Origin of the sequence: Bradyrhizobium sp. LA6.8, assembly GCF_040547935.1 — a bacterium.
In the GTDB taxonomy this organism is placed as follows: domain Bacteria; phylum Pseudomonadota; class Alphaproteobacteria; order Rhizobiales; family Xanthobacteraceae; genus Bradyrhizobium; species Bradyrhizobium barranii.
Genome location: NZ_JBEPQQ010000001.1, coordinates 1478316 through 1533855, shown reverse-complemented (window position 1 = coordinate 1533855; position 55540 = coordinate 1478316). Strand labels below are relative to the sequence as shown.

General features: G+C 63.9%; 57 protein-coding genes (2 of these 57 only partly in view). 30 read left to right on the top strand and 27 right to left on the bottom strand.

What is annotated here, in order from left to right; genetic code table 11:
• From ABIA90_RS07050 to ABIA90_RS07035, 4 genes are all read right to left on the bottom strand, one after another.
• On the bottom strand, nucleotides 1-242 hold the 5' portion of the coding sequence (locus tag ABIA90_RS07050) for a hypothetical protein (protein WP_354122071.1). The gene continues 85 nt to the left of window position 1, outside the view; only the first 242 of its 327 coding nucleotides appear in the window; its start codon is at nucleotides 240-242; its stop codon lies beyond the left edge, outside the window.
• Nucleotides 242-742 (bottom strand): siphovirus Gp157 family protein, encoded by a 501-nt coding sequence (locus tag ABIA90_RS07045; protein ID WP_354122072.1) that lies wholly within the window; start codon nucleotides 740-742, stop codon nucleotides 242-244. Before ABIA90_RS07045 ends, ABIA90_RS07050 begins: the two co-directional genes overlap by 1 nt.
• Nucleotides 739-939 (bottom strand): hypothetical protein, encoded by a 201-nt coding sequence (locus ABIA90_RS07040; protein WP_354122073.1) that lies wholly within the window; start codon nucleotides 937-939, stop codon nucleotides 739-741. The genes ABIA90_RS07045 and ABIA90_RS07040 overlap by 4 nt, the downstream gene beginning before the upstream one ends.
• A 222-nt stretch (nucleotides 940-1161) precedes the next feature.
• Entirely contained in the window at nucleotides 1162-1377 is a 216-nt protein-coding gene (locus ABIA90_RS07035; RefSeq protein ID WP_354122074.1) for a hypothetical protein, read from the bottom strand.
• Between the two features lie 216 nt (nucleotides 1378-1593).
• On the opposite strand from ABIA90_RS07035, the gene ABIA90_RS07030 reads away from it, so the two are divergent.
• From ABIA90_RS07030 to ABIA90_RS07005, 6 genes are all read left to right on the top strand, one after another.
• Complete coding sequence (locus ABIA90_RS07030) at nucleotides 1594-1962, top strand: hypothetical protein (RefSeq protein WP_028152705.1); 369 nt, start codon at nucleotides 1594-1596, stop codon at nucleotides 1960-1962.
• 78 nt (nucleotides 1963-2040) lie between these two features.
• Nucleotides 2041-2430, top strand: coding sequence for a hypothetical protein (locus tag ABIA90_RS07025; protein WP_028152706.1), 390 nt, complete (start codon nucleotides 2041-2043; stop codon nucleotides 2428-2430).
• A 2-nt stretch (nucleotides 2431-2432) separates the two neighbouring features.
• Nucleotides 2433-2753 (top strand): hypothetical protein, encoded by a 321-nt coding sequence (locus tag ABIA90_RS07020; protein ID WP_028182186.1) that lies wholly within the window; start codon nucleotides 2433-2435, stop codon nucleotides 2751-2753.
• 11 nt (nucleotides 2754-2764) lie between these two features.
• Nucleotides 2765-3094, top strand: a complete 330-nt coding sequence (locus tag ABIA90_RS07015; RefSeq protein ID WP_166352907.1) for a helix-turn-helix transcriptional regulator — start codon at nucleotides 2765-2767, stop codon at nucleotides 3092-3094.
• Between the two features lie 793 nt (nucleotides 3095-3887).
• A complete protein-coding gene (locus ABIA90_RS07010; RefSeq protein ID WP_354122075.1) occupies nucleotides 3888-4328 on the top strand; it encodes a DUF1810 domain-containing protein in 441 nt (146 codons plus the stop codon).
• Between the two features lie 134 nt (nucleotides 4329-4462).
• Nucleotides 4463-6544, top strand: a complete 2082-nt coding sequence (locus ABIA90_RS07005; protein WP_354122076.1) for a methyl-accepting chemotaxis protein — start codon at nucleotides 4463-4465, stop codon at nucleotides 6542-6544.
• A gap of 5 nt (nucleotides 6545-6549) precedes the next feature.
• On the opposite strand, the gene ABIA90_RS07000 is transcribed toward ABIA90_RS07005, so the two are convergent.
• Entirely contained in the window at nucleotides 6550-7140 is a 591-nt protein-coding gene (locus ABIA90_RS07000; protein ID WP_085399208.1) for an NADPH-dependent FMN reductase, read from the bottom strand.
• Between the two features lie 51 nt (nucleotides 7141-7191).
• Nucleotides 7192-8121: an AraC family transcriptional regulator gene (locus ABIA90_RS06995; RefSeq protein ID WP_354122077.1), complete on the bottom strand. Its 930-nt coding sequence runs from the start codon at nucleotides 8119-8121 to the stop codon at nucleotides 7192-7194.
• A 302-nt stretch (nucleotides 8122-8423) separates the two neighbouring features.
• Between ABIA90_RS06995 and ABIA90_RS06990 the strand changes: the two genes are divergently transcribed.
• Genes ABIA90_RS06990 through ABIA90_RS06980 form a run of 3 tightly spaced genes read left to right on the top strand, consistent with a single transcriptional unit; the run spans nucleotide 8424 to nucleotide 11030 of the window.
• Nucleotides 8424-9530, top strand: a complete 1107-nt coding sequence (locus ABIA90_RS06990; protein WP_354122078.1) for a DUF2336 domain-containing protein — start codon at nucleotides 8424-8426, stop codon at nucleotides 9528-9530.
• Nucleotides 9527-9859, top strand: coding sequence for a PilZ domain-containing protein (locus ABIA90_RS06985; RefSeq protein ID WP_085399211.1), 333 nt, complete (start codon nucleotides 9527-9529; stop codon nucleotides 9857-9859). Before ABIA90_RS06990 ends, ABIA90_RS06985 begins: the two co-directional genes overlap by 4 nt.
• Before the next feature lie 49 nt (nucleotides 9860-9908).
• A complete protein-coding gene (locus ABIA90_RS06980; RefSeq protein ID WP_166352901.1) occupies nucleotides 9909-11030 on the top strand; it encodes an HD-GYP domain-containing protein in 1122 nt (373 codons plus the stop codon).
• A gap of 453 nt (nucleotides 11031-11483) precedes the next feature.
• Here ABIA90_RS06980 and ABIA90_RS06975 read toward each other — a convergent pair whose 3' ends face one another.
• Nucleotides 11484-12161 (bottom strand): nitroreductase, encoded by a 678-nt coding sequence (locus ABIA90_RS06975; protein ID WP_354122079.1) that lies wholly within the window; start codon nucleotides 12159-12161, stop codon nucleotides 11484-11486.
• A gap of 125 nt (nucleotides 12162-12286) precedes the next feature.
• Here ABIA90_RS06975 and ABIA90_RS06970 point away from each other — a divergent pair, with 125 nt between their 5' ends.
• The 4 genes from ABIA90_RS06970 (at nucleotide 12287) to ABIA90_RS06955 (ending at nucleotide 15319) form a co-directional block, all read left to right on the top strand.
• Nucleotides 12287-13249: an alpha/beta hydrolase gene (locus ABIA90_RS06970; RefSeq protein WP_354122080.1), complete on the top strand. Its 963-nt coding sequence runs from the start codon at nucleotides 12287-12289 to the stop codon at nucleotides 13247-13249.
• Between the two features lie 116 nt (nucleotides 13250-13365).
• Complete coding sequence (locus ABIA90_RS06965) at nucleotides 13366-13614, top strand: hypothetical protein (protein WP_071914505.1); 249 nt, start codon at nucleotides 13366-13368, stop codon at nucleotides 13612-13614.
• 322 nt (nucleotides 13615-13936) lie between these two features.
• Nucleotides 13937-14293, top strand: coding sequence for a PilZ domain-containing protein (locus ABIA90_RS06960; RefSeq protein WP_085399213.1), 357 nt, complete (start codon nucleotides 13937-13939; stop codon nucleotides 14291-14293).
• Nucleotides 14294-14347: 54 nt separating this feature from the next.
• Nucleotides 14348-15319 (top strand): ABC transporter substrate-binding protein, encoded by a 972-nt coding sequence (locus tag ABIA90_RS06955; protein ID WP_166352894.1) that lies wholly within the window; start codon nucleotides 14348-14350, stop codon nucleotides 15317-15319.
• 53 nt (nucleotides 15320-15372) lie between these two features.
• On the opposite strand, the gene ABIA90_RS06950 is transcribed toward ABIA90_RS06955, so the two are convergent.
• Nucleotides 15373-15636: a DUF3551 domain-containing protein gene (locus ABIA90_RS06950; protein ID WP_354122448.1), complete on the bottom strand. Its 264-nt coding sequence runs from the start codon at nucleotides 15634-15636 to the stop codon at nucleotides 15373-15375.
• A gap of 881 nt (nucleotides 15637-16517) precedes the next feature.
• On the opposite strand from ABIA90_RS06950, the gene ABIA90_RS06945 reads away from it, so the two are divergent.
• The 3 genes from ABIA90_RS06945 (at nucleotide 16518) to ABIA90_RS06935 (ending at nucleotide 19099) form a co-directional block, all read left to right on the top strand.
• On the top strand, nucleotides 16518-17627 hold the full coding sequence (locus ABIA90_RS06945; RefSeq protein WP_063983611.1) for a DUF937 domain-containing protein: 1110 nt from the start codon (nucleotides 16518-16520) through the stop codon (nucleotides 17625-17627).
• Nucleotides 17628-17721: 94 nt separating this feature from the next.
• On the top strand, nucleotides 17722-18216 hold the full coding sequence (locus ABIA90_RS06940; RefSeq protein WP_354122082.1) for a hypothetical protein: 495 nt from the start codon (nucleotides 17722-17724) through the stop codon (nucleotides 18214-18216).
• Between the two features lie 259 nt (nucleotides 18217-18475).
• Nucleotides 18476-19099, top strand: a complete 624-nt coding sequence (locus ABIA90_RS06935) for a septal ring lytic transglycosylase RlpA family protein (RefSeq protein ID WP_354122083.1) — start codon at nucleotides 18476-18478, stop codon at nucleotides 19097-19099.
• Nucleotides 19100-19178: 79 nt separating this feature from the next.
• On the opposite strand, the gene ABIA90_RS06930 is transcribed toward ABIA90_RS06935, so the two are convergent.
• On the bottom strand, nucleotides 19179-20054 hold the full coding sequence (locus tag ABIA90_RS06930; RefSeq protein WP_354122084.1) for an MBL fold metallo-hydrolase: 876 nt from the start codon (nucleotides 20052-20054) through the stop codon (nucleotides 19179-19181).
• A gap of 146 nt (nucleotides 20055-20200) precedes the next feature.
• On the opposite strand from ABIA90_RS06930, the gene ABIA90_RS06925 reads away from it, so the two are divergent.
• Complete coding sequence (locus tag ABIA90_RS06925; protein WP_354122085.1) at nucleotides 20201-21184, top strand: glycerophosphodiester phosphodiesterase family protein; 984 nt, start codon at nucleotides 20201-20203, stop codon at nucleotides 21182-21184.
• On the opposite strand, the gene ABIA90_RS06920 is transcribed toward ABIA90_RS06925, so the two are convergent.
• Both ABIA90_RS06920 and ABIA90_RS06915 read right to left on the bottom strand, forming a co-directional pair.
• On the bottom strand, nucleotides 21181-22803 hold the full coding sequence (locus ABIA90_RS06920) for an ABC-F family ATP-binding cassette domain-containing protein (protein WP_354122086.1): 1623 nt from the start codon (nucleotides 22801-22803) through the stop codon (nucleotides 21181-21183). The two genes, ABIA90_RS06925 and ABIA90_RS06920, sit on opposite strands and share 4 nt — an antisense overlap.
• A gap of 345 nt (nucleotides 22804-23148) precedes the next feature.
• Nucleotides 23149-24099, bottom strand: coding sequence for a helix-turn-helix domain-containing protein (locus ABIA90_RS06915; protein ID WP_354122087.1), 951 nt, complete (start codon nucleotides 24097-24099; stop codon nucleotides 23149-23151).
• 237 nt (nucleotides 24100-24336) lie between these two features.
• On the opposite strand from ABIA90_RS06915, the gene ABIA90_RS06910 reads away from it, so the two are divergent.
• The 3 genes from ABIA90_RS06910 (at nucleotide 24337) to ABIA90_RS06900 (ending at nucleotide 28418) form a co-directional block, all read left to right on the top strand.
• Nucleotides 24337-26013, top strand: coding sequence for a winged helix-turn-helix domain-containing tetratricopeptide repeat protein (locus ABIA90_RS06910; protein ID WP_354122088.1), 1677 nt, complete (start codon nucleotides 24337-24339; stop codon nucleotides 26011-26013).
• A gap of 240 nt (nucleotides 26014-26253) precedes the next feature.
• Entirely contained in the window at nucleotides 26254-27213 is a 960-nt protein-coding gene (locus tag ABIA90_RS06905) for an MBL fold metallo-hydrolase (protein ID WP_354122146.1), read from the top strand.
• A 221-nt stretch (nucleotides 27214-27434) separates the two neighbouring features.
• Nucleotides 27435-28418 (top strand): hypothetical protein, encoded by a 984-nt coding sequence (locus ABIA90_RS06900; RefSeq protein WP_354122089.1) that lies wholly within the window; start codon nucleotides 27435-27437, stop codon nucleotides 28416-28418.
• 117 nt (nucleotides 28419-28535) lie between these two features.
• Here the strand turns inward: ABIA90_RS06900 and ABIA90_RS06895 are convergent, their stop codons facing one another.
• The 3 genes from ABIA90_RS06895 to ABIA90_RS06885 all read right to left on the bottom strand — a co-directional run bounded on the left by ABIA90_RS06895 (nucleotide 28536) and on the right by ABIA90_RS06885 (nucleotide 36977).
• Nucleotides 28536-29240, bottom strand: a complete 705-nt coding sequence (locus ABIA90_RS06895) for a GrlR family regulatory protein (protein ID WP_354122090.1) — start codon at nucleotides 29238-29240, stop codon at nucleotides 28536-28538.
• Nucleotides 29241-29404: 164 nt separating this feature from the next.
• Entirely contained in the window at nucleotides 29405-32917 is a 3513-nt protein-coding gene (locus ABIA90_RS06890; RefSeq protein ID WP_354122091.1) for an autotransporter domain-containing protein, read from the bottom strand.
• A gap of 259 nt (nucleotides 32918-33176) precedes the next feature.
• Complete coding sequence (locus ABIA90_RS06885) at nucleotides 33177-36977, bottom strand: autotransporter outer membrane beta-barrel domain-containing protein (RefSeq protein ID WP_354122092.1); 3801 nt, start codon at nucleotides 36975-36977, stop codon at nucleotides 33177-33179.
• A gap of 664 nt (nucleotides 36978-37641) precedes the next feature.
• Here ABIA90_RS06885 and ABIA90_RS06880 point away from each other — a divergent pair.
• Entirely contained in the window at nucleotides 37642-38100 is a 459-nt protein-coding gene (locus ABIA90_RS06880; protein WP_354122093.1) for a hypothetical protein, read from the top strand.
• Between the two features lies 1 nt (nucleotide 38101).
• Here the strand turns inward: ABIA90_RS06880 and ABIA90_RS06875 are convergent, their stop codons facing one another.
• The 4 genes from ABIA90_RS06875 to ABIA90_RS06860 form a co-directional block, all read right to left on the bottom strand.
• A complete protein-coding gene (locus tag ABIA90_RS06875; protein ID WP_354122094.1) occupies nucleotides 38102-38923 on the bottom strand; it encodes a tetratricopeptide repeat protein in 822 nt (273 codons plus the stop codon).
• Nucleotides 38924-38955: 32 nt separating this feature from the next.
• On the bottom strand, nucleotides 38956-39639 hold the full coding sequence (locus ABIA90_RS06870) for a substrate-binding domain-containing protein (protein ID WP_354122095.1): 684 nt from the start codon (nucleotides 39637-39639) through the stop codon (nucleotides 38956-38958).
• Between the two features lie 18 nt (nucleotides 39640-39657).
• Nucleotides 39658-40359 carry a GrlR family regulatory protein gene (locus ABIA90_RS06865; RefSeq protein WP_354122096.1) on the bottom strand — a complete coding sequence of 234 codons (702 nt, stop codon included), beginning with the start codon at nucleotides 40357-40359 and terminating at the stop codon, nucleotides 39658-39660.
• Between the two features lie 199 nt (nucleotides 40360-40558).
• Nucleotides 40559-41593, bottom strand: coding sequence for a glutamine synthetase beta-grasp domain-containing protein (locus ABIA90_RS06860; RefSeq protein ID WP_038943077.1), 1035 nt, complete (start codon nucleotides 41591-41593; stop codon nucleotides 40559-40561).
• A gap of 535 nt (nucleotides 41594-42128) precedes the next feature.
• Here ABIA90_RS06860 and ABIA90_RS06855 point away from each other — a divergent pair.
• Entirely contained in the window at nucleotides 42129-42332 is a 204-nt protein-coding gene (locus tag ABIA90_RS06855; protein ID WP_028147811.1) for a DUF2735 domain-containing protein, read from the top strand.
• A 111-nt stretch (nucleotides 42333-42443) separates the two neighbouring features.
• Here the strand turns inward: ABIA90_RS06855 and ABIA90_RS06850 are convergent, their stop codons facing one another.
• Complete coding sequence (locus ABIA90_RS06850) at nucleotides 42444-42770, bottom strand: MliC family protein (RefSeq protein WP_063983627.1); 327 nt, start codon at nucleotides 42768-42770, stop codon at nucleotides 42444-42446.
• 68 nt (nucleotides 42771-42838) lie between these two features.
• Between ABIA90_RS06850 and ABIA90_RS06845 the strand changes: the two genes are divergently transcribed.
• The gene (locus tag ABIA90_RS06845; protein ID WP_354122097.1) at nucleotides 42839-43582 is read left to right on the top strand and encodes a tyrosine-protein phosphatase; all 744 of its coding nucleotides are present in this window, start codon (nucleotides 42839-42841) and stop codon (nucleotides 43580-43582) included.
• 23 nt (nucleotides 43583-43605) lie between these two features.
• The gene (locus ABIA90_RS06840; protein WP_354122098.1) at nucleotides 43606-44286 is read left to right on the top strand and encodes an SDR family oxidoreductase; all 681 of its coding nucleotides are present in this window, start codon (nucleotides 43606-43608) and stop codon (nucleotides 44284-44286) included.
• Here the strand turns inward: ABIA90_RS06840 and ABIA90_RS06835 are convergent.
• Nucleotides 44283-44630 carry a GrlR family regulatory protein gene (locus tag ABIA90_RS06835; protein ID WP_166352857.1) on the bottom strand — a complete coding sequence of 116 codons (348 nt, stop codon included), beginning with the start codon at nucleotides 44628-44630 and terminating at the stop codon, nucleotides 44283-44285. The two genes, ABIA90_RS06840 and ABIA90_RS06835, sit on opposite strands and share 4 nt — an antisense overlap.
• A gap of 143 nt (nucleotides 44631-44773) precedes the next feature.
• Between ABIA90_RS06835 and ABIA90_RS06830 the strand changes: the two genes are divergently transcribed.
• From ABIA90_RS06830 to ABIA90_RS06820, 3 genes are all read left to right on the top strand, one after another.
• Entirely contained in the window at nucleotides 44774-45460 is a 687-nt protein-coding gene (locus ABIA90_RS06830) for a DUF2161 domain-containing phosphodiesterase (RefSeq protein WP_166096230.1), read from the top strand.
• Nucleotides 45461-45485: 25 nt separating this feature from the next.
• Nucleotides 45486-45785, top strand: coding sequence for a putative quinol monooxygenase (locus ABIA90_RS06825; RefSeq protein ID WP_038931808.1), 300 nt, complete (start codon nucleotides 45486-45488; stop codon nucleotides 45783-45785).
• Nucleotides 45786-45870: 85 nt separating this feature from the next.
• Entirely contained in the window at nucleotides 45871-46176 is a 306-nt protein-coding gene (locus tag ABIA90_RS06820; RefSeq protein WP_063983633.1) for a hypothetical protein, read from the top strand.
• 79 nt (nucleotides 46177-46255) lie between these two features.
• Here the strand turns inward: ABIA90_RS06820 and ABIA90_RS06815 are convergent, their stop codons facing one another.
• Entirely contained in the window at nucleotides 46256-46867 is a 612-nt protein-coding gene (locus tag ABIA90_RS06815; RefSeq protein WP_028147806.1) for a GNAT family N-acetyltransferase, read from the bottom strand.
• A gap of 150 nt (nucleotides 46868-47017) precedes the next feature.
• Nucleotides 47018-47419: a PaaI family thioesterase gene (locus ABIA90_RS06810; protein WP_354122099.1), complete on the bottom strand. Its 402-nt coding sequence runs from the start codon at nucleotides 47417-47419 to the stop codon at nucleotides 47018-47020.
• A 119-nt stretch (nucleotides 47420-47538) separates the two neighbouring features.
• Between ABIA90_RS06810 and ABIA90_RS06805 the strand changes: the two genes are divergently transcribed.
• Nucleotides 47539-48327 carry a cobalamin-binding protein gene (locus tag ABIA90_RS06805; protein ID WP_354122100.1) on the top strand — a complete coding sequence of 263 codons (789 nt, stop codon included), beginning with the start codon at nucleotides 47539-47541 and terminating at the stop codon, nucleotides 48325-48327.
• Between the two features lie 89 nt (nucleotides 48328-48416).
• Here the strand turns inward: ABIA90_RS06805 and kynU are convergent, their stop codons facing one another.
• From kynU to ABIA90_RS06780, 5 genes are all read right to left on the bottom strand, one after another.
• Nucleotides 48417-49619, bottom strand: a complete 1203-nt coding sequence (kynU, locus tag ABIA90_RS06800; RefSeq protein WP_354122101.1) for a kynureninase — start codon at nucleotides 49617-49619, stop codon at nucleotides 48417-48419.
• Nucleotides 49620-49626: 7 nt separating this feature from the next.
• A complete protein-coding gene (kynA, locus tag ABIA90_RS06795) occupies nucleotides 49627-50466 on the bottom strand; it encodes a tryptophan 2,3-dioxygenase (RefSeq protein WP_014495717.1) in 840 nt (279 codons plus the stop codon).
• A 34-nt stretch (nucleotides 50467-50500) separates the two neighbouring features.
• On the bottom strand, nucleotides 50501-51310 hold the full coding sequence (locus tag ABIA90_RS06790; RefSeq protein ID WP_354122102.1) for a hormone-sensitive lipase: 810 nt from the start codon (nucleotides 51308-51310) through the stop codon (nucleotides 50501-50503).
• Nucleotides 51311-51647: 337 nt separating this feature from the next.
• Nucleotides 51648-52925: an ArgE/DapE family deacylase gene (locus tag ABIA90_RS06785; RefSeq protein ID WP_354122103.1), complete on the bottom strand. Its 1278-nt coding sequence runs from the start codon at nucleotides 52923-52925 to the stop codon at nucleotides 51648-51650.
• A gap of 52 nt (nucleotides 52926-52977) precedes the next feature.
• A complete protein-coding gene (locus ABIA90_RS06780; protein ID WP_354122104.1) occupies nucleotides 52978-53703 on the bottom strand; it encodes a pyridoxamine 5'-phosphate oxidase family protein in 726 nt (241 codons plus the stop codon).
• A gap of 75 nt (nucleotides 53704-53778) precedes the next feature.
• On the opposite strand from ABIA90_RS06780, the gene pdxR reads away from it, so the two are divergent.
• Nucleotides 53779-55248: a MocR-like pyridoxine biosynthesis transcription factor PdxR gene (gene pdxR / locus ABIA90_RS06775; RefSeq protein ID WP_354122105.1), complete on the top strand. Its 1470-nt coding sequence runs from the start codon at nucleotides 53779-53781 to the stop codon at nucleotides 55246-55248.
• A 67-nt stretch (nucleotides 55249-55315) separates the two neighbouring features.
• Nucleotides 55316-55540 carry the 5' portion of a DUF6719 family protein gene (locus ABIA90_RS06770; RefSeq protein ID WP_071914551.1) on the top strand. 21 nt of this gene lie beyond the right edge of the window, so 225 of the gene's 246 nt are visible here — the first part of the coding sequence; it begins with the start codon at nucleotides 55316-55318; the stop codon falls past the right edge of the window.

The following is a 55540-nucleotide window of genomic DNA, read 5'->3' as shown; positions in this document are numbered from 1 at the left end:
TCCTGAACGTGACCCATCTGGAACAGTTCGCAGCGGCGCGGGCGGTAGGTGTTCTGGCTCATCGAGATCGCAGCCGCGACGCGCTCGTCGCAGCCGCCATCGGGGTGCTCAGCCATCCACACCAGAATTTTCCGGTGCGACTTGTTGATGCTGCGACGCCCCTTGGTCGCGGCTTCGTGGCTCGTCTCGCTGTGCTTCTGGTGCGGCGGCTCACCGCCATAGAGGTTGTAATCGTCGCTCATCACTTCACCGTCACGACAACAGAGGGCGGGGAGTTCGAGAGCACGAGGCCGGGCAACTCGCGCCCAGCCTTCAGCGCGTCCTTGATCTTGGTCCTGTCGGGTTTGCGCTCGATCTTGACGAGGTCGTCCGGCAGCGCGTCGGGGATCACCTCGCCGACGATCTGCTGCGGGTTGTTGCGCAGGAAGATCGTGCCTTCCGGCAGTTCCAGCTTGCGCAGGTTGGCGGCATCCAAGATCGCCAGCATCAGATCGCGCGTGAACTCGACGCGCCGCTCGAACCGCTGGGCGCGCGCCTTGAGGTCGTCCTGGCGCGCCTTGGTCGCGGCGCTCATCGCCTTCGCGTCCTCGCCCATGCGGATCAAGTCGGTGAGCACGTCGGACAGCGCGGTCTCGCCGTCGAGCATGTCGGCGCGCAGCACCTCGTCCGTCGCGATCTCGGGATACTGCCGGATCAGGTTCTCGATCTCGGCACGGAGCATGTTGGCTTCTCGTTCATTCATCGCTTGATCACTCCGTCCCATTCGGCCCTGTCGATCACCCTCGAAAGATTGTCGCGGGCGTCCTGCAGGATCAGGAACACGGCGCGGGCCTGCGCCCTAGTCATCTCGTTCTTGAGGATCAGCGCGTCGCTCTGCATGCGCAGGACGCGCTGCTCCATTTCGATGGTGGGCGAGCAATGAACCAGCTCCAGTGTCATGGGGCTTCTCCCTGTACGCATCGAGCGCGCGGGAGACCTGACGCAGCGAGTACGTCAGGGCGTCCTTGGTCAGCACCAGCTGGCCTTCGGCCCACGCCTCGAAATCGGGCTGCAGATGCATCGCGTTGACGGCACGCAGGATCGCGTCGGCGTGCCACCTGATCTCGTCGAGGCGTGGTCCGATTCGTTGGTCCCACTGATCGAGGCTGATGCCCATGCGCGTTACTCCAGACCGCGCATGCCCCAGAGACGCGGGTCCGCAATCACACGACGACGCCGCAGCGCGCGGCTCATCACGACATACGTGGACGCAGGGAATGCCCCTGCGCGACCCGGCCAATTCTTCGCGGTGTTGATGTTCGTGTCCGTCAGGATCGCCACCTTCGACAAACCGCCGAGGTGATCGACCACTGCCTTCGCGGTCGTCAGTCTGCGCATGATCGATCTCAGTTCGCAAGCTTGATAGCTATCGAACTCAGTTCGAGTATGTGACGGAGGCGGAATTGCGGCGGGGATTAAAAGAACGGTCGAGCTAGAAATTCGTACTCATTGCGCAGGCGCATTAAGTGCGATACAACTTCGCGCAGGTTGCATTACCTATGTGTATACCAGTTATAGGTATCTTTCTGCACACACGCGCTGGGGCGAGATTGCATGAAGAAGATCAAGGGTTTCGAGAAGGACGCCGACGCGTACAAGGCGCGGCTGAGACTGTTGCGAGAGGTCGTTGCGGCAGGGAGCCAGCAAGTCTTTGCCGACAAGATCGGCATCGACATGAAGCGGTGGAACAATTACGAGCGCGGCTACCCGATCCCGCGCGAAATCGCCTTCCTTCTCAGGGAGAAGCTGAAGGAACCGCTCGCCGAGTGGCTGTGGTGGGGACTGGACAAACACTTATCCCCGCAATTCAGAGCCAGCCTGAAAACCGCCGAGCAGCGTGCAACGGCGCGCGCCAAGGCGGAAGCTGAACTGGCGGCAGCGAAAAAGCAGGTCGAGCTGCTGAAGAAGAAGGTTCGAGCCTAGATCGAATACGGTTGCGTTTCGTACTTAGTACGAGCTACGCTCCCCGGCTCTCAACAAGAGAGCAAGGGGAGTTTCGTCATGGACGCATACGCTCGCCAATCCGACACACACAGAAATGAACGCGACCGCATCGCCGCCCTGCGCGACGAAATCGAGCGGTCGGCCACGCGCATCTATCCGGCGCATCCGCCTGCACCGCAGCAGCCCATGGTGCAGCCACCCACCTACGGCGCGCCGCAGCGCGACGCTATCAATTCGCTGGTCGATAAGGTCGTCGGCGATGTCTGCGACCGCATCGTCGAATTGAAGAAGCAGCTCGACGCCCTGCAGCAGCAAATCTTGGTCGGCGGTGCCGCCACCAAGGTCACGCTCAACGAGCAGATCGACGCCTGCATGCGTGTCAACGACGAGACCACGCGCATCGGCGATGCGGTCGGGGAGATTGCCGACCGGCTGCTGAGGCTGTGACCATGGCGCAGCATGATCCCTTCATGGGCGTCGGCGATGTCGAAGCGCCGACCCCGGCACCAGCCCCGAAGAAGCCCGAGCGCCTGCTGAGCCTCGACGAGCGCAAGGCGCTCAACTGGTTCAAGGCGAACACCCCCGCCAGCTCCAACGCGAAGGGGTTGCCCAAGAGCGAACACCGCGCCGTCCTGATGGCGCGGTGCCTGATCGAGATCAGCCCGGAGCGCAAGCGCTACGACCCCATCAGCTACTCGATCACCGGCAAGGGGATCGAGGAGACCAACCAGCGCCCGGCAGGCGCGCCTGAACCCGTCTACAAGCGTTAGGAGGGCCGCCCGTGAGCAACCGCGACCAGAGCACCGAGACCACCACCAACGAAAACGAACGCACCGACGAGTCTGCCTCCGAGGTGCGGCCCATGCTCAACGCCGAGCAGGTTCTGGCGATCATCCCAATCAGCCGCACGACCTTGTTCCGGCTGGAGCGAGACAAGGTCTTTCCGCAGGGAGAGCCGATCACGCCGCACCGCAAGCTCTGGTTCAAGGATGAGGTGGTCGCTTGGCAGCGGGATTTGCGCGACCCGAAGTCCGCGCTGTCACAAGCGATGAAGGCTCGCGCAGGAGGCCGAAAGCCCGGCCGCCCGCCGCGTTCGCTGAAGGCGGTCTAGCTTTTCCCGGTTTTGGCGGTTAGCCGGTGCTGTCCTCATTAGGACGCCCGCTGCGACGAAGCAGGACACTTGATTTCGGGCGGCTGCTGATTTTAATTTTATGCTGCCGGGGCTGGCATTTCATCACGAACAATTATTGCAACCGGCAGGGGCCGCCATAGCGCGGCCCCTATCATTTGGATAGAACGAGCAGCTAGCCGAGCGCGCCACTCACCGCGTGCTCAGGCTCCCAGAGGCTCCAGTCTTGCCAGCCCCGGACTGGAGCCTTTTGTTTGGGCCGCCAACTGGGGCGGCCTTAGTGCCTGCTGATTGGCTCAAATCTATCGAGCCTGGTTGCGCCTTCCCAAAGCTCTACCGCGCGCCCGTCTACAAGCAGCTTAGCTCGTTGCCGAGCTTCCGGCTCTCCTCCACCACAATATCAACTCGGAGCGTTATGTGCCCCGCGCCATCGATTAAATATGCGCGAAATTCTCGCATGTTCCCGCTCCAAAGCACCGCCTCACTCCGAAGCAGGAACGAATTTAGAAATGATCTAAAATCACGTCACTATCAAAATTAGCCTACTGCACATTCAAATTTCGCACTGAGGTCGAAAACAGGCCAGCGCCGTTAGTCCGAGACGAAAAGCGGTTTAGCTTTCCCCTATGTTTTGGGATCGCGTTAGCCCACGGTTAGCCCGAGACAATGTAGCGCAAAAAATATACAATAATATCAACTAGTTACGAAGATTGACTAAATTGGGAGCCAAAACTTAGGCATAATCGCGGCCGGCAAGCCCCCCTTGAGGTATCCAATGACCGATCCTTTCGACCTAGAGCGCTTTGTCAGGGCCCAGGACCCGGTTTTTCGCGACGTCCAGGGGGAGCTGGCCCGGGGCCGGAAACAGACTCACTGGATGTGGTTCGTCTTCCCGCAGATCGCTGGCCTCGGCTTCAGCACCATGTCGCAGCGCTACGCCATCGGCTCGCGCGCCGAGGCCAGAGCCTACCTCGCCCACCCCGTACTCGGTCCGCGACTCATTGAATGCACCACGCTCGTGCTTGCCGTCGAGGGACGAACCATCAACGCGATCCTCGGCGCGCCCGATGACGCCAAATTCCGCTCGTCGATGACGTTGTTCGGCGCGGTCTCCGACGAACCCGTCTTCGACCAGGCGCTCGCCCGATATTTCGCAGGCGAGCGCGACGGCGCGACGCTGGAGATGCTCGCCAGGCTCGATCGGCCGGCGCGCTAGCGCGACCTACGCCTAGACGAATGGACGCATGCAGGCGGGGCATGGCGGCCGGCAGCGTAAACTCCGGATTAACACCGGCTGCCTATCGTTTGCGCAGAATAATTTTCTTCCCCGCGCCAATTGCCGGACAGATCATGAAAATCGGTACGCTGCTGACCACCGCCATCGTCTCGCTCTCGACAGTCGGCGGCGGCCTCGCCGTCTACGTCGCCGTGACGAAATACCAGACGATGGACAGGATCGCCGAAGCGCAGGGACGACTCGCGATCGTCCGCGCCGCCAGCGACATCCCGCGCTACCTCAACCCCGAGCGCGGCTTCGCAACCAACATCCTCTACGGGCCCGCGACCGTCGATCCGGCGCAGCTCACCGAGCACGACAAGCTGCGCAAGCAGACCGACGGCGCCCGCGACAGGATGAACGCGCTGCGCAAGGAGCTGCCCGGCCCGTTCGACGACGGTGCCACCATCGGCAGCAACATCGACGCGATCAACTCGAAATTCACCGCGCTCCGCGAGGCCATCGACAAGGCGATCGCAGGACCTGCGGATGCCCGCAAGGACGCCGCCAAAAAGGTCGTCGCCGACAATGCCGTGCTCAATGCCGGCGTCACCGCGCTGCTCAACGAGCAGGTCCGCCGCATGGCGATCCTGAATGGGGACGCCTACCGCCAGTCCAACTACGCCAACATCGCCATGACGCTGCGCGACGTCGGCGGCCTCAATTCCAGCGTGCACAAGAACCTCGTCGGCGCGAAGAAAGTGGCCAACGACGCCGAGAAGGCCGACATGGCCCGCATGCAGGGCCGCAACGACCAGATCGTGATGTCGCTGATGGAATTGCGTGGCAATGCGGCAACTCCGGCTAACGTCGCCGCAGCGCTGGAGACGATGAACGCGAACTATGTCGAGGAATTCGGCCGCGAGATGAAGCTCGTCAAGGACGGCGCCGTCAGCGGCAAATACGAACACGATGTCGAAACCTTCTACGTGGCGTCCCAGAAGGGCCTCGGGTCCATCATCGGCGTCCGCGACGCCTTCTACGACAACGCCGAGCAGATCCTCGCCGGCGCTTCCTCCGCCGCGCGCACCAGCTTCACCATCGCGCTGGCCGGCCTCCTCGCCGTGCTGATCGCCAGCGCCGGCCTGATCGTGATGGTCCGCCGCCGCGTCTGCGCTCCGATCGTCAGCCTGACGACGCGGATGTCGCGCCTTGCCGACGGCGACGTTGCGGACGAGATTCCGGGCGCCGAGCGTTCCGACGAGATCGGCGCGATGGCCTCCGCTGTCCAGGTGTTCAAGGACAACATGATCCGGGCCGACCGGCTCGCAGCCGAGAAGCAGGCCGAGAACGACGGCAAGATGCGCCGCGCCCAGGCGCTCGACGGGCTCACCCGCGCATTCGAAGCCAAGGTCACCGAGCTCGTCGGCGGCCTCTCCCGCGCCTCCTCCACCATGGAAAGCACGGCGCAATCGATGACCTCGACGGCGGCCCAGACCAACAGCCAGGCCGCGGTCGTCGCCGCCGCCTCGCAGCAGACCTCGACCAACGTGCAGACGGTCGCGAGCGCGACCGAAGAGCTGACCTCCTCGATCTCCGAGATCGGCCGTCAGGTGGCCCAAAGCACCGAGATCGCGGCCCGCGCCGTCGACAACGCCCGCCGCACCGGCGACACCGCGCGCGCGCTCGCCGAGGGTGCCCAGAAGATCGGCGACGTCGTCACGCTGATCCAGAGCATTGCCGAGCAGACCAATCTGCTGGCGCTCAACGCGACCATCGAAGCCGCCCGCGCCGGCGACGCCGGCCGCGGCTTTGCGGTCGTCGCATCCGAGGTGAAGTCGCTGGCGGGCCAGACCGCCAAGGCCACCACCGAAATCTCCGAGCAGATCACCGCGATCCAGTCCGCAAGCGACGAGACCGTGAACGCGATCCGCAACGTCGCCGACGTCATCGCCGAGATCGACCAGATCGGCACCGCGATCGCGGCTGCGATCGAAGAACAGGGCTCGGCAACCAGGGAGATCTCCCGCAGCGTGCAGGAGGCCGCGCGCGGCACCCAGGAGGTCAACACCAACATATCGGGCGTGCAGCGCGCCGCCGACGACACCGGCGCGGCCGCGAGGGAGGTGCTGGGCGCGGCCGAGCAGCTCTCGACCCAGTCGCGCGATCTCGCCGGCCAGTTCGACCGCTTCCTCGGCGAGGTCAGGGCCGCCTAGTCAGCTTAGTACGGCGGCGCCTTGCGCGTCCGCTGCGCCTTGGCGGCCTCGATCCACCACAGCAGGTCATCGGCAAAGCGCGGGAATGAGCGCTCCAGTGCCTTGCCGCCCTCGCCGATCGGCTCGCTCTCGGCCGACAGCGTCTGCGCGATCGGGCCGACGCCGATGGTGCTCGACACCACGACCATGCCCATCTCCGACAGCGTGCCATGCCAGGCGGTCGAGGCGCGTGCGCCGGACAGTCGGCCGGCGGAGTAGCTCACGATCGCGGCCGGGCGCCAGAACCACTCTTCCAGGAAGTGATCGGTGAGGTTCTTCAGGCCGGGCTGGATGCCCCAATTGTATTCGCCGGTGACGAAGACAAAACCGTCGGCGCCGCGGATCTGCCCCGCCAGCTTCTCGAGCGCCTCGGGTGCCGCCCCCTTGGGATATTCCTTGTACATGCGATCGAGCATCGGCAGGCCGATCGCCTTGGCGTCGATGAACTCGACCTCCTCGCCGCGCTGGCGCAGGCGATCGATGACGAAATTCGCAAGGCGGACGCCCATGCGGTCGGAACGGTAGGAGCCGTAGAGGACGAGGATGCGATTGCTCATGGCCGGGACGCTAGCACGAAACGGCGGTACGGCCTCAACCGATTTGCCGCGCTACCGTTGTCGTCCGAGCTCCAGCGTTTGCGACGGCGTCTCGCCGAACTGGTCGCGATAGCTTCTGGAGAAGTCGCTGAGATGCCAGAAGCCGAACGCCAGTGCGACGGCCTTGACGCTGTCGGCACCGGCGAGCAGGCGCTGACGCACCAGCCACAACCGGCGCAGGCGCAAATAGCGATGCAGGCTCATGCCGCGATAGCGGCGGACGACGTCGTGCAGGGTGCGGACGGACAGGTTGAGCTTGCGCGCAATCTCCTCGCTGTAGATCGGCTGCGAGAGGTCGTCGGACAGAAGCGCGCGGATCTCCCGGAAGATCCTGAAGTTGCGCTCGTCATTGGGACGCAGGGTCCATCGCGCGGCAACGACGCTTTCGAACGCGTCGTCGACGGCGCCAAGCAGGGACTCCTTCATGGCTGCGGCCTTCAGCGGCACGTCCGCGGCTCCAATCGGCTCCGACGCAGCAGCCAGCACCTCCCGGACCAGGCTGCGCAGCCGGTTCAGGCTCGCGGCCGTCGTTTCAAATATCTTGAAGCTGGATGTCGCGTGCGGCCAGCCGCGATCCGTCACCTCCGGCCTGAACACCACCGAGGCAATTTGCCGCTCCACCTCCTCGATGGTGGTGTAGGCGGCGCCGCCGCTGCCGATGACGATGACCGGTCGTGCGCGCTGCGAGCCGTTGAAGCGGATGGGCACGTTGAGCTCATCCATCGTGAATCCGACGGCGGTGCAATTCTCGACGAGCTGCGCGTCGACGACGCGGGGAAACGCCCGCGTGAAATTCACGTCGCAACCGGGCAGCGACAGAATGGTCTGCTCGGCCGAAATCCTCCGTACGAAGGGCGTGAACTCGAAATTCAGGCCTCGTATGGCATTTCGAAATTCATCGACGTCGGAGAAGCGAAATACCTTGGGCGCAATATCGTTCATGGCAATGTGAAACGGCGCGTCGTAACCAACGCGCGTCCGGCGGCGATGCCGGCCCGAGTTTCCCCCTTTCGGTTGTCCCGTTCGACCGAAAGAATCATCCTAATTCGTCTCGTTCAATTGGCGAGGGTCCCGTTCAAAGGACAAGTCGCCGCATCGAGTCTCGCCGAATTTCGATAGCGTTTCCAGCGCCGCCAGCGGTGCGCTGATACCCCATCGATCAAGTTCTAAATTTCAAATTAACGCCTGTCAGGCGGAATGAAGGTCATTGGATAGTCGCGATTTTTTTGAGTCAGGCCCCTGCCATGATGGCAAATTTGCCTGCTGATATTCTGGTTGAGCTGGAACAGGCGGTCGCTAGTTGCCCGCCGGACCGCTGTGCTCGCATCCTGTCGGGCATTGTGCAGTTGCTCACCGGTAGCCTCGACCGGCCTCAGGAATTGCTCGCTGGGGTGGTTGACGGCGTTCTGCTGCGCTTGACGGAACGCGTCGAGGCCAAGGCGCTCGTTCAACTCAGCACGGCGCTTGCCGAGCTCAAGGTCGCCCCGCCCGAGACATTGCTGCGCCTTGCCTCACACGCCGATCCGGACGTGGCCTGTCCTGTCCTCGTCAAATCGCAGGCATTCTCCGCCACCGATCTCGCGACGATCGCGGCCTCGTGCGACGAGCGGCATCAACGCGCGATCGCCGCGCGCAACTCGATCGAGCCTGAAGTGGCCGAGGCGCTGATCAAGCGCGGCGGCCCGATCTGCCTTGCGCTGATCAAGAACCCGGGAACCCAATTCTCCGAGGCAGCTTACGCCGCGCTGATCGCCAGGGCCGATCCGGACGGCGAGATTGCCAAGGCGCTGGTGCTGCGGCCCGGCACGCCCGACCTGGTCGTCCGGAAGCTGCTCTCCGTGTCACCTGCCCCGAAGGCGCCGGCCAAGGCCAACGCATCCACCATTCCGCCCGCACAACACGCCGCGCCGGTTCCGCCCAAGCTGCCCTGCCCGGCCGACTATGCGAGCGCGAGGCCGGAGATCGTCGCCCTCAGCCGCGTCGGCAAGCTCAACGATTCCACCGTCAACCGCTTCACGATCCGCGGCGAGACGGCCAATCTGTTCACGGCGCTCTCGGTGCTCTCCGGCGCTCCGATCGAGATCGTGGAGCACGTCATGACCGATGACGATTGCGAGGGCCTCGTCATGGCCTGCCGAGCCGCACGGCTGAACTGGGCCACCACGCTCGCGATCCTGAGCAACCGCAGCGGCTCACGGCTCTCCTTCGTCGAGCGCGAACGGGCGCAGCAGATTTTCGAAACGCTTCTCTTGTCGACCAGCCAATGGACAGTGCGCTGGGGGGAAATTGCAGCGAGTGCCAACCCAAGCGATGCGGGACATCGCGGCACAAAAATGGGGGTTAGCCGATGAGGTTCGACGGTCGAAAGGCGCTTCGCGTACGGATGGATCACAAGCAGGCCGTCAATCTGATGGGCTCCGACGGCACCTGGCGACGCACTTGCTTCCTGCTCGACGTGTCGCAAAGTGGCGCCAAGATCGAGGTCGAAGGGACGCTCGACGTGCTCCAGGCCAAGGAATTCTTCATGCTGCTGTCATCGACGGGTCTTGCCTACCGGCGGTGCGAACTGGTGTGGATCGACGGCACCATGGCCGGCGTTCACTTCATCACCGCAGACGGCAAGAAGAAGCCGGCGAGCGCAAAGGCGGCCGCCGCGCCAAACTCCACGCCGAGCAAATAGGCTCCAGAATTCATCGAGCTCATTCAATGTCATCATAGTCCGGTCCGCCGTGCAGAGTGCCCGAACCATATCCAGCCCCGTCAAAAGCGACGGCGGCATCCGAACGACGGAAGCGGTTCGCCCGTTTGTGCATGTGCTGGCCGATTCGTCCGACAAACTGGCGGGGGTCTGCTCGGCCCTCGAACGGCAATTTACCGTCGCCGGCGAACGACTCGATGCGGAAGCCAGGCTGTCACAAGTGCCATTCGCGGTCGTCGTTCGCGCGGAGCTGCGTGACGTCGGCACCATCGCGGCCATCAAGAAGCGCGCCGGCAAGCTGGCGAAAGCCACGAAGCGCATCTTCCTCGTCGAGCACTCGTCCCACGTCGGCATCTCGCAGGCCTACGCACTCGGCGCCACCCTCGTTCTTCCCGGGGCGCTCAACAAGAGCAAGCTGCTGGCAGCGCTGGCTGACCCGGCCGAGCTGGCCTCTGCTGGCTCAAGTGACGCACCGCAACCGGACAACGCCGTCGAAGCCGCGGCAACCGCCATCGCTTCGATGTTCACGGCCGTCACGCTCGGCGAGCCCCTCGACGTCGACGGCACGAAGGAAGCGGGCCGCAGGATCGCCGACCGCATCACCGAGCACGGCCTGTCCGAATGGCTTGCCACGGTGCGGCGTCACCATGAGGGAACCTACCAGCATTGCCTGCTCGTGACCGGCGTGGCGATCGACTTCGGACTGAGCCTCGGCGTCGGGCGAGCCGATCTCGAGCGGCTGTATTCCGCGGCCATGTTCCACGACATCGGCAAGGCGCAGATTCCGCTTGCGATCCTCGACAAGCCCGGCCGCCTCGACGCCGACGAACGCGCCATGATCGAGAAGCATCCGGCGGCGGGTTACGAGTTTCTGAAGGATCACGAGAAAATCTCGCCCGAGATTCTCGACGCCGTGCGGCATCATCACGAATATCTCGACGGAAGCGGTTATCCCGACGCGCTGTGCGGCGAGAGCATCAACGACATCGTCCGCATTCTGACGATCTCGGACATCTTCGCAGCACTAATCGAACACCGGCACTACAAGCCGACGATGCCGCGCACCGAGGCCTACAACATTCTTTGCGGGATGACCGGAAAGCTGGAGAAGGCTCTCGTAACCTCGTTCAAGGAGGTTGCGCTCACGCGATGACCGCGCAGGCTGGGCGATCCCGCAGCGAGGACCTCGTCACGAACCGCGCTTAGTGCGTGGCCCGGTATTTGGCGCGGTGCGGAATCGACCGGGAGGCCAGTCCTTCCGCAAGCAGCTTCATGTCCTCGCGTCTACCACTCCGGATCAGCTTACCGAGCTCATCGGGTGTGAACGGTAGATTTGGATCATCATCGATCGGATACCGCGGTCGCGGACCGAAGAACCGTCGAACCAGGCTAGCCAGCCGCCGCATGTCGATTCCCTCGCGCCAGCAACAAACCTTTCACTTCGCGTATTGTTCCTCCCGCGCGATCGAGATTGCAAGAGGCCACCAACGGCTCAGCATCAAAAAAAAACGACGAGAGAATAATCTCCTCTCCTCCACCTCAGCCGGCTCTCCGCGTTAGTCGGCTCGCAGCGTCAGCCGGCTGTGCGCATCAGTGACTTCCCGCACTAGTCGGCAAAGCCGACATAACGCACGAAATCGTCGTTGCCCTCGCGATCGGAGCGAACGGCGTTCGCGGCGAAGCTGTCGTCGGGATAACCCATCGCGACACAGGTCATGATGACCTCGTCTTCCGGAATCCTCGCGACCTCGCGCACGATGTCGGAGCGCATGATGCCCTGCCCGTTGATCACCGAACCGAGACCGCGATCCCAGGCCGCGAGCACGATGCCGTAGCAGAGCGCGCCGAGATCGAAATGGCAGACCGCGCCGGGATCCAGCACGCGGTCATAGGTCAGCACCAGCGAGACCGGCGCGTCGAATTGGCGGAAGCCGCGCAGCACCCAGTCCTGCCGCATTGGCTTGTCGTCGCGCGCAATTCCCATCGCGCCGAACAGCTTCTTGGCGATGTCGACCTGGCGGGTGCGATGAATGCCCTGGTATTCGCCATGGCTGATGATGTCGCGCTTGACCTTGGCGCCGCCGACCATCTCCTCCATGTTGCGGCGGCGCAGCTCTTCAAGCGGAGGGCCTGTGAGCACATGCACATGCCAGGGCTGGGTGTTCATCGACGACGGCGCGCGCTTGGCGCTCCCGATGATCGCCTCGATCACCGCGCGCGGCACCGGCTGCTGCTTGAAACCGCGCACGCTGCGGCGCGACTGGACCAGCGTTTCGAATTCCAACTCTTGACCTCCCTGACCGTTCATTCCGCGGCATTGCAATTGTAACGCGTAACCGGTTGCCGATGCGGTACGCCAAATCTATGCTACCCCGCAAGCAAGACCAAGAACCCAGCGAGGACCTGCAAATGCCCGCACCGCTCGATCCCGTCATCGCCCAGATCATTCCGCTGCTGCCGCTGCGCGATCCCACCACGATGACGCCACAGAGCGCGCGCGATGCCTTGCGCGCACTGGCTGCCTCGCGTGCGGATGTGCCGCCGCCGCCCGTCGACACGGTGCAGGATATCAAGGTGAAAGGCGGCGCCGGGCCGCTCAATGCACGTGTCTATCGCGTCGGCCCCAATCCTGCGCCAACCGTAGTCTTCTTCCACGGCGGCGGCTGGGTCGCGGGCGACCTCGAAACCCACGACCGGCAGGCGCGCAATCTCGCGATCGAAACCGGCGCGGTCGTCGTCTCCGTCGATTATCGGCGCCCGCCGGAAACGCGCTTTCCCGGCGCCTTCGAGGACGCGTTCGCCGCCGCAAGTGACATCTTCAACCGCGTCGCGGAATTTGGCGGCGATGCAAAGCGTCTCGGCGTTGCCGGCGACAGCGCCGGCGGCAATCTCGCAGCCGCCACCGCGATCGCCTGCCGCGATGCCGGCATCAAGCTGGCCGCACAATTGCTGGTCTATCCCGTGACCGACGTCGTCGGGGGCTACGCGGATGCGCGCGAGAACGCGCCCTATCCGTCACGGACCGAGAATGCCGACGGCTATTTTCTGACACGCGCGACGATGGAATGGTTTTGTGGCCACTATCTCACCGATCCCAAGGATGCCGCCGACTGGCGGGTCTCGCCGCTCCGCGCCGCTTCGCTCAAAGGGCTCGCGCCCGCGATCGTGACCACCGCATGGTTCGATCCGTTGCGCGACGAAGGCGCGGCCTATGCACGGGCGCTGGAGGCCGCCGGCGTCCGCGTCAAGCACCATGAGGGCCCCGGCCTGATCCACGGCTATTTCGGCCTTGGCGATGCTTCCGCGGCCGCGAAGGCCGAGGCGCAACGCGCACGGGCCGATTTCAAGACACTGCTCGCGCGCGGAATCTGAACCGCAGATGAATGGAAAAATCCGCGACATCGGTCGTGGCGCGCATCGATCCTGCTTGATTGCGCCACGATTCGCGGCTCCAATCCGCTCGGTAATTTTGTCCTAGGGAGACACCCATGATGAAGCGGATTTTTCTCGCAGCGATCGTCGCCACCTTTGCAGCGGGTTCGGCCTTCGCGGACGACACCTGCGAGAGCAAGGCGGTCGGCAAGGACGGCAAGGCGCTCGCCGGCGCCGCCAAGACCTCGTTCATGAAGAAGTGCAAGGCCGACGCTTGCACGCCGAAGGCCGTCAGCGCCGACGGCAAGCCGCTTGCCGGTGCCGCCAAGAACAGCTTCATGAAAAAGTGCGAGGTCGGCGCCTGATCGCCGCTGGTTCGCCACTGCTGCACGGACACTCTGCAACTCCGTCGTGCCCGGGCCTGTCCCGGGCATCCACATATGTGTGTCCGTGCGGCACAGATCAGATGGCCGGGCCAAGTCGAAAGCACGAACGTCCTCTGATAACATCGTCGTCAAGCCGTTCGAATTAACCACCAATTCGATCCAATTTTAATAAGACAACAACGCTGCTTGTTAGCGTGAGCCGCACAGATCAACGTGCGGGAATTGCCGTTTTCCGGATATCGGCGGGACCGGGAAAGTGACTTCGTCGAGTGCGATCGTCTTTCATTGGGAGCATCTCGCCATGATCGAACGTCGTGCAATGAAGCGCATACCGATCAACCGGGCCGCGCGGCTATCGTTTGGTGAAATTCACGGGACTCATCCGTGCCTGGTGCGCGATATCAACGCCTTGGGTGCCCGCATTTCCACGCCGTACTACATCTTTGCCGACGAGTTTGTGTTGTCGTTCGACGGCCATTCCGGAATTTTCTACTGCCGCGTCGTATGGAAAAAGGAGACGCTCTGCGGCGTTTTATTCCTCCTGCGTCGTCGCGCGCCAAAGGCAGCGAACGATTCCGGCGCGCCCGCAAATGTGGTGCGACTTGATCGCCGGCTCGTGTGCCGCGGCGGGGTCTTTAGCCCGGAAGTATCGACCTGACTCCTCGCCCGCGCGGGTGCATATTGCAGCGGTAGGGCGTCGCGAGGTGACCGAATGAAACGCCGCAATTTTGTCGCGCTTCTCGGCGCTGCGGTGACCGTCATGCCCCTCGCGGCCCACGCACAGCAACCGGTGCCGCGGGTTGGCTATGTCTGGGGTGGCGTTCGCGGGACGGACTTGTACTACCAGACCGGCTTCCGTCGGGGACTTGCGGACCTGGGATATGTCGTGGGGCGCAACCTGCTGCTCGAAGAACGCTACGCCGACGGAGAGCCGGAGCGCGTCCCCCCATTGATCGCTGAACTCCTCACGCTCAACGTCGATGTTCTCGTGACTCCAGGCACACCAATTTCGCAGGCCGCGCAACGTGCAACGTCCACGGTGCCGATCGTCTGCATGAGCGGAGATCCGGTCAGAGCCGGTCTTGTGGCAAGCCTTGCCCGACCAGGCGGCAATATCACCGGGCTGTCGCAGCTCTCGGGCGAATACGGTGTCAAGTGGGTGGAACTGCTGAAGGAGGCGGCACCGAAAGTGCACCGTGTCGCAGTGTTGTGGAATCCTGACAATCCGACGACCGCCAACCAAGTCGAACTCATGCAGAAAGCGGCGCCCGGTCTCGGTATCGAGCTGACGGCTCTCTCGATACGGCGCGCGGACATCGACAACAGCTTCGCCGCGCTTGGGGAGAGAGGCTTCGATGGTCTCGTCGTCACCGACGATCCATCGCTGATACCCCTCGTTCCCCGCCTGATCGAGTTCACTGCAGAGCGGCGCTTGCCGGCGATCTATCCATTCCGCGACTCGGCTCAGAGAGGAGGACTGATGTCGTACTCGGCCAACCTTTTCAAACTATGGCAACGCGCTGCAGGCTATGTTGATCGCATTCTGAAAGGGGCCCGTCCGGCGGAGCTTCCCGTCCAGCAGACGACGGATGTTATCCTGAATATCAACCTCAAGACCGCCAAGGCTCTTGGTCTCGACATTCCCATGACGCTGTCCGCCCGAGCCGACGAGGTGATCGAATAGCAACGGAAATGCTGCGCGCGAAAATTGCGCTTGGGAGACTGTCGCCGGGCGCATCAGTATGGGGTTGATGAACGCAAGCGGCCGCCTGATAGCCTCGCCTGCGGTCGCTGCCAATACGGGTTGTCCACGCACATCGCGGAAAGTCCGATCGCAGACGCTCGGCATTGATCCCATGACGTATAAGCGCACTCGAAATAGGTGCTGCCACCCCACTCCCATCTCTGAAGGCAGACGGGGTGGCCGGGATCGTAAGTTTGGGCTGTAGCCGAGGCGATCGCCAGGATCGCCGCACTGCCCAGGATTAGCCAACGGAGCATCCGCATCGCCGCCTCCTCCAAATGGATCATCCAAGCTTTCCGGTTCGACCGTCGCTCATGTGGAGACGGGAGACGCTTGCGACGCTTCATAGCTCCTGCGTCGTCGCTCGACGAAAGCGGCGAACGAGTCCCTCGCGCCCACATCGGCACCTCTGCGCTCGCCCCGGGCCGGCGGACATAACTCATCCGATAAGTGGCCCTGAGCCTTGCTCGGAAAGACCCTGCAGCCGCCATCCTGCAATATCACTGGTCTTTCCGCATTGCTCGCAATTCAGGTGAGAGCATCCCCTAGCTCGTCCCCGCTGAACGTTCTCGCGGGAGGCTTCACATCCGCAGCGCGGGCAAGCTAGCGCCGCGCGCCCGCATCCAGGGCTTGCGAGCAAGAAACTGGCGAAGTTCGATACGCGGTCGACGATCCTTCTGATCAATTTGGATTATCCAAACGACGGCCCCGGACTTGGGTTGAGTGTGAGGTTCCGGGACCGTCATCGAGGCGCGGACCGCAGCCCACCCGCGCACTGCCAGTAACGTGGATGTCCGCGCGGCGAACAATTGTCTTCTGGTACAATCCCACTGCGCGTCATCATGCCCGCTAGCGGGCATTGCGGTGCTCGGAGCCGATAGCCAATCCTGGCCCGTCAGCGAAACATCGATGCCTTTCAACCAGGTCCGCCTGATGGGCCGCAGCGCACCGGATATCTCGCGCCGAACTCTTCGCATTTGCCCTGTACCGAAGACCTTTGATCTGGATCAAGGAGTCGAACTATCGATGCAATCTCAACTTGGGCGATAGGCGACGTTCGGAACCATCGACGCCTGTCACATCAAATTCGCGAATTAGGGGGCAACCAACAGACCTGCAACGTAGTGGAGAGACCGCCATGGCCGTCAATCTCATTTCAGCTGCACAACAGCTCCTGACCCCTGAAGTCATTGCGCAGATTTCCTCCTTTCTTGGGATGGACCGAAGCGCGACGCAGAAGGCCGCAATAGCGGCCATCCCGACAATACTGGCCAGCCTGTCGGATCTGGTCGGAACCCCGGCCGGCGCCAATCAACTGTCAAAGCTGCTGTCACAACAGCAAGGCAGCAATCCCATGGATATGTTGCGCAACGCCGGCGCCCCGGACCTGGCTCAGACGGGTTCGAGCATGTTGTCCGGACTGCTTGGAGGCCGAACCATGGATACCATGGCCCAGGCGATCGGGAGTTTCGCGGGAATGGGCGATGGCGGCGGCAAGTCGTTACTCGCCGTGGTCGGGCCGCTGGTCCTGGGTATGCTCGGCAAGCAGCAGCATGACGCCGGGATGGATGCAAACGGACTGGCATCGCTTCTGCGCTCGCAGAAAGATCAGATCATGGCGGCGATTCCATCGGGCCTCAGTGATCAACTCGGCGCCGCGGGCCTGATCGACAAGGCACGCAGTGGAATGGCCTCGGCCGCCGCCACAGGGAGCCGGATCGCCGGCGTTTCCGGCGCCACTGGCGCGAGCCAGGCCGCCATGGCCGCCGGCCGGTCGCAATGGCCATATTGGCTCGCCGCGCTCGTTATCGTTGCCGGGCTTGCCATATATGCGCTTCAGCGTCCGACCGAGCCGACGGTCGCTCAGAGTACAAACATTACGCGGCCCTCAACCGGAACTGTGGGCATGGCGCCCGCGGATCTGACCGTTGACGGCGTGAACCTGGCGAACCAGGTCAATTCGTCCCTTGGTACGCTGCAGGCTCAACTGCCGACCATCACCGATGAAGCTAGCGCGCAGGCGGCCCTGCCGAAGATCAACGACGCCATCTCACAGCTGGATGGCGTCACGGCGCGAGCTGCCAAGCTTTCTCCGGAAGCACGACGCGCGCTTGCCAAGCTGATCGTCGCGGCGGCGCCGGCCATCAATCAGATGTGCGACAAGGTCTCGGCGACACCGGCCGGCACGATCGCAAAGCCCGTGATCGACAATCTTCGTGCCAAGCTCGACCAGTTGGCGAAAGCGTGAAAGCCAGAGACGTCACACGCAATAGACTCGCCACACTTCAGGACGGGACGTGTTTCCCAGCCTCCCGTCCTGCAAGATGAAAGGAGAAGACTCCATGGCCGACAAGACCAGTTTCACCAAGGATGAATGGGCGCTCCTCTTGAGAAGCCCGATGAATGCGGGAATGGCCATTACGGCTGCCGAACCGAGCGGATTGTTTGGCCTTCTGAAGGAATCATTTGCTGGCGGCACCGCGCTCGCCCAGGTGGCTACCGACCCCAATGCCAACCCCTTGGTCAAGGCTGTGGTCGCCGACTTCCAGACGAGCGACGGCCGGGCGGCGGCTCATGACGGGTTGAAGGCAGAGCTCGGCAAGAGCACGCCGCCCGAGATCAAGACCAAGACGATCGCTTCGTTGCGCGAGGTCACGGCGCTGCTTGCTGCGAAAGCTCCGGGTGACGCCGCGGCTTTCAAGGGCTGGCTGCGTCAGATTAGTCAAAAGACGGCTGAGGCTGCATCGGAAGGTGGAGGGTTGTTCGGTGGGGGTGTTCAGGTCAGTGACGCCGAGAAGGCAACCCTCGGCGAAATCTCCAGCGCGCTTGGCATCTGATCTCGGTGGGCCGCACGGCCCACCTCTACGCACCCTGCACCATTGGTTTGCTGGATGCCAGAGCCGCTGGCTTCCCCAAGGCCAGCGGCTCTTCCTTGCGGCGATGTGCGGGCAGTTGGGCAAATTCTCGTTGCGCGTCGGCTGGACGCTGACCGAAGTAGCAACTCCGCTGCCCTCCACGGCAACGTTGACATATGTCAAAGCCGGCAATTCCTGGAACCGAACTACTCCAACCAGCTGAGGCGCTGGGGGGGCCATCATGAAACGATGGAGCGGTCAACCTGCACTGCTCGCTGCTACCGCGATTGCTGCATCATGCATCGCATTCGATGGTGGAATTGACTCTGCGCATGCGAAGTTCGGTCGAATAACGAAGTCGGCGATTGTCCCTGGCGCAACGCCGCTGGAAGTGCATGACCATACCCGCGACGCAAACGGTTCGCCAAACGCCAACGACCTCCCCTCGCTTGCCACGAAATCACCGCGACGGCGTCAGCGCGCAGCAGGGCAAGGCCCGAAAGCTCACGGCGACATTCGGCGCGCAACGCATCGGAAGAGCAACCATCAGCATGCATTTCATAAAAAGCATCCCAGAAGGGAAACCCCATTGTTCGGGCTTGCGAGTTTCTACTCGGAAGACCAGATGACCGCGAGCGGCGAGAGATTCAACAAGCATGCGCTGCATGCGGCGCATCCGTCCTTGCCGTTCGGAACACGCCTGCGCGTGACCAATGTCTTGAACAAAAAGTCCGTGATCGTGAGAGTCAACGACCGTGGTCCAATTGTTCATGGACGCATCATCGACGTTACATCGGGTGCGGCCCAAGCCCTTGGAATGATCAAGATCGGCGTGGTCAATGTCACCCTTGAAATCGTTCGATAATGGCCGCTCATTTCATATATCGACGGCGGCCGGGCCGTGATCAATACGACGGGAAAGGACTGATTTGGGCGTACACGGCCTAATCCCGCTTGAACCGATAGTCGAACGCCCCATCCAGCGGCTTGATCAGCCCGACCGTCGGCGCCGGAAAATGGATCGGCAGGATCAGCGTGTCGGTGTCCGCAACGGAGGCGAAGAACTTTCGCCGCGACACCGCCGACTGCCTGGCATCCCAATCCGGCTTCGCCGACCAGTCCGGCTCGCGGCACTGGATCTGGTGATGCATGAGATCGCCCGCGACCACTGCGCGGCGCCCGTTCGAAAAGATATTCACGCAGCAATGACAGGGTGAGTGCCCCGGCGTCGGCGTCAGCGTGACGGTGTCATCGAGCGCGTAGTCGTCGTCCACCAGCAGCGCCTGCCCGGCCTCGACGATCGGCAGGCAGTTGTCGCGGAAGACGGTGCCCGGCGGGTTGTTGCCTTTGGCATTCTCCGCCTCCCAGGCCGCGTACTCGCCCTTGTGAAAGACGTACTTTGCATTCGGAAACGTCGGCACCCAGCGGCCGTCGCGCAGCGTCGTATTCCAGCCGGTGTGGTCGATGTGCAGATGGGTGCAGAAGACGTAATCGATCTGCTCGAAAGAGATGCCGAGCGCGAACAATTCGTTGCGCCAGCGCTCCTTGCCGGGAAAGTCGAACGGCGGCGGATGGCCCTTGTCCTCGCCGGTGCAGGTGTCGACGAGGATGGTGTAGCGCGGCGTGCGCACCACGAAGGTCTGGTAGGTGATGACCATCATGCCGCGCGCGGCGTCGAACACCTCCGGCTCCATGGTCGGCAGATGACGGGCGAACACGCCCTCCTCATAAGCCGGGAAGAAATCCTGCGGCCGCCGCCACGGCCCTTCCCGCTCGATCACCGCATCGATGGTGATGTCGCCGATCCGGAGTTGCCTCATGGTTGTTCGCTCCCTTTTTGGGAGGGAACGTAGCGGGCGACATAGGACCGTTCAAGCCGCGAGGCGTACAGGCCTCCCATGCACCCCGATTGCCGCAAATCAACCTCAAACGCCGCCGACGATAACCCTGGAATGGGGAATATCTGGTGGGCAGGAAACTCAGAGTCGTCACGGCAGTCCTGATTGCCGTGGCCGCGGGCGTCTACATCAACAACACCGATCTGCTGGCGCCGCATCGCGACGGCAAACCGGTGCTGCTCGCGCATCGCGGTATGGCACAACGGTTTGACGAGCGCGATGTGAGGAACGACACCTGCACCGCCGCGCGAATGTTGCCGCCGGCGCATGACTACCTCGAGAACACCCTCCGTTCGATGCATGCGAGCTTCGACGCCGGCGCCGATGCGGTCGAGCTCGACGTGCACCCGACGACCGACGGCGAATTCGCCGTTTTCCATGACTGGACTCTCGACTGCCGTACCGACGGCCAAGGCGTCACGCGCGAACAGAGCATGGCGAAACTGAAAATGCTTGACATCGGCTACGGCTACACGGCCGACGGCGGCAAGACATTCCCGTTTCGCGGTAAAGGCATCGGGATGATGCCGACATCGTCGGAGGTGTTCGCCGCCTTCCCTGACAAGAAACTCCTGATCAACGTGAAGAGCCGAGACCCAAACGAAGGCGAGAAACTTGCCGCCGTGCTGAACGCGCTCCCGGCCGAGCGGCGCCGGACGATCATGGTCTATGGCGGCGACGAGCCCATCGACGTGATCCGTGGCCTCACCCCTGATGTCCGCACCATTTCGCGCGGGGCCATCCGGAGCTGCCTGATCCGCTATATCGGCTATGGCTGGACCGGCCTGATGCCAGCCGCCTGCCGCAACGCGATGGTGCTGGTACCGATCAACGCCGCGCCCTGGCTATGGGGCTGGCCCGATCGCTTCCTCAATCGCATGACCGACGCCAACAGCGCGGTCTTCGTGCTCGGCCCCTACAGCGGCGGCGAGTTCTCCACCGGCATCGATGCGCCCGAATTGTTCGCCCGGCTGCCGCAAGCCTATTCCGGCGGGATCTGGACCAACGAGATCGAGGCGATCGCCACGATCTCGCGCAAGAGCAAAAACTAGCTCCGCAGCCCCGGCGCCTCCTGCCCGGTCCGCGCGACATATTCCGTGTAGCCGCCGCCGAACTGATGGATGCCTCCCGGCGTCAGCTCCAGCACGCGGTTCGACAGCGTCGCCAGGAAGTGACGGTCATGCGAGACGAACAGCATGGTGCCCTCGAAATCCGCCAGCGCCGTGATCAGCATCTCCTTGGTGGCGAGGTCGAGATGGTTGGTCGGCTCGTCCAGCACCAGGAAGTTTGGTGGATCGAACAGCATCTTGGCCATCACCAGGCGCGCCTTCTCGCCGCCCGACAGCACGCGGCAGCGCTTCTCGACATCGTCGCCGGAGAAGCCGAAACAGCCGGCGAGCGCGCGCAACGAGCCCTGCCCTGCGGTCGGAAACTGGTCTTCGAGCGACTGAAACACAGTGCGCTCACCGTCGAGCAGGTCCATCGCGTGCTGGGCGAAATAGCCCATCTTGACGCTGCCGCCGACTGCCACCGTGCCCTCGTCCGGCTCGCTCGCACCGGCGATGAGCTTGAGCAGCGTCGACTTGCCGGCGCCGTTGACGCCCATCACGCACCAGCGCTCCCTGCGGCGGATCATGAAATCGAGGCCGTCATAGATGCGCTTGCTGCCGTAGCCCTTGTGGACGTTCTTGAGCGCCACGACGTCCTCGCCCGAGCGCGGCGCCGGCGGGAAATCGAACGCCACGGTCTGGCGGCGGCGCGGCGGCTCGACCCGCTCGATCTTGTCGAGCTTCTTCACCCGGCTCTGCACCTGGGCCGCATGAGACGCGCGCGCCTTGAAACGCTCGATAAACTTGATCTCCTTGGCGAGCATGGCCTGCTGGCGCTCGAACTGCGCCTGCTGCTGCTTCTCGTTCTGCGCCCGTTGCTGCTCGTAGAACTCGTAATCGCCGGTATAGGTCGTGAGCGATCCGGAATCGATCTCGATCACCTTGGAGATCACGCGGTTGATGAACTCGCGATCATGCGAGGTCATCAGCAGCGTGCCTTCGAAATCGTGCAGGAATTTTTCCAGCCAGATCAGGCTTTCGAGATCGAGATGGTTGCTCGGCTCGTCGAGCAGCATGACGTCGGGACGCATCAAAAGAATACGCGCCAGCGCGACGCGCATCTTCCAGCCGCCGGAAAGCTTGCCGACATCGCCGTCCATCATCTCCTGGCTGAAGCCGAGGCCGGACAGCGCCTCGCGCGCGCGGCCGTCGAGCGCATAGCCGTCGAGTTCCTCGAACGCGTGCTGCACCTCGCCATAGCGCGCGATGATCTCGTCCATCTGGTCGGCCTTGTCGGGGTCGGCCATCGCGGCCTCGAGCTCGCGCAACTCGGCTGCGACCTCGCTCACGGGACCTGCACCATCCATCACCTCGGCCACGGCGCTGCGGCCGCTCATCTCGCCGACGTCCTGGTTGAAATAGCCGATGGTAATGCCGCGATCGGTCGAAACCTGCCCTTCATCGGGCAGTTCCTCACCGGCGATCATCCGGAACAGCGTGGTCTTTCCCGCGCCGTTCGGGCCGACGAGGCCGATCTTCTCGCCCTTGTTGAGGGCGGCGGAAGCTTCGATGAACAGGATCTGGTGGCCGGCTTGCTTGCTGACGTTGTCGAGGCGGATCATGGGGTCTTTTTGGGGGGAATGTTGCGTTGCAGCGTCATAGGCCATACGGGCCGCCAGGGGAAGCCCGGCCGGGCCCGGATTCCACCCGCCAGACGCCAGCTTCCTGTAATTCATCCCGACGCGACGCTTCGCGCCCGCTGCCTGCCGTCTCGCTGTCCGCTTCCAGCCGAAGCGCGCTGTCCGAGCGGCAAGGCGTGACGTCCGCCAATGTCCCATATAGCGGACTTGCCGCTACCGCCCGTCAGGCGTCGGCTTGTGACCCATAGCGGTCATGGGACCTTCTTTGCCCGCCTGCATCCGGGAGCCTTTCTCGCAATGATGCTGTTCCCCGCATAGGCGATGCTGTCAACGTGCACGCCGTCGCCAATTGCTCGGGGTATCCCCGGTCAGCTTCCTGAAGGCGGCGGCGAACGCGGTCTGGGAAGAATAGCCGAGCGCGACCGCGATCGAGATGACCGACGCGTCGGTGTCGCGCAGCATGTTTTTGGCCTCCTCGAGCCGTTGCTGGCGCCGCCAGGCATGTGGGGAAAGCCCGGTGCTCTTCTTGAAAGCGCGGCAGAAGTGGAAGCGCGACAGACCGGCATCCGAGGCGAGCGTGGCCAGGGAGACGTCAGCGTCGATGTCCGAGTGCAGGCGCTCGATGGCCCGGCGCAATACGACCGGTGAGAGGCCGCCCCGCGTCGGCTGGAACGTGGACGGCGCGCCGACATGCGCCGCCAGCAGGCGCGTGGCCAAGAGGTCCATCAGCTGATGCCTGAACAGTGTATCCACGACGACATTGCCCACCACGGCGTCGGTCGCGGTCAGGAGCAATCGGGATGTAATGGGGTCGGGATGCGCCGTTCGCTCCAGCAGATCGGTCGAGGTGGCGCTGTCGACCTCGCCTGCAACCCGCTCGAGCGTGGCGTGCGGAAGATAGAGTTGGATGACATCGACAGGTTTCGGAATATCCCACCGGGAGCTCGATCCTTCGGGGATGATGATCACGACTCCGGGACGAAACGTACCGATCGCAACCGCGCTTCCCATCCGCCGCTCCATGCGCTGCACCGTGCCGTTGTAAGCCATGATGACGTGATGGCTCATGGGCGCGACGACGTCGTGCAGTGGGTCATGCTTCCAGTGGGCGATTCCGGCGCCGGAGGAATCCAAAGCCATGTGAAATGGCGTGGTCCCGAGCACCCGCGCCATTTCTGCACCGGCGGGAGGGCGCTCGGCATGAGCCGGAGTGACTTGGCACGCCTCAGGCGCAACTGACGCGTCCTCCAGGGAAGCGCGCAAGATATGCTTGTTCATGAACGTATCCTCGCACTCGGGAGGCGATGCAGGTGGTAAGCCGTGCCTCGGCTCGGCCAGGTTTGTTGCGTTGATTGCGAACGTCAGTGCGCGTCGAGTGCAGGCGGGCCAACCATTTCTCGAACCCTCGTTCCCGAAGGGTGAGAAAATGTGTACTGTTTCGAACGGAAAAGACCTTGCAGCCGGCCTGAATTGCGATCGAGTTTTCCTTGGCTTCTTGTCCAGGAAGGATCACAAGTGTCGTTTCTATTCGAAGATTATTGTCTCGATGCCAACCGGCGCGAGCTCAAGCGAGGCTCCGAGCTCATCCCCATCGGACCGAAGGTGTTCGACCTGCTGCTCTTCCTGGTCCGAAACCGGGAACAGGTCGTGACAAGGGACGATCTTCTGAAGGCGGTGTGGGAAGGACGGATCGTGTCCGAATCCACGCTGACCAGCCACGTCAATGCCGTGCGCAAGGCAATCGGGGATACCGGCAAGGAGCAACGCCTGATCCGGACGGTTTCTCGCAGAGGCTTCCGGTTTGTTGGCGAGATCATCGAGGAAGAATTGCCCGCGCGAGCCTCGGTCACAGACCCAGGTACGGATCTTGGCGTTCAACATGTAAGGAACATTCAGGAGCCAATCAGGGCCTTTGAGGTCGATGCGCCGACGGAAACGCGAGAGGCTGCGCCAGTTTTTGCTGCCGAGGCCGGGAGTCCGCCTCCGCTGCCCGACAGGCCTTCCATTGCGGTGCTTCCGTTTCAGAATATGTCTGGCGATGTTGAACAGGAATACTTTGCCGATGGAATGGCCGAGGACATCATCACGGCGCTGTCCCGTTTCAAGGCGCCATTTGTCATCGCCCGAAACTCCAGCTTCACCTACAAGGCGCGCGCTGTCGACGTGAAGCAGGTGGGGCGCGAGCTTGGGGTGCGCTACGTGTTGGAAGGGAGCGTTCGCAAGGCGGCAAACCGAGTGCGCATTACGGGACAACTCGTCGATACCGCTACTGGAGCACATATTTGGGCCGATCGGTTTGATGGCGAGCTCGGCGACATCTTCGATTTGCAGGACCAGGTGACTGAAAGCGTTGTCGGGGCGATCGCGCCTGCGGTGGAGAAAGCTGAGATCGAGCGCGCCAAACGCAAGCCGACCGCTAGTCTCGACGCCTATGCCCACTATTTGCGCGGTCTGGCCCGGCTTCATCAGTTTGGTAACCGGCAAGCGAACGACGAGGCATTGCGTCTGTTCAACCGCGCGATCGAGCTCGACCCGGAATTTGCCACCGCCTACGGTCGCGCAGCCTTTTGCTACCTCATTGCCAGGATCAATGGCTGGATTCCGGACACGGCGAACGCGATTGCCGAAGTGAAGAAGCTCACCCAACGGGCAGTTGAGTTGGGCAAGGATGACGCTAACGCGCTCTCCGCTGGCGGGAATGCGTTAGCGTTTGTTGTTGGGGATCTCGGGGTAGGTGCCGGCTTAGTTGATCGCGCGATCGCGCTTAATTCCAATTTGGCTGAGGCATGGAATTTCGGCGGCTGGGTAAAACTCTGGCTCGGCGAGCCGGAATCGGCGATCGAGCGCTTCGCACGAGCCATTCGCCTGAGCCCACTTGATCCGTGGCTGATGGGCATGCGAGCCGGGACCGCGTATGCACATTTCTTTTTGGACCGCTATGACGAAGCGGCATCATGGGCGGCAATGGCATTGCAGTGCAGCCCGGACTATCGGCCTGGATTACGGATCACCGCCGCAAGCAACGCAATGGCCGGTCGGCCGGAGCAAGCACACAAGGCCGTGGCTCGGCTGCGAGAACTGAGCCCCACGCTGCGCCTTTCCAATCTCAAAGATGTGCTTGGCCCTTATCGACGTGCTGAGGACGTCGCGCGATATGAGGAAGGATTGCGGCAAGCAGGGCTGCCCGAATGACCAACTCGGCCAAGGTACTCGCCTTGGCAACGCGGTGATCGAATAAGCGCAACTTCCGCTAATGGCGCAAAGCGGACGCTTTGTAGTCTTTGCTCAGATGTCGACTTGTGACCCGGAGCAGACGTCGATCCCTGGCGATCATGACTTGCCGCAGTTACCCCCGTTGACTAGCTTAGCTGCTGGCAAAATGCCCTGTCGTGAAATTTGCAAGACCGATTTGATAGACTCTGTTTGAACAACATGGGTGTCTTCATGGTTCGGCTTCCGGTTATTTTCTTGCTGGGAATTTTCTGGGCGTCACTGAGCAGTTTGAGCGCTTTCGGACAGAGTTGCGGTACAACGCCGCTCGACGTGCAAATCCTCGGTTCTGGTGGCCCCAGAATGAATCCCACTCGGGCATCGACGAGTTATCTGGTCTGGATCGAGGGGCGCGCAAGAATACTCATCGACATGGGCGGTGGTGCTCAACACCGCTTTGGTGAATCGCAAGCCAAACTCGAAGACTTGTGGATGGTCGGAATAAGCCATCTTCATCCAGATCACGTTTCCGACTTGCCAGCGTTCCTTTGGCTGAGCCACGAGGTCCGCAAGGAACCTCTCAAGGTTTTCGGTCCTACAGGCAACGATGCGGCCCCTGACTTTGCGATTTTCCTCAACAGGCTTTTTGACGAGAAGACTGGCGCATTTCCAGTGCTCGGATCGGCGTTAGGCGGCTCATACGGGGGCGGCGGCGTGCGGCCCGATATGGGGCGCGTTGTGGCGGGTGGCGTTCGACTTGATGTCGGAGTGATTGACGCTGTCAAAAGCGATCCATCCGTGGTTTTGCAGCGCGAGGGAACGACAGTCACGGCACGGAAAATCCCGCATGGAAATATGCCAACCTTGGCCTATCGCGTGCAGACCGGAAATGTGTCGATCGTGTTTAGCTCCGACCAAAACGGCACCGATCCAGGCTTCGTCGAATTCGCAAAGGGCGCGAACCTCCTGATCATGCATCTTGCAATCGCGCCCGGTGCGAATGTTCCCTTGCACGCAACACCGGCAGTCGTCGGACGCGTTGCCCAAGAGGCTGCGGTCAAGCAGCTCATCGTCAGTCATTTCGGTCTGTTTGAACTCGATGCGGCCATCGCTGATTTGCGAACTGCCTACAACGGGCCACTCATCGTCGGAGCAGACATGCAGTGTACGCCAGTGCTGTGAGACCCGCGGTCCTTCGCTGGTTGATGTCCGGTTATGGCCCACAGCGGACCTGCCGCTGCCACCCGTCAGGCGTCATCCTCTGCCCCCTTGGTTGACTTTGCTCAGTGTGCTTCCCGCACCGGCAACTGCCCCCTTGAGCAAAACCAGCTGTGGCTCTTCCACCGGTTGTTGAAAATCGCGGGAGCAACCAATTTACGGATTGTTAGTAGATTCTATCGTAAATGGTTCAAGAAGATAACAACAACCATACCGGGTTCCATTACCCGACCAAATCCATGAATGCATCTGCTTTCCTGATCGCGACGGCCTTTGCCGCAGCATTCCTTGCTGTGGAGTACAAGTGGTACTACCAGCCCGACATGTTCAATCCGGATGTCGTGCTCAGCATCTTCTCTAACGAGCACATGAAAGCTCGCGCAGCAGTTCGGCACGTGCTGATCGATCCGGACTCGGCCAAATTCAGCGCATTGCGTTCAGTCGAGGCCGACGCGGCGCGATATGTCTGCGGCGCCGTCAACGCAAGAGACAAATCCGGCCAATCCATCGATGCCGCTTTCGTCTACACTGTGGCCGTTGACTTTGCCCGCATCGACGACGACGGCCGGATCACGCAGCTGCGCTCGGGATTTCGGCCTTGCCCCACTGAAAATGACAAGGTCGCGCAGCAGAAGCCTGCTCTTTCGCCTGGCATGCTGTCCGTTGCGCAAACCGTTCAGAAGGTTGCTCCGCAGGCCGGCACCTCAACTGTGTCAGGTCTGACGACGCGTGCACCTGCGGCAGGCGCAACGGCGTCCGGCGGGACCATGGAGCAGCAGCTCCGCGAGCTGGGCGCACGGACTGTCCCGCCTCAATCGGCCAATGGAGCCCAGGCAAACTTGCCGGGAGAGCGTGGGACCGGCAAGGAGAGTGAGTGGCGAGCCGATCAGCCTCCCGTCGCATGGCCCAAATTCCCTCCGGATCACCCTTTGGCGAGGTCAACCCGGAAACGGAGCCCCTCCGAAGCACTCGCCTTGGCGAACGGCGTCGAGGAGCGCTGGAACCAAGCCAAGTCGTCCGGAAACGTCGCGATGCGTCCCTCGTCGGACGAAATCAAAGAGGCGTGTCGCGCATTGCTTGCGATCGATCCCACAGACAGCGAATATCGAAAGGCTTGGGCAACTTTCGTGCACCTGCAAGACATCGACCGCGATGTTGCGATGAAATGAAGCGCGAGAGGTAGAAGAACTGGCCTTCCCGCCTCTGGCCCAAGGACGACATTCGTCCCAGACCACTTCGATGTCACTTTTTGGCATAAGCCGACGCGGCTTCGATGAGGATACGTCCTAGGCCCGCCGCATCAGCTTGAGCGAGGCTGCAAGGCGCAGGCTGCGCTTGCCGGCGAGCGCGATGCCTTCGAGCTCACCGCTATCCGCCGTGCAGGTTCCGGAGAAGCCGATCCCGACTTCATAGCCGCCAAACACGGGATTTTCGCCCTTCGCCGGCGTGTGCTCCTGGTTCAGCATCTCGCCCTTCCAGCGGCCGTCCGCCGAGGAATAGGAGCCGAGATAGTAGAAGAACGCATCGCCGCCGAGGATGCGGCCGTCGATCAGGAGCATCACGCCCGATAATCCGGCATCGACACCGTCAAGCGCGCGCAGGCTCATCCCATAGAGTCCGTTGGCGATGCCGCCCGGACCGACCGCACCACTCGGAGGCAGCCCCTCGTCGTCGAGCCGGGTGAGATTGGCCCAGAATTTTGCGCCCGGCATGGTGTCCGCGCCACCCTCGAGACGGATCTGGTTGCCGTGCAGCCGCCCGCGCGCACCGATCGAGGCGATATCGGCTCCCATCAGCGGCTTGTAATTGGGATCCTCGTTGTGCCGTTCGGTGATCACCTCGGCGACGATCTCGCCGTCGCGCTCGGCATAGGTTCCAAGGTGCGCGAAGGCCGAATTGCCGCCCAGCATCTTGCCGTCATGCAGGCACATGATGCTGCGGCCGAAGGCGCCGTTGATGCCGTATTCAACCTTGTAGAGTCCATCCAGCAACGTCTTGAGCCCGCAAAATCAGAAAAGAATCGCGGGCTACCTAGGCCGTGATCCCATAAATCAGCCGATCGGTCGGCTTGCCAGAGTCCGCTATGCCCCCGATAGCTACCAAATTCCGCAGCACAGCGAAATGATGCGAAGGGCCAAAACCGGAAATCGTCAACTTACCAGGAATACCGCACCACGCCCTTGCCGGCGTAGCTGGTGGTGACGTCGGAGAACTCGCCTTCGAAGGTGGCGGCGGCGGACCAGCCGTTCAGCCATTTCTTCTCGACGGAGGCGGTGACGAGCGCGGAGTCGCTGGCTTGCGCGGCGCCGCTAACGACAAAGGATGCGCCCGGCAATGTCTGGAACGTCGCACCGATATTGCGGCCGGGGTTGAAATCATGCGCCCATGCCAGGCGCCCTCGCAGCGTGAAGATTCCGTCCGCCATCGCATATGATTTGTCGCTGCGAAGGCCGAGCTCGCTGCGCGTATCAGTGACACTCTTCGAGGCGTAGGCGAGCGCAAAGGTATTGACGCCGGTTACCGCCTGCTCGGCATAGGCAGGCAGGTCGAAGGTGGTGAACTGGCCTGCGGCGTAGGGCGTGATGCCGATGCCGCCCGCCCACGGGCTGACAAAGCGATAGCCGCCTTCGACGCGGCCCGAGAAGGCATTGGCGTTGAACTGCGCGCGCAGCTGGTCGATGCCGGCCACCGTCACGGTACGGTTGGTGGTGATGTCCTGCCAGCCATAGGCCAGCGCGCCGGAGATATACGCCGCACCGGCATTGTGCCGGATGAAGGCGCCGGCCTGGAACAGATCAGATCGGCCAGAGCCGCCGTTGACGACGCTGAAGTTCGTACCACCGCCGGCCAGCGCAAAGCCTGCCAGCGTATTCGGCGAGATACGGTAATCGGCGCCGACCGCGGTGCCTGCGATGCGGCTGGTCGTGTTGTTGGAGCCGAGTGTCGTGTTGCCGTCGGTGGTCTGCGAGCCGCCATAGCCTGCCGCCCACACGCTCCAGCGCTGCGCGAACGGATCGGCCATGACGACCGCCTTAGTGAACATCGCATGGGCGTCCCGCGCCGCACCGGAGCGTGGCATGTCCGGTGAGGCGTAGGCCGATGCGCCCGCCGATGATCCCGCTGAAACGCCATCGCCGCGACCGTCGATGAAGGGATCGGTCAGCAATCCCATGAACTGGTTCATCGCGTTGAAGGTCGTCTGCTGCGAGCCGGTCGCGGTCTCGCCGGAGATCTGGGTCAGTCCCGCCGGCGTCAGCCCGCCGAACGCCAGCGGAATACCGCCGTTGGAGTTGAAGAAATTGACGATCGGGTCGGCGATGTTCCGTTGGTTGTTGTTGAGACCCGTCCCGGGCGGCGGCCCGAAACTGAGAACGAGATTGAGATACGCATTGTTGGCGTCATAGCTCAGGCTCGACGCGAATCCACCCGGCAAGTTGGTGTTGACGATCGAGCCGAACGTGCTGGTGCCGATACCGCCGGTGGCGTTGAGGATGGTGTATTGCTTTGCGACATAGGCCCCGGCTGCGAAAGATGCTTTGACGGTGGCGCCGCCGAACGTCGCCACGCCGGTGACGTTGGTGCGGTCGGCCGCCGAAGGCGACACCTCGACCATGTAGCTCGATGCGGCCGTCAACACGAGATTGCCCTGCACGGTCAACGTACCGATCGAATTGCCGGGCGCCAGCGTGCCGCCATTGATGGTCGTGTTGCCGACCGTACCGTTGCCGCCGAGCGTGCCGCCGGCATTCACCGTCACCGCGCTGGCCGTGCTCGTGCCGTTGACCGAGAGCAGGCCGCCGTTGACCGTGGTCGCGCCTGTGAAGGTGTTGGTGCCCGTCACATTGGTCGCGCCGCTATTCGCCGTCAGCGTCATGCCGCCGCCGAGGCTGTTCAGCGTGCCGCCGCTTGAGGTCACCGCGCCGGTCAACGCGCCGTTGGCCAACGTGCCGCCCGATAGCGAAACGATATTGATCGTTTGTCCCAGCAAACCGAGATCGAGCGTGCCACCGGTGTTGATTGTCGTCGCACTCGTAGCGCTGAATGTGTTCGCCGCAGCGCCCCTTAGCGTGCCGGCATTGATCGTCGTAGCTCCAGTATAAGTGTTGGCGCCAGAAAAGCTGAGCGTGCCGATGCCGCTCTTGGTAATGGCGCTCGATCCACCGGTGCCGCCGAGGCCGTCCGAGGCCGCGGAGCCGCCGGAACCGTTCTGATCGGCGATGGCGTCCGACACCGTGTAGCTGCCGCTGCCACCGAAGGTCAGCGTCGAGCCCTGCACAAAGAAGCCCGTGCCTAAGGCCGAGCCCGCACCGCCGCCGTTGGAGCCGGTGCCGCCGGCTACGCTGCCGCCCGAGGTCGAGCCGTTGCCGTTGATGGTGAGCGAGCCGCCCTTGACCACGAACACCGCCCCGCCCATGCCGCCGCCGCCGCCGTTCCCGCCACTGGCGCCGTCGCCGCCGCCAAAGCCACCCGCACCGCCGGCCCCGCCGCCTCCGCCCCCACCGCCAAACCCACCCGCGCCGCCGCCGCCGCCACCGCCGCCGCCAAAGCCGCCCGCACCGCCGCCACCGCCGCCGCCGCCACCGAAGCCACCGGCGCCGCCAGGGCCGCTGAAACCACCGCCGCCGCCGCCGAAACCACCGCCGCCGCCGCCGTTCAAGCCGGTGCCGCCGCCGCCGCCGAAACCACCCGCCCCGCCGGTCGAGCCGGAACTGCTTGCACCGCCGAAGCCGCCACCCCCGCCCGCATTTCCGATACCGCCGCCGCCGCCGCCATTGGCACCACCCGTGGTGCCACCACCAAATCCGGCGCCGCCGGCGCCGTTGAGGCCGGCTATCGACAGGAGGCCCGCGGTGCCGTTCGTGCCGTTTCCGCCGGCGCCGCTATAGCCGCCGCCGCCGGCAGCGGCAACGGAACCGCCGAAAATGCCGCCGCCGCCGGGGCCGCCGCCGCCGAAGATGCCGCCGCCGCCGCTGCCGCCGCCGCTGCCACCGAGGCCGCCGCCGCCGCGAAACGTGTTGGTTGTTGCGTTGCCGCCCTTCGCGTTGTTGTTGGCGAAGCTGACATTGCTCAGCGTCACGTCGGCCGACTGGTTGACGAACAGCGCGCCGCCCGCCCCCATGCCGCCGCCGGCGCCGTTGCCGCCGCCCTGGGCGAGGCCCGCGGACAGGATGACGTTGCTGATCGCCACCTGAGGGCGGTCCGCGATGATCGAGCCCGCCACCCCCGCGCTGGTCTGCGTCGCGGTGTCAACGCCGACCATAAAGATGCGCTGCGAATTGTTGCCGCTGATGGTGAACCCGTTGCCGTTGATGGTCACCGAGTTGAAGATCGGCGACAGCGGCCCCGACAGCGTGACATTGGTCTGCAGGTTGATGATGAAGCCGCCGGGGGGCGTGGAAGCATTGATCTGCGCGAGCGCGGCGCTAAGCGTGCCGGCGCCGCCAGTCGAGCCCCCCGAGGTGGTGCCGGTGTCGTTGGCGACCGTGACGTTGATCACCGTCTGGGCCTGCGCTCCGGTCGCGAGCGCGCCGAGCAAGACGCCGGCGAACAGCGCCGCGCGCGTCATCGCCGCGCGCATGGTCGCCGCAAAGCGGCTAATCGATCGCTTGCGCCCAACAACGGCCGCGCCGGTTTCCAGCGCGCCTTCAGACGCTACAAAATAAGACAACCCAAACCTCCCCGCAGCCCAAATAGCGACCGTTGAAATACCATTGCGCCGTTGCGGCGCCGGTCGCGCATGGACCCGTTAAGCGGGGCTCTGTGGAATCAGGTTTAGCGGGGGAACATCGCGGTGTCCGACCAATATCGGTCATCCGACAAAGCGCGCCGCCCTATTTGGCCGACTGCGTGATTAATATCACAGGAGGAACGCGGATATCGACATCACCAGTTGGCATTGGAGAGGCGTCGTTCGGGAAGTCGCCACCTCACCACGCATACCGCACGACGCCCTTGCCGGCGTAGCTCCTGGTGAGCTGAGAGAACTCGCCTTCGAAGGTGGCGGCGGCGGACCAGCCGTTCAGCCATTTCTTTTCGGCAGAAGCGGTGACGAGCGCGGAGTCGCTGGCTTGCGCGGCGCCGCCAACGACAAAGGATGCGCCCGGCAGCGTCTGGAACGTCGCGCCGATATTGCGGCCGGGGTTGAAATCATGCGCCCATGCCAGGCGCCCTCGCAGCGTGAAGATTCCGTCCGGCATCGCATATGATTTGTCGCTGCGAAGGCCGAGTTCGCTGCGCGTATCGGTGACACTCTTTGATGCGTAGGCCAGCGCAAAGGTGTTGACGCCGGATACCGCCTGCTCGGCATAGGCCGGCAGGTCGAAGGTGGTGAACTGGCCTGCTGCGTAGGGCGTGATGCCGATGCCGCCCATCCACGGGCTGACAAAGCGATAGCCGCCTTCGACGCGACCCGAGAAGGCATTGGCGTTGAACTGCGCGCGCAATTGGTCGATGCCGGCCACCGTCACGGTGCGGTTGGTGGTGATGTCCTGCCAGCCATAGGCCAGCGCGCCGGAGAGATATGCCGCACCCGCATTGTGCCGGACGAAGGCGCCGGCCTGGAACATATCGGATCGGCCAGAGCCGCCATTGACGGTGCTGAAGGTCGTACCACCGCCCGCCAGCGCAAAGCCTGCCAGCGTATTCGGCGAGATACGGTAATCGGCGCCGACCGCGATGCCTGCGATGCGGCTGGTCGTGTTGTTGGAGCCGAGTGTCGTGTTGCCGTCCGTGGTCTGCGAGCCGCCATAGCCTGCCGCCCACACGCTCCAGCGCTGCGCGAACGGATCGGCCATGACGGGCGCCTTGGTGAACATCGCATTGGCGTCCCGCGCCGCACCGGAGCGCGACCTGTCCGGCGAGGCATAGGCCGATGCGCCCGCCGATGATCCCGCTGAAACGCCATCGCCGCGACCGTCGATGAAGGGATCGGTCAGCAATCCCATAAACTGGTTCATCGCGTTGAAGGTCGTCTGCTGCGAGCCGGTCGCGGTCTCGCCGGAGGTTTGCGACAGCGCGGCTGAAAGATTGCTGCCGGTGAGACCAAACAGCGCGACAAAGCCCGGCGGCAGCGCGCCGCCAGTGTTGAAGAAGTTGTTGAGCGTGGATGCGACGGTCTGCGGATTGCCCGGCAGCGAGGTGCCGGCGCCGAGCGAGGCCGTGAGGTTCAGCAACACATCGGACAGCGTGTAGCTCAGGCCGGCATTAAAATTCGGCAGCCCGCTCACGCCACCGAAACTGGTGCCGCCGAGGCCGCCGGCCGCCGACAGGATGGTGTAGTTCTTGCTGACATAGCTGCCCGGCTGGAAGACCGTTTGCACGGTGGCGCCAGTGAGCGTTGCGGCGCCTGTGACATTGGTGCGGTCGGCCGATGCCGAGACCTCGACGCGGTAGAGGCCGCCGGTGCTGAACGCCAGATTGCCGCCGACCGTCAGCGTGCCGATCGAATTGCCGGGCGCGAGCACGCCGCCGCCGTTGATGGTGGTATTGCCGACGGTGCCGTTGCCGCCGAGCGTGCCACCGGCATTGACCGTCACCGCCGAATTGGCGATGGAGCCGTTGACCGCCAGCGTGCCGCCATTGACCGTGGTCGCCCCGCTATAGGTGTTGGTCGCGGTCAGGATGGTGGTGCCGTTCTCCACCGTCACCGACCCCGCGCCGGAAATGACCGGGGCGAAGTTGTAGTTCGAGGCGGTGTGGTTGAAGACGATGCTGCCGGTGCCTGCCCCGAACGCGACCGAGGGCGTGGTCAGCGTGCCCGGCGCGGTCGCGGCCTGGCCGGAGGCGGCGCCGATATTGAGCGTGCCGGTCGAGCCGGCAAAAGCGGCGATCTGCATGCCCGAAGCCGTCGAGACGGTGCCGCCATTGGCGATCGTCAGCATGCCGGTGCCTAAATAGCCGACAAAGAGGTTGAAGGAATTGGTCCAGGTCGAGCCGGCGCCATCAACCGTCGCGGTGCCGGTCGAGCCGCCATTGTAGCCGAGGAAGCCGTTGCCGACGTTGCTCACCGCGCCGCCGTTCTGGATCGTCAGCGTGCCGGTGCCGCGAAAGCCGACAACGAGGCCGGAATTGGTCCACGACGACCCGGCGCCATCAACCGTCACGGTGCCGGTCGAGCCGGCATTGAAGCCGAGATGGCCGATGGTGGCGTTGCTCACCGCGCCGCCGTTCCGGATCGTCAGCGTGCCGGCGCCGGAATCGCCGACATAGAGCGCGCCGGAACTCCAGGACGAGCCGGCTCCGTCCACCGTTACGGTACCGGTCGAGCCGGCATTGTTGCCGAGATCGCCGATGACGTTGCTCACCGTGCCGCCGTTCCGGATCGTCAGCGTGCCGGCGCCGGAATTGCCGACAACGAGGTTGCCGGAATTGGTCCAGGCCGAGCCGGCACCATCAACCGTCGCGGTGCCGGTCGAGCCGGCAAGGGAGCCGAGAAAGCCGACGGCGTTGCTCACCGCGCCGCCGTTCTGGATCGTCAGCGTGCCGGTGCCGGAATTGCCAACTTTGAGGTCGCCGGAATTGGTCCAGGTCGAGCCGGCGCCGTCAACCGTCGCGGTGCCCGTCGAGCCGGCATTGAAGCCGAGATAGCCGAACCCGGCGTTGCTCATCGTGCCGCCGTTCCGGATCGTCAGCGTGCCGGCGCCAGAATTGCCGACATAGAGCCCGCTGGAACTCCAGGACGAGCCGGCGCCATCGACCGTCATGGTGCCGGTCGAACCGGCATTGGCGCCAAGGATGCCGATGACGTTGCTCCCCGCGCCGCCGTTCCGGATCGTCAGCGTGCCGGTGCCGAAACTGCCAACAACGAGGTCGCCGGAATTGGTCCAGGACGAGCCGGCGCCATCCACCGTTACGGTGCCGGTCGAGCCGCCATTGACGCCGAGATGGCCGGTGACGTTGCTCACCGCGCCGCCGTTCTGGATCGTCAGCGTGCCGGTGTCGTCAAAGCCGACAATGAGGCTGGAACTGGTCCAGGCCGAGCCGGCGCCATCAACCGTCGCGGTGCCGGTCGAGGCGCCGCCGAGATAGCCGGTGCCGGCGTTGCTCACCGTGCCGCCGTTCCGGATCGTCAGCGTGCCGGTGCCGGAATTGCCGACAACGAGGTTGCCGGAATTGGTCCAGGCCGAGCCGGCGCCATCAACCGTCGCGGTGCCGGTCGAGCCGGCAAAGGCGCCGAGATAGCCGGTGGCGCTGCTCACAGCGCCGCCGTTCTGGATCGTCAGCGTGCCGGTGCCGGCTTGGCCGACAATGAACAAGCCGGAATTGGTCCAGGCCGAGCCGGCGCCATCAACCGTCGCGGTGCCGGTCGAGCCGGCAAAGAGGCCGAGATAGCCGAGACCGCTGCTCACCGTGCCGCCGTTCTGGATCGTCAGCGTGCCGGTGTCTGAATAGCCAACAATGACAGTGTTCGCTTGCGCGCCGGTCGCTCCGACCACTGTGGCATTGGGCGCGACGGTGTCGATCTTCGCGGTGCCCGCGCTGGTTGGAACGCCGGCCGACCAGTTGGTGGCGGTGAACCAGTCGGTTGAGGTTCCGCCGGTCCAGTCGGTGGCGCGCGATGGCGTCGATGTCGCCAGGACCAGTCCGAGCGCCACCATGGAGCTGGTGCCCAGCAGGCGGCGGGACAACGCGGCCAAGGTCAGCGCCGCAAAGCGGCTAATCGATCGCTTGCGCGCAACAACGGCCGCGCCGGCTTCCAGCGCGCCTTCAGACGCTACAAAATAAGACAACCCAAATCTCCCCGCAGCCCAGAGAGCGACGTTTGAAATTCCGTTGCGCCGTTGCGGCGCCCGTCGCGCATGGACCCGTTAAGCGGGGCTCTGCGGTATCAGGTTTAGCGGGGGAACATCGCGGTGTCCGACCAATATCGGTCTTCCGACAAAGTGCGCGCCGTATCTGGCCGATTGCGTCATTAATATCACAGGAGGAACGCGGACAGGATATGAACGTCACCAGTTGGCTTAAGAGGCGAGGTCCGTTGCGGGTCATTCGCGACCAGGTCGAACCAGTTAGCGGCGCCTCGCAGGGCCAATGCGGCTTGATGGTATCACCGCGGACATGATTCAAGCCCCGAAACTGGAGCCTCGAATCATGCGCTACGAACTCAGACGCACCGAGGTCATCCGGCTTTTCAGCGCAGGGCCGGGAGCGGAGCCCACTCGCCGCATGATGCCATCATGCCCCTGTTTTGCCCGACGGGTCAATTGATTTTCGTAAAATACGAACTTAGTGATTTCGACGACTTGGCTACTGTGCATGGGGTTGTTTTTGACTTTTTTGTTTCGTGCGATCCCGGGCGGCCCTCCTCATGTTGTGATTCAACGGCCCGTGCCGGAGCTGGTTCATCCTTGAGGCCCCTTCGAACCCGCCGGAGTGAGCGCACGACAAAGCGGCATGAACCAGACAGAGCCTTCAGCCGAAGCGCAGATCGCAGCGATCATCGCCAGCGCTGCAAAGCAGCCGCTGCTCGATGCGGCCTTCGAGCTGTGGTGCCGGCGCTACCGGCTCGACACGCTCGACGGACGCCCGACCGACGAAGAGGTCCGCGTCTATCGCACCCTCACCCCGCGGCAGATGGCCGAGAAATACCGCTACGACCGCGACCACGCCCATGAGGGACCGATGTTCGGTTATGTGAAGCGCGCCCATCCACGCGCCGATGACGCAGCAATCCGGCAGGCCATCATCACCGCCGTGAAGTTCGAAGATGCCAGCTTCGAGCACTTCAACTGGAACGGCGATTTCTGGGAGTGCGTCGTGCGCGCCGTCGCGCGCGCGGCCGCTCAATATCCGGACTTTCTCGAGACGACTTATCGCGACGCCCGCAACAACGTCGCCTACTACTACAAGTGAGCTAGAAGCACAGCGTGGTGACGAGCTTGCCCTGCTTGTCCTTGATCGCATAGGGACAGCGCAGCCGCTCCAGCGCCTTCTTGGCATCCTCGTCGCCGAGCGCGGCAGCGCGCTCGTAGTAGGCCTTGGCGGCGTCCTTGTCCTTGGCGCCGCCGCGGCCTTCCTGCGCGAAGGCGCCCATCCGCTCCAGCGCGCCGGGATGGTTTTGCGCCGCCGCCTTCTCGAACATCGCGCGCGCCGCGACGTCGTCCTTCTCGCCGCCGTTGCCGTTGGAGAGCATCAGGCCAAGCTGGTACTGAGCCTCCGCGTTGGTCTCGGCCGCCCTGCCGAGCAGCGCGCGCGCCTGTGCGGGATCGGCCGGCGCAGCACCGCCAGCGCCGCCGAGCGCGGCAAGATTGCTGACACCGCGAGGATTGCCGGCCTGCGCCGCCCGCTCGAACAGCTTGCGTGCTTGTGCTTCGTCTTTCGCAACACCGGAGCCGGTGCCGTAGGCGACGCCGAGCTCGACCATCGCCGCGCTCGAGCCCTTGTCGGCCGCCTTGCGCCAGGCGGCGATCGCCTCCGCCGTCTGCCGGTTGGCGGCATAGGCGCGGCCGAGCGCGAACATCGCACGCCGCGACGACAGTGCGGCCTGCTTGCAGAATTTGACGGCGGTCGCAATGTCGGACGCGGCAAGCTCCGTCACGCCCTTCACATCGGCCGGCTTGTCGGGATCGCTGGGATCGGCGGCCAGCCGGTCGCACAGGACGAGATCGGCCGATTGCGCATGCGCCGATAACGGCGCTGCAAGCGTCAGGAGAATGGCCAGGAGACAAGTCCGCATGGGCGCCACGTTGCGTCTCTGCTCCGGCAAATTCAAGGCTCGAGTCCCGATTGGCGCAGCACCGGGACGACCTCCGGCGATGCCAGATAGCGCAGCAGACGATCGGCCGCTTCGGCATGTCTGGCGTCGGCCATGCGGCCGGCGGAAAACACGGCCGGAGTCTGCAAATCCTGCGGGATCGGGCCGACGACCTCGATGCCCTCGACCTGCTTCAGCTCACTGATCTGCTGCACGGCGAGGTCAGCCTCGCCGCTGACGAGCCGCTCCGCCGTAAAGCCCTGCTCGACGATGGTGGCCTTGGCGTTGATCTCGGCCGCGATGCCCCATCGCTGGATCAGCTGGGCGAAATAGACACCACTCGCGCCCAGCCGCGAATAGGCGACGGATCGCGCCGCGAGCAGCGACTTGCGGAGCGCGGCTTCGCCGCCGATATCGGGATGCGCCTGCCCTGCCCGCACGGCAATGCCGACGAAGGAGCGCGCCAGATCGGCCGCGCTACCCGCGGCCACGCGGCCCTCGCCGATCATCTCGTCGAGCCCCTCACGGGTCAGGATGACGAGATCGGCGGGCTCGCCGTCGCGTAGCCGTTTCAGCAGTGCGAGGGTTGGCGCGAAGTCGGCATCGACATGGAGGCCGTGAGCGGCCTCGAAGGCGGAGGACAGGCTGCGCATCGCGCCCATCAGGCCGAGCGTCGAGAGCATGCGAATGTTTTCCATGGGCTATTCCCGTCGCGATCAGGCGCGGTGCATCAGCTTGAGCGCGGCGGTCAGGCGCAGGCTGCGCTTGCCGGCGAGCGCCGTTGCCTCCAGCACCGCTTGCTCCGCGTCATAGGTGCCGGAGAAACCGATGCCGACCTCGTGGCCGCCGAAGATCGGATCGTCCTTGGCCGGCGTGTGCTCCTGGTTGAGGATCTGGCCCTTCCAGCGGCCATTCGCAGCAGTGTAGCTGCCGAGATAGTAGAACGAGGCATCGCCACCGAGGATGCGGCCCTGGCTGAGCAGCATCACGCCGGTCAGGCCGCCATCGACGCCGTCGAGCATGCGAAGGTGGATCGAATAGAGCCCGTCGGCGATGCCGGCCTCCCCGACGCCGCCCGCGATCGGCACCTCGTCTTCGGTGATCGGCGTCATCACCGACTGGAAGGGCACGCCGGGCAGCTCTTTCAGCTCGCCCTTGAAGCGATAGAGATCGCCGTCGGCCCAGCCCTTCGCAAGCAAGGTCGCATCGTCGGTGCCGGCCATGGCGCGGTAGTTCGGGTCCGGGTTGTGGCGGACCGTCTTGATGACGATGTCGACGCCGGCTTCGGTCCTCTGATAGGTGCCGATATGGGCGAAGGCCGAATTGCCGCCGAGCATCTTGCCATTGCCGGCATGCATCACGCTCCGGCCGACCGCGTCGCCGAGCTGAAATCGCACCTTGTAGAAGCCTTCAAACACCAGCCGTGTCCCCGGCCCCGCGCATCCCGGGGCATTCTATCCCGGTTTCGCCGGCGATGGACAGACTTCAAGCCGGCATGGCCGGCAGACCCACAAAGACGGCTGTCATCGGAATGCAAAAATCCGCCGGAGCCTTTTCGGCTCCGGCGGATTGAAGACCAACCCGGGCCAGCCCCCCCCGGCCCGGGCCGGGAGGATCTTAGGCCGCGGCCTTCTTGTCAGCCGGGACGGACGCGATCGTCTTCAGGATCTGCGAAGCGATCTGGTATGGGTCGCCCTGCGAGTTCGGACGGCGGTCTTCCAGATAGCCCTTGTAGCCGTTGTTGACGAAGGAGTGCGGAACGCGGATCGACGCGCCGCGATCGGCAACGCCGTAGCTGAACTTGTTCCACGGCGCGGTCTCGTGCTTGCCGGTCAGACGCTTGTCGTTGTCCGGGCCGTAGACGGCGATGTGGTCCATCAGGTTCTTGTCGAACGCCGCCATCAGCGCCTCGAAGTACTCCTTGCCGCCGACCGTACGCATGTACTCGGTCGAGAAGTTGGCGTGCATGCCGGAGCCGTTCCAGTCGGTGTCGCCGAGCGGCTTGCAGTGGAACTCGATGTCGATGCCGTACTTCTCGGTCAGGCGCAGCATCAGGTAGCGGGCCATCCACATTTCGTCAGCGGCCTTCTTGGAGCCCTTGCCGAAGATCTGGAATTCCCACTGGCCCTTCGCGACTTCCGCGTTGATGCCTTCATGGTTGATGCCGGCCGCCAGGCAGAGGTCGAGATGCTCTTCGACGATCTTGCGGGCGACGTCGCCGACGTTGGAGAAGCCGACGCCGGTGTAGTACGGGCCCTGCGGGGCCGGATAGCCGGAGGCCGGGAAGCCGAGCGGACGGCCGTCCTTGTAGAAGAAGTATTCCTGCTCGAAGCCGAACCATGCGCCGGCGTCATCGAGGATGGTGGCGCGCTTGTTGGAAGCGTGCGGGGTCTTGCCATCGGGCATCATGACTTCGCACATCACGAGCACGCCGTTGGTGCGCGCGGCGTCCGGGAACACGGCGACCGGCTTCAGCACGCAATCGGAGCTGTGGCCTTCGGCCTGCTGCGTGGAGGAGCCATCGAAGCCCCAGAGCGGAAGCTGCTCGAGCGTCGGGAACGACGCGAATTCCTTGATCTGTGTTTTGCCGCGCAAGTTCGGAGTCGGCGTATATCCGTCGAGCCAAATGTACTCGAGCTTATACTTGGTCATTGAGCCTCTCTGTAGATGATGCGAAAGGTGGGGTTGAGAGCCCCCGCACGTTTGTACCCGGCCATCATCGGCCGACCCTCTACAAGCATTTTGCGTGCCAAAAGGCCGCAGCGCGGGAGGTTTTCCACCGCCGCCGGGATCAGCCCGCCGACGGCAAACCGTCCTCGGCGGCGTGCGTCATAGCCGCGCACCTTCGCGTGAAGCTGCACCGCAAAAATCCCGCGGAAAACGCCTGATTCTGGAGCAGACGCACCGTTGCCGGAGGTTGCCGATGAAACGCGCATCAACGTCCGGCAACTTTCGCAAAGTCCTGCGCCCTGCCTAGCAACCTTTGGAATGGCCCAGGCGTTAGCCACCGACACGGTGCCTTAGGGGATGCAGAGGGTCACATGCCTACAGATTAGGCAGCAACTGATTTCCTTTTCAGCACTTTCCAATTCGGGATGCGCGGCCGATATGGGGAATCCAGTAACCACAATCGAACGAGTCGGGCGCACCATGGAGGCCAAGGCGCTTCGACCCAGGAGCAATCGCAATGATGAATAATGGTCTGAATCACGGATCTGCAACGATCTACCAATTCCCTGTCGGGGGCCGCGCGGCTCTCGCCGGACGCCGCTATGGCGACACCCGCCTTCCCGCCGATCATGCTTCGCTTCCCGCGAACGTCTCGATCTGCAGCGACAGCTGGTACCACCAGGATGCGGTCGACGAAGCAAAGCCCAAATGGGAACGCTAATGTTTGTGTTTGGTATGATACCGCCGCGCTCGCGCAAGCGTCCGACGGAAGTTTGAAAAAGGGTCGAAACAACGAGGTTTCGGCCCTTTTTGATTCCTGCTGGACTCCCGGCTAGAGGGCGGGCTTTTCGATCACCGTGCAGGAAGTGACCGGCCGCTTCAGATGCTGGACCGTGGTCGCTCCGGTCTTGCCGATCCTCAGCGTGATCCCTGCCCCCGAATAGCGGGTGCCAGAAAGCGCCAGCCGCTTCTTCAGCGTGACAGGTTCGCCGTCGATCTGGAGGAAGGCGCGTTTGTCATCGTCATAAAATCCCACGATGAACTGCGTACCATCGGCACAGCGATAGGTCCGGAACGTCTGCGCATCCGCCTGTCCCGCACCGATAATTCCGCCCGACAGCATGGTGATCGCCAAAACAATGGCCTTGTGCCGGCCCATGATTGCCCCCTGAATGCACTCAAGGACGCCGCAGTGCGTCCAGTGGAAACATAACCCAAGCTGATCTCATGCCAGATTCCCCTGCCCGCCACCTCGCCCTGCAAGGCGCCAGCAATTTTCGCGACCTCGGCGGCTATCCGACTTCGGATGGCCGCACCACGCGCTGGCGCCACATCTTCCGCTCCAACCATCTCGGCCAGCTCACGGCCGCCGACGTCGAGATCGTCCGCGCGCTGGGCGTGCGCAGCGCCTTCGATTTTCGCGGCGTCGAGGAGCGCGCGGCCGGCGTCTGCGTCGTGAACGAGATCACGGTGCATTCGCTGCCGATCGAGCCGACCGTGGTGGCCGCGCTGCGCGCCGAGCTTGCCAAGGGCAGGCTCACCGCACCGGTTGCGCTCGAGCTCATGCGGGAGTCCTACCGCAATTATGTCCGCCACAACACGCACAGTTTTCGCATGCTGTTCGGCCATCTCCTGGAAGACCGCGCGCCTCTGGTGATCCACTGCACCGCCGGCAAGGACCGCACCGGCTTTGCAAGCGCGCTGATCCTGCATGCGCTCGGCGTGACCGACGAGGTCATTGCCGAGGACTACCTGTTGACCAACCAGCACTACAAGCGGGACGCATTGAACGCTTCCGATCTTCCCGCCGACGTCCTCGATGCAATCGGCAGCGTCGAGGACTCATACCTTGCTGCTGCCTTCGACGCGGTCGGCAACGAATATGGCGATCTCGAAACCTACTTGCGCGACGGCCTCAAGCTCGGCACACCGGAGCGGACGGCGCTGAAGGCGCGTTATCTGCAATCGTAAGCGGCCGCGCCGGGAGAACGACGATGCAAGGCAAGGTTCTGATCGTGACGGGCGCGCTCGGCGCCCTTGGCAAGGTTGTCGCCGAGACGGCGTTGGCGCGCGGCGCGCGTGTGGCCGGCATCGATCACGCGCCCTCGCAGATGTCGGCAACGCCCGAACGTATCGAGATCGGCGGCGTCGATCTGTCCGACGCAGCACAAGCGAAGACGGCAGTCGAGGCGGCGGCAAAGCACTTCGGCAGGCTGGATGCGCTGATCAACATCGCCGGCGGCTTCGCGTTCGAGACCGTGGGCGACGGCGACATCAAGACGTGGCAGCGCATGCATGCGCTCAACGTGCTGACGGCCCTCAACACCTCGCGCGCGGCACTGCCGCATCTCGCCGCGTCCGGGGCCGGCCGCATCGTCAATATCGGCGCCATGGGCGCGCTTCAGGCAGGTTCCGGCATGGGCCCCTATGCGGCGTCGAAAGCCGGCGTGCATCGCCTCACCGAGGCGCTTGCCAACGAGTGGAAGGGCAAGGTGACCGTGAACGCGGTGCTGCCGTCGATCATCGACACCAAGGCCAACCGCGCCGACATGCCGAAAGCGGATTTCTCCAAATGGGTGACACCGCAGGAACTCGCCGAGGTGATCCTCTTCCTCGCCAGCGATGCCGCGAGCGGCGTCACCGGCGCGCTGATCCCGGTAAGCGGCCGGGTTTAGTCCGGCACCAACAACCGCAGATTGCCCTTGAAGCGGATGCTCTGCTTGCCGGCGAGCGCGATGCCTTCGCCATAGGCGGTCTCGCCGGCGTAGGTGCCGCTGAAGCCGATGGTCACGACCTTGCGGCCCCACACCGGGCGCTCGTCGAACGAGGGCGAGTGTTCCTCGTTGGTCAGCTCGCCCTTCCACTTGCCGTCGGCCGAGGTGTAGCTGCCATAGGCGAAGAAGAATGAATCGCCGCCTCGCATGGTGCCGTCGCGCAGGACCATGACGCCCTGATTGCCGCCCTGGACGGCATCCAGCATCTCGATGCGAATGTGATAGAGGCCATTCCTGATCGTCATCTTCGTAAAGCGCCCGACTGTCCCGGTCGCAGGATAACCGCACCGTCGGTTCCCGATCAAATGGCGCAGAGCCACAACTGCGTTCCGGGCTAAACTGGCCGCAACTGATTCTCGGATCGGAACGTAAGACCCGGACGCTTTCCTTGGAAACCGCGCTTTATCTACCCGTCAAACGCTTCCTCGAAGAGCTCGGCTTCACGGTCAAGGGCGAGATCGGCGGCTGCGACCTCGTCGGCCTCAGCGCGGGCGATCCGCCTGTCGTGGTGATTGGTGAGCTCAAGCTCGCCTTCAATCTCGAGCTGATCCTCCAGGCGGTTGACCGCGCACCGGCCGGCGACGAGGTCTGGATCGCTGCAAAGATGTCGATCCGCGGCAAGGGACGCGAGAGCGATGCGCGTTATCGCAATCTGTGCCGCCGCCTCGGCTTCGGTATGCTTGGGGTGACTGAGCGTGGCCAGGTCGAGGTGCTGGTGAAGCCACCGACGGCAGCGCCGCGCCGCGAGCCGAAAAAGCGCTCTCGCCTCGTCGCCGAACATCAGCGCCGCCAAGGCGATCCCGTGCTCGGCGGCAGCACCCGCGCGCCGATCATGACGGCCTATCGCCAGCAGGCGCTGGCCTGTGCGTCGGAACTCGTCGGTGGGCCACGAAAGGTGCGCGAATTGCGCAAGCGCTGTCCCGATGCCGGCAAGATCTTGCTTAACAATGTGTATGGCTGGTTCGAACGTGCGGACCGGGGAATCTACGGGCTCACCGAGGCCGGACACGCGGCGCTGAAACGCTGGCCGCAGGCACCGATGAAAGAAACGCCCCGCGAGGCATCCCTGCCCTAGCGGCAATCACGTCGGGAGACATCGCATGATCGTTGTGACTGGCAGCGTAACGGTCCGCACCGAGACGTTCGACGAGGCGCGCCGCCTGAGCCTCGAGCATGTTCATCGGTCGCGACAGGAACCCGGCTGCATCTCCCATGGAGTGCATGTCGACTGCGAGAATCCGCTCAGGCTGGTGTTCTTCGAGCAATGGGCCGACCGCGCCGCGCTCGCCGCCCACTTTGCGGTACCTGCATCCGGCGAGTTCGTGCGCACCTTGCGCTCGCTGGCCACGGGGCCAACCACGCTCGACCTCTATGAGGCCGACAGGCTCGAAAAGCTGTGAGCGCATAGCTGTGATGCCACACCAAATTCATATTGCAATGCAACATCTCCGGCACTAGGTATCCCGGCATCAAACCGAGGCCGTTATGAGCGCAGACTGGAACACCAAATATGGCACGCGGCGCGTGCGCCACGATCCGCCGACCCTGGACGAGGCGATCTTCGCCGCCGTCGGCATCACCGACGATCATGAGCAGCAGGCCGAGATCGCGGCAGCGCTGATGGGGATGCCGATCGAAATCGTGCAGGCCGAGGTGAAGAAGCAGGCCCGCACCAACGGCCGCATCACCGCCACACGCGTGATCGCAGGCGAACAGGGTGCGCAGCGCTCGGTGGTGGTCGAACGCCGTGTCGTCCGCCGCTTCGGCAACGACAAGCGCACCGGTACCTGAGCGCTCAATTCCCTATCCCCAATACGAAAGCGGACCGGTTTTGCCGGTCCGCTTTTTTGATTCCAGTCCGCGTTGGGATTTAGGCGGCGCGATTGCCGTACATGCTGGAAATGATCTTCCAGCAGGTCGAGTTGAAGCTGAGAAGAGCGCGGCCGGCCGTGAAGGGCGAGGCCGCGAGTTCAGCGAGCTCGGCCTCGGGCGTCTTGGCGAGATCGATCGTGCCGGTCGATTCGCCATGGCGGAATTGCAGATTCGCTCCGAACTTCCTGGCGAGCGCCCGCATGGCGTGATTCTCGGCGCCGGTCGTGATGCGCAGGCGCTTGTAGCCTTTCCACCGCGCTTCCGCGATCAGCCGGCTGAACAAGATGGTGCCGACATTCTGGCGCCGTGCCGAGGCTTCCACGCTGAAGGCGACCTCGGGCAACGAATCGTCCTCCGGCGGATGCAGCTCGGCCGCACCGCGGACCACGCCGTCGACGATGTAGGCGACAATCACGGTGCCGTCCTCGGCGCAGCGGGCGGCGTAACGCTCGATGAAGCTGTCGTCGAGAAAGCCGTTGAAACGGTCGTGCCGGCTTGCGGAATCAAGCCGCAGGAGGTGATCGCGCAGAAGCGGCAATTCTTCCTGCTGGCTCAAGGTCCGGACATAGCCCGGAACGGGCGTCGTGCGGGTCGTGTCTTCAAGTACCACGTCAAAACTCCTCTTGGTGTCCCTCGAGGAGGCGTTCGAATCCCTAGGTCCCCAATATTGTGCGTCGCAGCATATTTTTCAAGACGGGAACCTGCCCAAGTTTCAGGCATCGAAAGCGACCAATTCGTTAATAAAATCAAGCCCCCGTAGTCATACGAGGACCAGCTGAGTCTGGGTCACCACGGCAACCAGCTTGCCGTCCTCGGTCTCCAGCCGAGTGTTCCAGACCTGGGTCCGCCGTCCCCGATGGACCGGTGTAGCCGTGGCGATAATCGTGGTTCCCTCTTTTGCCCCGCCGATGAAGTTGGTCTTGCTCTCGAGCGTCGTGGTGCCCTTGGCATCCTCTGGCAGATTAATCACGGTCGCGGCGGCACCGACGGAATCGGCGAGCGCCATCACCGCGCCGCCGTGGATGGTGTGGTGGAGCGTGCAGAGGTCGGGCCTGACCGTCATCCGCGCCACCACGCGGTCCTTCTCGGCCTCGACGAATTCGACGCCCTTGAGCTCGGCAAACGGCATCTTCATCGCTTTAAGTTTCTCGAGCGGCGTCATCGGATCTCCTCCCAATTCATTGTTGTTTCAGCGTGAATTGCTTCGGGCGGCAAAGCAATGACGTCCGAGGTAATGGCCCTGCTGACATCGGTGACGGCATTTGCGCATATGCTCTTCCCATGCGCCACTTCCCGCCCCGCCGCATCGTCTGCCTGACCGAAGAGACGGTCGAAACGCTGTACCTGCTCGGCGAGCAGGACCGCATCGTCGGTGTCTCCGGCTACGCCGTCCGCCCGCCCCAGGTGCGGCGGGAGAAGCCGCGGGTGTCGGCCTTCGTCTCAGCAGACATCCCGAAGATCCTGGCGCTGGAACCGGATCTGGTGCTGGCCTTCTCCGACCTCCAGGCCGGCATCGTCGCCGATCTCGTGCGCGCGGGCGTGGACGTCCATGTTTTCAATCAGCGCGACATCGCCGGGATTTTGGCGATGGTCCGCACACTTGGTGCGCTGGTGGGCGCCGCTGAACGCGCCGAAGGCCTTGCCCGTGATCTCGAACGGCGCCTCGCAGAGATAGCGGCAACACCTCGCCCGTCCGCGCGGCCAAAGGTCTATTTCGAGGAATGGGACGATCCGTTGATCTCCGGCATCGGCTGGGTGTCCGAGTTGATCGAGATCGCCGGCGGCGAGGATGTGTTTCCGCAACTGCGACATCGGCAGGCGGCAAAGGATCGCATCGTCTCGGCGGAGGCGGTGCGCGAGTCAGCGCCCGACGTGATCCTCGCCTCCTGGTGCGGCAAGAAGGTCGTCCCTGCCCGCATCCGCGCGCGCCATCGCTGGAACGAGATCCCCGCCGTGCGCGACGACCGCATCGTCGAGATCAAGTCGCCGATCATCTTGCAGCCGGGGCCGGCGGCGCTGACGGATGGGCTAGATGCGATCGTGACGGCGTTGTGGGGTGGACTCAAATAGCCTGATCGCAGCTTTCGTGTCCCGGACGCGTCAGCGTTGCTGCGCAGAGCCAAGAGGCGCAGCGCCGCGTGCGGGGCACGAGGCCTTCTTCAGGTCACCGCGTTCACCACCTGATATTCCGGCCGGCGCCAGACCTCGCCCGCAATCACCTCCTCGATGATCTCGGCTGCTCGCATGATCTCGCTCTCCCCAATGTAGAGCGGTGTAATCCCGAACCTCATGATGTCGGGCGCGCGGAAATCGCCGATGAGGCCGCGGGCGATCAGGGCCTGCATGGCGGCGTAGCCGCCGGCGAAGGCGAAGGAGACTTGTGAGCCGCGGTGCTCGTGCGCGCGCGGGGTGACGAGCTTGAGCTCGGGGCAGCGGCGTTCGATTTCGGCGATCAGGAGATCGCCAAGCGCCAGCGAACGCGCACGGACCTCACGAATGTCGACCCTGTCCCAGATGTCGAGCGAGGCCTCCAGCGCCGCCATTGCAAGCACCGGCGGGGTACCGACGCGCATGCGCTCGACGCCGCCGGCCGCCGCGTAGCCAAGCTCGAACGCAAACGGCTTTGCGTGGCCCATCCAACCCGACAGCGCGGCGCGCACGCCGTCGGCGTGGCGCGGCGCGACGTAGAGGAAGGCCGGCGCGCCGGGGCCGGCGTTGACGTATTTATAGGTGCAGCCGGCGGCGAAATCGGCACCGCAGCCAGCGAGATCGACCGGCAGCGCGCCGGCCGAATGCGCGAGGTCCCATACCGTGACGATGCCGAGCGCATGCGCCTTCGCGGTCAGCGTCGCCATGTCATGGCGCCGTCCGGTGCGGTAGTCGACCTCGGTGATGTAGAGGACAGCGATCTCCTCCGACAACGCGGCCTCGATCTCTTCCGGCGCCACCAGGCGCAATTGATGGCCGCGGCCGAGCGTCGCGATCAGCCCCTCGGCCATGTAGAGATCGGTCGGAAAGTTTCCGGTGTCCGATAGCACGACCTTGCGCGCGGCGTTCATGTCGAGCGCGGCGGCGAGTGCCTGGTAGACCTTGAGCGACAGCGTGTCTCCGACCATCACGGAGCCGGCTTCCGCACCGACCAATCGCGCGATGCGGTCGCCGACATGGCGCGGCTGGGCATACCAGCCCGCACTGTTCCAGGCGCGGATCAGCTCGTTGCCCCACTCGGCCGTGATGACGTTGCCGACGCGCTCGGCAACGCCCAGCGGCAGCGCGCCGAGCGAATTGCCGTCGAGATAGATCACGCCCTCGGGCAAATGGAACAAGGCCCTGGTGTCGTCATAGACGCGAAGCTTGGTCATGGGATCTCTACAGAATCGTACGGACGCGCCAGAGCTCGGGGAACAGCTCGACCTCCAGCATGCGCTTGAGATAGCTGACGCCGCCGGTGCCGCCGGTGCCGCGCTTGAAGCCGATGACGCGCTCGACCGTCGTGACGTGGTTGAAGCGCCAGCGCCGGAAGTAGTCCTCGAAGTCGACCAGCTTCTCGGCAAGCTCGTAGAGCATCCAATGCGTCTCCGGCGCTTCGTAGACGATCCGCCAGGCCTGGAGCACGCCCTCGTTAAAGCTGTGGGTCTCGCGAACGTCACGCGCCAGCACGGACGCGGGCATCTTGAGCCCGTTGCGGTCGGCGAGCCGCAGCACCTCGTCGTACAGGCTCGGCGTGGCAAGCTCGCCTTCGAGCAGCCGGGTCGTTTCCACATCGTGCGCGTGCGGCTTGAGCATGGCGTGGTTGCGGTTGCCGACCAGAAATTCGATCAGCCGGTACTGACGCGACTGGAAGCCCGAGGACTGGCCAAGCTGCGAACGGAAACGCGTATACTCGCTGGGCGTCATGGTGCGCAGTACGTCCCAGGCACCGTTGAGCTGCTCGAAGATGCGCGACATCCGCGCCAGCATCTTCATCGCGGGCTGCACTTCGTCCCTGGCGATGGCGCGGCGCGCGGCGCTGAGCTCGTGAATGGCAAGCCGCATCCACAGCTCCGTGGTCTGATGCTGGATGATGAACAGCATCTCGTCATGGGCTTCCGAGAGCGGATGCTGCGCGCCGAGGATCGCATCCAGCGCCAGATAGTCGCCGTAGGACATACGCCTGGCGAAATCGGTCTCGGCGCCTTCGCTCGTGGGATCGTAATCGCTGGACGTCATGGCAAGCCCTTTCGATCGATCGATCCTCGCCGCGTCAGTCGAGGCCGATCAGGCGCGCGGTGATCGGGGACGACGGATCCTTCAGTCCGTCGATCACCGTAAAATGGTTGAGCCCGGGATCGACGACGAGGCGCGTCGGCACGTCGAAGCCGGTCCAGACATTGGCGATCAGATCGGACTGACGCATGAATTCGGGCCGTTCGCCGCCGCCGACCCACGCCGTGACCGGCGAATGTCCCCGCGGCAGGTGCAGCGCCGCGCTTTCAAGCGTCGCCTCCTCCATGGTCATGCGCAGCGTCTCGTTCATCTTCGTCTTGAGTAGCGGTCGCAGATCATGCAGCCCGCTGATCGAGAGCGTGCCGGCGATGCGGTTGTAGACGGCGGGCTCGAGCCGGCTGTCGTTGCACAGCATGCGCGTGACGAGATGGCCGCCGGCGGAATGGCCAGCGAGCCGGATCGGGCCGGAGACGAGCGAGGCCGCCTTGGTGATCGCGGCGGTGATCTCTGCGGTGATGTCGGAGATGCGTGCGGCCGGCGTCAGCGTGTAGCTCGGCAGCGCGACAGTCCAGCCGTGATGCCGCGCGCCTTCGGCAAGATCGGTCCAGGTCGACTTGTCGAAGCGCATCCAGTAGCCGCCGTGGACGAAGACGACGAGGCCCTTGCTGTCGCCGTCAGGCAGGATCAGGTCGAGACGCTGGCGTTCGCCCGGGCCGTAGGCGACGTCCGCGCGGAAGTCTTTCAGGCGGGCGCGGTAAGCCGCCGCCCGCTCCGCCCATTGGGCCGGCATCTTGTCCGAGCCCGGGATATGGGCCGAATTGGCATAAGCATCATCCCAATCTCGCATCGTGACACCCAAGGATTCGGCCGTCGAACTGGGCGCCAGTCTGCCACCAGTCAGGACGGCGTCCTAGTCTTTCTTTTAAGCTTAAAGCATTTGGACGCGCCCGTGTTTCGGGCAGTGGGCGCTCCAACCGAGGCCGTAGGGTGGGCAAAGCGAAGCGTGCCCACCACTTCGTTCGGGGTAGAAGAGAGATGGTGGGCACGGCGCAAGGGCGCCTTTGCCCACCCTACAGGACCGTCCGCCCATCATTGCGAGCGGAGCGAAGCAATCCAGTCTGCTTCCGCAGCGACGCTCTGGATTGCTTCGTCGCAAGGGCTCCTCGCAATGACGGCGGAGAGACCTACGCCTTCTCCACCCCGCACCAATCCGCGATGAACAGGGCCATCGCCTTGGTCGACGTCTTCAGCGACTCCAGGTCGACGAATTCGTTGAAGCCGTGCATCTCGCCGCCGCTCGCGCCGAAGCAGAGGCTCGGGATGCCGTGATTAAGACCATAGAAGCGGGTGTCGGTGAGCGCGGTGAAGACGAGGTCTTCGATTTCGCCGCCATAGACGGTGCTGAAGGCCTTGCCGAGCGCGGCCTCGGGCGCCGCGGCGTCGGTCAGTTCATATCCCTCCGACAAAAAGCCCGACCATTCGACCTCCGGCGGATTGTTGGCGAGGAAGCGGTGGTTGCGCGCGGCAGCCGCAACGCAGGCCATGATCTCCTTCTGGTGATCGGCGATCGACCAGCCCGGCAGGACCGCGATGCGGCAATCGACGTCGCACCAGGCCGGCACGCTGGAGGCCCAGTCGCCGCCCTTGATGATGCCGGGGTTGAAGTTGATGGGATGGTTCAGCGTCTTGAAGTGCCGATCAGCTTTGGCGCGCTCGTTCCACTCGATCTCGAGTTTTTGCAGCGCCTGGATCAAATGATAGGCCGCCATGATTGCGTTGGCGCCGGAGCCGGCGAAGGCAACGTGGGTCGGATGGCCCTTCACGCGCAGGCGAAACCAGATCACGCCGACCTGCGAGCGCACCATCTTGCCGCCGGTCGGCTCCGGGATGAAGCAGGCGTCGGCACGATAGCCGCGCTGCAATGTCGAGAGCGCGCCGACGCCGGTGCTCTCCTCCTCGATCACGGACTGGAAGTGGATCCGCGCCGTCGGCTTGAAACCCGCCGCCTTGATCGCGTCCAGCGCGTAGAGCGCGCCGATCGTGCCCGACTTCATGTCGCAGGCGCCGCGGCCGAACATCTTGCCGTCCTTGATGACGGGCGAGAATGGCGGCGTGTCCCACAGTTCCAGCGGCCCCGCGGGCACAACGTCGCAGTGCCCCTGGAGGATCAGCGATTTGCCGCCATTCGTTTGCGGACGGTAGGTGCCAACCACCGTGCGCGCCTTGGAGAAATCGTGCTCGATCGGACCGAAACCACGCAGATCCTTGAGGTCATCGACATCGATGTGCCAGTCGTCGACCTCGTAGCCGCGTTCGCGCAGGAGGTCGCCGATCATGTCCTGGCACGGCCCCTCGGCCCCGCGGGTCGAAGGGATCGCAACGAAATCGCTTGTGGTCGCAAGCTGGGCTTCGAAGCCGACATCGACGGCGTCAAGAATCCTCTGCTGCGTTTCGGCATTCATCAGGCAACTCCAGGCATCCAATTGGTCAATGGTGCGCGCAAGCTAGCCGATTTCAGCCGTTCGGGTATTCTACAAAATAAGCATCCCGCAATGCATCTTCGAGCAGCCGGCCTTCCGAATAGCCATTCAGCGTCGCAGGCCGGGTTACACCATCCAGCAGGCGCGAGCACGGCTCCGGCGCGCCCAAGACGGTGCGCACGGGGATGCGCTCGGCATAGATCGGCAATTCGTAGTCCTCGTCGTCGTCAGCCACACCCTTGGCGCGGACTTTGGCCGAGGCTTCCTCGATCTCCATCGCGATGAAGGAGGTCGCCTTGATCTCCTGCGTGTTGCTCTGACGCAGGGTCGCGGTGCGGTCCGGGAAGAAGCGATCGACCATCGCGATCACTGCCCGCTCCTTTTCCTCGGGATCGGTGACCAGATAGGCAGTGCCGAACGCCATCACGGCGCGGTAGTCGGCGGAATGGTTGAAGCCGCAACGCGCCAGCACGAGGCTGTCGAGATGGGCAACGGTGAGGCAGACGCGCTCGCCCCTGGTCTGGTTGCGCAGCATGCGGCTCGCGCTCGAGCCGTGCCAATAGAGTTTTGTCCCTTCGCGCCAGAAGAAGGTCGGCGTACAATAGGGCTGGCCGTCGATGACATAGGAGACGTGGCAGAGCATCGAGGAATCCAGGATGCGGTGAACCGTGTCGTGGTCGTAGAAGCCGCGGTCGTGACGGCGCTTGACCTGATTGCGCGCTGACGTCGGATAGGAATTCTGGCTTTCAGTCTGGCTCACGGCCGCTCCTGTCGGGCTTGGAACAATTCCAGGAGAGTTGTAGCCGCGGATTTGGTCTGCGATAGTGCCAATTCCATGCGAAAAATTCCGACCAATTCACCCGCGCCCGCCAAGGCGGAGTTGCCCCTCGACCTCACCGGCCCGCACATCACCGCGGGCGCGTCATCGGCGCACCGGCTGTACCAGGCGTTGTGCGACATGATCGTCTCTGGCCTGGTCAAACCCGGCGAGCCGCTGCCGCCGTCTCGGACGCTGGCGAAGCAAACCGGCTTCCGCCGCAACGCCGTCGTCACTGCCTATGAACGGCTGATCGCCGACGGCTTTGCCGACGCGACCGTTGGCTCCGGCACCTTCGTCGCCGCGCGGATTCCGGCGCCTGCGGCCGAACCGAAGAAGCCGAAGGCCGTGGTCGAAGCGCCGCGACAGGGCGCATTCTCGCTCGGCTGTACCCATATCGACGAGCACGCGCTGCAGCGCTTCCGTGCCTTCCTCGGGCGGCGCATGCGCGCGTTCGGGTCCGAGCATCTGCACTATGGCGATCCGCGCGGCAGCCGCGAGCTGCGCGCGGCGATCGCCGATCATCTGCTGTCGGCACGTGGACTGCGCTGTGACCCCGATCAGATCATGCTGACCTCGGGCACGCTGCACGCGTTGCGCATCGTGCTGAGCGCGATCCTGAAGCCCAACGACCAGGTCTGGTGCGAGGACCCGGGTTACCCCGCCGCGCGAAACACCATTTCGCATTGCGGTTATCGCGCCGTGCCCGTCCCCGTCGACGAGCACGGGATACGTGTCGCCAAGGGCCGCACCGCCGCATCGTCCGCACGCGCGGCCTATGTGACGCCGTCGCACCAGTTTCCGCTGGGCGTGCAGATGTCGATGCCGCGACGGCTGGAGCTGCTGGATTGGGCGAAGCAGGCCGGCGCCTTCGTGCTGGAGGACGATTACGACAGCGAGTTCCGCTATGACGGCGCGCCGTTGATGTCGCTTGCCGGCATCGATCATCTCCAGCGCGTGATCTATATGGGCACGTTCGCCAAGACGCTGTTTCCGGGCCTGCGCATCGGCTATTGCGCGCTGCCCGAGCGGCTGATCGCGGACGTCACGGCCGCGCGCGCCGCGCTCGACCGCTTTCCCGGCACGCTGATGGAGGGCGCGGTGGCCGACATGCTCAATTCCGGCGCGTTCGCCGCCAACCTGAAGCGGGTACGAAAGCTCTATCGCGAGGCGCGCGACGCGCTGGCTGAGACCCTGGAAACAGCATCCGACGGCACGTTGTCGGTGCCTGTGCCGTCGCAAGGGCTGCACCTCGTCGCCCGGTTCGATCCATCGGTCGAGCTGTCGGCGGCGGCAGAAGCGAAGCAGGCGGCAGGCGCGGAAGGCTGGCTACTGGCCGACACCTATTCGCGCGCGCGTCCCCTGCCCGGGTTCGTGCTGGGATTTTCCGGCCACGCGGTTCCGCAACTCGTGGCCTCCGCCGAACGGCTCGCGCTGGAGTCGCGTGGCGCCTTGCGCGCGAGGAGCAAATCGGCCCGGCGGGCGTGACGAACGTTCACTATGAGAATCGCCTGCCGCTCCCTACATTGCGGCATCGATGCCGGGACCTCACATCATGCTGCTGCGCCGCGCGACCTGCCTCTCGCTGCTGATCTCGGTCGCCCTCGCGACGGCGGCGCATGCCGTCACTGTCGGACGTGAACAGGACATCACCGATCTCAAGCTCGGCCAGCGCGTGCAAGTGGATGACGGAACCTGCCCCGCCGGGCAGGTCAAGGAAGTGCGCGGTGCGAGAATGACCGACAAGGGCGTGGCGCGGACCATCGCCTGCGTTCCGCGC

Coding starts and splice junctions, on each gene's coding strand:
- ABIA90_RS06880 (WP_354122093.1), top strand. CDS start 37,642: ATGAACCAGACAGAGCCTTCAGCCGAAGCGCAGATCGCAGCGATCATC.
- pdxR (WP_354122105.1), top strand. CDS start 53,779: ATGCGAAAAATTCCGACCAATTCACCCGCGCCCGCCAAGGCGGAGTTG.
- ABIA90_RS07020 (WP_028182186.1), top strand. CDS start 2,433: ATGGCGCAGCATGATCCCTTCATGGGCGTCGGCGATGTCGAAGCGCCG.
- ABIA90_RS06845 (WP_354122097.1), top strand. CDS start 42,839: ATGCCAGATTCCCCTGCCCGCCACCTCGCCCTGCAAGGCGCCAGCAAT.
- ABIA90_RS06905 (WP_354122146.1), top strand. CDS start 26,254: ATGGGTGTCTTCATGGTTCGGCTTCCGGTTATTTTCTTGCTGGGAATT.
- ABIA90_RS06960 (WP_085399213.1), top strand. CDS start 13,937: ATGATCGAACGTCGTGCAATGAAGCGCATACCGATCAACCGGGCCGCG.
- ABIA90_RS06920 (WP_354122086.1), bottom strand. CDS start 22,803: ATGATCCGCCTCGACAACGTCAGCAAGCAAGCCGGCCACCAGATCCTG.
- ABIA90_RS06855 (WP_028147811.1), top strand. CDS start 42,129: ATGATGAATAATGGTCTGAATCACGGATCTGCAACGATCTACCAATTC.
- ABIA90_RS06820 (WP_063983633.1), top strand. CDS start 45,871: ATGAGCGCAGACTGGAACACCAAATATGGCACGCGGCGCGTGCGCCAC.
- ABIA90_RS07025 (WP_028152706.1), top strand. CDS start 2,041: ATGGACGCATACGCTCGCCAATCCGACACACACAGAAATGAACGCGAC.
- ABIA90_RS07005 (WP_354122076.1), top strand. CDS start 4,463: ATGAAAATCGGTACGCTGCTGACCACCGCCATCGTCTCGCTCTCGACA.
- ABIA90_RS06900 (WP_354122089.1), top strand. CDS start 27,435: ATGGTTCAAGAAGATAACAACAACCATACCGGGTTCCATTACCCGACC.
- ABIA90_RS06915 (WP_354122087.1), bottom strand. CDS start 24,099: ATGAACAAGCATATCTTGCGCGCTTCCCTGGAGGACGCGTCAGTTGCG.
- kynU (WP_354122101.1), bottom strand. CDS start 49,619: ATGACCAAGCTTCGCGTCTATGACGACACCAGGGCCTTGTTCCATTTG.
- ABIA90_RS06955 (WP_166352894.1), top strand. CDS start 14,348: ATGAAACGCCGCAATTTTGTCGCGCTTCTCGGCGCTGCGGTGACCGTC.
- ABIA90_RS06840 (WP_354122098.1), top strand. CDS start 43,606: ATGCAAGGCAAGGTTCTGATCGTGACGGGCGCGCTCGGCGCCCTTGGC.
- ABIA90_RS06785 (WP_354122103.1), bottom strand. CDS start 52,925: ATGAATGCCGAAACGCAGCAGAGGATTCTTGACGCCGTCGATGTCGGC.
- ABIA90_RS06930 (WP_354122084.1), bottom strand. CDS start 20,054: ATGAGGCAACTCCGGATCGGCGACATCACCATCGATGCGGTGATCGAG.
- ABIA90_RS07010 (WP_354122075.1), top strand. CDS start 3,888: ATGACCGATCCTTTCGACCTAGAGCGCTTTGTCAGGGCCCAGGACCCG.
- ABIA90_RS06835 (WP_166352857.1), bottom strand. CDS start 44,630: ATGACGATCAGGAATGGCCTCTATCACATTCGCATCGAGATGCTGGAT.
- ABIA90_RS06790 (WP_354122102.1), bottom strand. CDS start 51,310: ATGCGAGATTGGGATGATGCTTATGCCAATTCGGCCCATATCCCGGGC.
- ABIA90_RS06875 (WP_354122094.1), bottom strand. CDS start 38,923: ATGCGGACTTGTCTCCTGGCCATTCTCCTGACGCTTGCAGCGCCGTTA.
- ABIA90_RS06870 (WP_354122095.1), bottom strand. CDS start 39,639: ATGGAAAACATTCGCATGCTCTCGACGCTCGGCCTGATGGGCGCGATG.
- ABIA90_RS07030 (WP_028152705.1), top strand. CDS start 1,594: ATGAAGAAGATCAAGGGTTTCGAGAAGGACGCCGACGCGTACAAGGCG.
- ABIA90_RS06860 (WP_038943077.1), bottom strand. CDS start 41,593: ATGACCAAGTATAAGCTCGAGTACATTTGGCTCGACGGATATACGCCG.
- ABIA90_RS06945 (WP_063983611.1), top strand. CDS start 16,518: ATGGCCGTCAATCTCATTTCAGCTGCACAACAGCTCCTGACCCCTGAA.
- ABIA90_RS06810 (WP_354122099.1), bottom strand. CDS start 47,419: ATGACGCCGCTCGAGAAACTTAAAGCGATGAAGATGCCGTTTGCCGAG.
- ABIA90_RS07045 (WP_354122072.1), bottom strand. CDS start 742: ATGAATGAACGAGAAGCCAACATGCTCCGTGCCGAGATCGAGAACCTG.
- ABIA90_RS06850 (WP_063983627.1), bottom strand. CDS start 42,770: ATGGGCCGGCACAAGGCCATTGTTTTGGCGATCACCATGCTGTCGGGC.
- ABIA90_RS06950 (WP_354122448.1), bottom strand. CDS start 15,636: ATGCTCCGTTGGCTAATCCTGGGCAGTGCGGCGATCCTGGCGATCGCC.
- ABIA90_RS07040 (WP_354122073.1), bottom strand. CDS start 939: ATGACACTGGAGCTGGTTCATTGCTCGCCCACCATCGAAATGGAGCAG.
- ABIA90_RS07000 (WP_085399208.1), bottom strand. CDS start 7,140: ATGAGCAATCGCATCCTCGTCCTCTACGGCTCCTACCGTTCCGACCGC.
- ABIA90_RS06935 (WP_354122083.1), top strand. CDS start 18,476: ATGAAACGATGGAGCGGTCAACCTGCACTGCTCGCTGCTACCGCGATT.
- ABIA90_RS06965 (WP_071914505.1), top strand. CDS start 13,366: ATGATGAAGCGGATTTTTCTCGCAGCGATCGTCGCCACCTTTGCAGCG.
- ABIA90_RS06825 (WP_038931808.1), top strand. CDS start 45,486: ATGATCGTTGTGACTGGCAGCGTAACGGTCCGCACCGAGACGTTCGAC.
- ABIA90_RS06995 (WP_354122077.1), bottom strand. CDS start 8,121: ATGAACGATATTGCGCCCAAGGTATTTCGCTTCTCCGACGTCGATGAA.
- ABIA90_RS07035 (WP_354122074.1), bottom strand. CDS start 1,377: ATGCGCAGACTGACGACCGCGAAGGCAGTGGTCGATCACCTCGGCGGT.
- kynA (WP_014495717.1), bottom strand. CDS start 50,466: ATGACGTCCAGCGATTACGATCCCACGAGCGAAGGCGCCGAGACCGAT.
- ABIA90_RS06990 (WP_354122078.1), top strand. CDS start 8,424: ATGATGGCAAATTTGCCTGCTGATATTCTGGTTGAGCTGGAACAGGCG.
- ABIA90_RS06985 (WP_085399211.1), top strand. CDS start 9,527: ATGAGGTTCGACGGTCGAAAGGCGCTTCGCGTACGGATGGATCACAAG.
- ABIA90_RS06940 (WP_354122082.1), top strand. CDS start 17,722: ATGGCCGACAAGACCAGTTTCACCAAGGATGAATGGGCGCTCCTCTTG.
- ABIA90_RS06805 (WP_354122100.1), top strand. CDS start 47,539: ATGCGCCACTTCCCGCCCCGCCGCATCGTCTGCCTGACCGAAGAGACG.
- ABIA90_RS06970 (WP_354122080.1), top strand. CDS start 12,287: ATGCCCGCACCGCTCGATCCCGTCATCGCCCAGATCATTCCGCTGCTG.